Source organism: Halorubrum sp. Ea8 (assembly GCF_002252925.1).
Lineage (GTDB): Archaea > Halobacteriota > Halobacteria > Halobacteriales > Haloferacaceae > Halorubrum.
On record NZ_NHPF01000109.1, the window covers coordinates 1 to 56,435 of the forward strand.

At 62.4% G+C, this 56,435-nt stretch carries 56 protein-coding genes and 1 pseudogene; 24 read left to right on the forward strand and 33 right to left on the reverse strand.

Features of this window, described 5'->3' with window-relative positions; translation table 11 throughout:
• Positions 1–725, reverse strand: a 725-nt coding sequence (locus tag DJ74_RS13055; RefSeq protein ID WP_094527513.1) for an ABC transporter permease subunit, incomplete at its 3' end; no start/stop codon positions are given.
• Entirely contained in the window at positions 722–1,747 is a 1,026-nt protein-coding gene (locus DJ74_RS13060) for an ABC transporter ATP-binding protein (protein WP_094527514.1), read from the reverse strand. The genes DJ74_RS13060 and DJ74_RS13055, both read right to left, overlap by 4 nt.
• 373 nt (positions 1,748–2,120) lie before the next feature.
• Between DJ74_RS13060 and DJ74_RS13065 the strand changes: the two genes are divergently transcribed.
• Entirely contained in the window at positions 2,121–2,783 is a 663-nt protein-coding gene (locus DJ74_RS13065) for a hypothetical protein (RefSeq protein ID WP_094527515.1), read from the forward strand.
• A 174-nt stretch (positions 2,784–2,957) separates the two neighbouring features.
• On the opposite strand, the gene DJ74_RS13070 is transcribed toward DJ74_RS13065, so the two are convergent.
• The 3 genes from DJ74_RS13070 to DJ74_RS18795 all read right to left on the reverse strand — a co-directional run bounded on the left by DJ74_RS13070 (position 2,958) and on the right by DJ74_RS18795 (position 4,992).
• Positions 2,958–3,377 carry a DUF4260 domain-containing protein gene (locus tag DJ74_RS13070; RefSeq protein ID WP_094527516.1) on the reverse strand — a complete coding sequence of 140 codons (420 nt, stop codon included), beginning with the start codon at positions 3,375–3,377 and terminating at the stop codon, positions 2,958–2,960.
• 231 nt (positions 3,378–3,608) lie between these two features.
• Positions 3,609–4,292 (reverse strand): helix-turn-helix domain-containing protein, encoded by a 684-nt coding sequence (locus DJ74_RS13075; RefSeq protein ID WP_094524464.1) that lies wholly within the window; start codon positions 4,290–4,292, stop codon positions 3,609–3,611.
• Positions 4,293–4,380: 88 nt separating this feature from the next.
• On the reverse strand, positions 4,381–4,992 hold the full coding sequence (locus DJ74_RS18795) for a hypothetical protein (protein WP_141212509.1): 612 nt from the start codon (positions 4,990–4,992) through the stop codon (positions 4,381–4,383).
• Positions 4,993–5,381: 389 nt separating this feature from the next.
• On the opposite strand from DJ74_RS18795, the gene DJ74_RS13080 reads away from it, so the two are divergent.
• The 5 genes from DJ74_RS13080 (at position 5,382) to DJ74_RS13100 (ending at position 10,299) form a co-directional block, all read left to right on the forward strand.
• Positions 5,382–6,068, forward strand: a complete 687-nt coding sequence (locus DJ74_RS13080) for a helix-turn-helix domain-containing protein (protein WP_094524465.1) — start codon at positions 5,382–5,384, stop codon at positions 6,066–6,068.
• 110 nt (positions 6,069–6,178) lie between these two features.
• Positions 6,179–7,228: an ATP-binding cassette domain-containing protein gene (locus DJ74_RS13085; RefSeq protein WP_094524466.1), complete on the forward strand. Its 1,050-nt coding sequence runs from the start codon at positions 6,179–6,181 to the stop codon at positions 7,226–7,228.
• Entirely contained in the window at positions 7,225–8,142 is a 918-nt protein-coding gene (locus tag DJ74_RS13090) for an ABC transporter permease (RefSeq protein ID WP_094524467.1), read from the forward strand. Before DJ74_RS13085 ends, DJ74_RS13090 begins: the two co-directional genes overlap by 4 nt.
• Before the next feature lie 76 nt (positions 8,143–8,218).
• On the forward strand, positions 8,219–9,211 hold the full coding sequence (locus tag DJ74_RS13095) for a transposase (RefSeq protein WP_094527517.1): 993 nt from the start codon (positions 8,219–8,221) through the stop codon (positions 9,209–9,211).
• Positions 9,212–9,783: 572 nt separating this feature from the next.
• A complete protein-coding gene (locus DJ74_RS13100; protein WP_094527518.1) occupies positions 9,784–10,299 on the forward strand; it encodes a DUF5518 domain-containing protein in 516 nt (171 codons plus the stop codon).
• A 595-nt stretch (positions 10,300–10,894) separates the two neighbouring features.
• Here the strand turns inward: DJ74_RS13100 and DJ74_RS13105 are convergent.
• The 3 genes from DJ74_RS13105 to DJ74_RS13115 form a co-directional block, all read right to left on the reverse strand.
• Positions 10,895–11,365 carry a sensor domain-containing protein gene (locus DJ74_RS13105; protein WP_176451350.1) on the reverse strand — a complete coding sequence of 157 codons (471 nt, stop codon included), beginning with the start codon at positions 11,363–11,365 and terminating at the stop codon, positions 10,895–10,897.
• A gap of 80 nt (positions 11,366–11,445) precedes the next feature.
• Positions 11,446–12,267 (reverse strand): CPBP family intramembrane glutamic endopeptidase, encoded by an 822-nt coding sequence (locus DJ74_RS13110; protein ID WP_176451351.1) that lies wholly within the window; start codon positions 12,265–12,267, stop codon positions 11,446–11,448.
• A gap of 122 nt (positions 12,268–12,389) precedes the next feature.
• Positions 12,390–13,304 carry an alpha/beta fold hydrolase gene (locus tag DJ74_RS13115; RefSeq protein ID WP_094527521.1) on the reverse strand — a complete coding sequence of 305 codons (915 nt, stop codon included), beginning with the start codon at positions 13,302–13,304 and terminating at the stop codon, positions 12,390–12,392.
• A gap of 196 nt (positions 13,305–13,500) precedes the next feature.
• Here DJ74_RS13115 and DJ74_RS13120 point away from each other — a divergent pair, with 196 nt between their 5' ends.
• Positions 13,501–13,857 carry a YbjQ family protein gene (locus DJ74_RS13120; protein WP_094527522.1) on the forward strand — a complete coding sequence of 119 codons (357 nt, stop codon included), beginning with the start codon at positions 13,501–13,503 and terminating at the stop codon, positions 13,855–13,857.
• 263 nt (positions 13,858–14,120) lie between these two features.
• Here the strand turns inward: DJ74_RS13120 and DJ74_RS13125 are convergent, their stop codons facing one another.
• Complete coding sequence (locus tag DJ74_RS13125) at positions 14,121–15,212, reverse strand: PAS domain-containing sensor histidine kinase (RefSeq protein WP_094527523.1); 1,092 nt, start codon at positions 15,210–15,212, stop codon at positions 14,121–14,123.
• Positions 15,213–15,387: 175 nt separating this feature from the next.
• Between DJ74_RS13125 and DJ74_RS13130 the strand changes: the two genes are divergently transcribed.
• On the forward strand, positions 15,388–16,170 hold the full coding sequence (locus DJ74_RS13130) for a methyl-accepting chemotaxis protein (protein ID WP_254922172.1): 783 nt from the start codon (positions 15,388–15,390) through the stop codon (positions 16,168–16,170).
• 35 nt (positions 16,171–16,205) lie between these two features.
• On the opposite strand, the gene DJ74_RS19665 is transcribed toward DJ74_RS13130, so the two are convergent.
• Positions 16,206–16,412, reverse strand: coding sequence for a hypothetical protein (locus tag DJ74_RS19665; protein ID WP_094524476.1), 207 nt, complete (start codon positions 16,410–16,412; stop codon positions 16,206–16,208).
• A gap of 172 nt (positions 16,413–16,584) precedes the next feature.
• Between DJ74_RS19665 and DJ74_RS13140 the strand changes: the two genes are divergently transcribed.
• The 4 genes from DJ74_RS13140 to DJ74_RS13155 all read left to right on the forward strand — a co-directional run bounded on the left by DJ74_RS13140 (position 16,585) and on the right by DJ74_RS13155 (position 20,471).
• Positions 16,585–16,950 carry a DsrE family protein gene (locus tag DJ74_RS13140; protein WP_094524477.1) on the forward strand — a complete coding sequence of 122 codons (366 nt, stop codon included), beginning with the start codon at positions 16,585–16,587 and terminating at the stop codon, positions 16,948–16,950.
• Positions 16,951–17,112: 162 nt separating this feature from the next.
• On the forward strand, positions 17,113–19,539 hold the full coding sequence (locus tag DJ74_RS13145) for a PAS domain S-box protein (RefSeq protein WP_094527524.1): 2,427 nt from the start codon (positions 17,113–17,115) through the stop codon (positions 19,537–19,539).
• A 91-nt stretch (positions 19,540–19,630) separates the two neighbouring features.
• Positions 19,631–20,062, forward strand: a complete 432-nt coding sequence (locus DJ74_RS13150; protein ID WP_094524479.1) for a helix-turn-helix domain-containing protein — start codon at positions 19,631–19,633, stop codon at positions 20,060–20,062.
• A complete protein-coding gene (locus DJ74_RS13155) occupies positions 20,055–20,471 on the forward strand; it encodes a helix-turn-helix domain-containing protein (RefSeq protein ID WP_094527525.1) in 417 nt (138 codons plus the stop codon). The genes DJ74_RS13150 and DJ74_RS13155 overlap by 8 nt, the downstream gene beginning before the upstream one ends.
• A gap of 17 nt (positions 20,472–20,488) precedes the next feature.
• On the opposite strand, the gene DJ74_RS13160 is transcribed toward DJ74_RS13155, so the two are convergent.
• Positions 20,489–21,430 carry a 2-dehydropantoate 2-reductase gene (locus DJ74_RS13160; protein ID WP_094527526.1) on the reverse strand — a complete coding sequence of 314 codons (942 nt, stop codon included), beginning with the start codon at positions 21,428–21,430 and terminating at the stop codon, positions 20,489–20,491.
• A 175-nt stretch (positions 21,431–21,605) separates the two neighbouring features.
• A complete protein-coding gene (locus DJ74_RS13165) occupies positions 21,606–23,660 on the reverse strand; it encodes a glycoside hydrolase family 15 protein (RefSeq protein WP_094527527.1) in 2,055 nt (684 codons plus the stop codon).
• A gap of 159 nt (positions 23,661–23,819) precedes the next feature.
• Here DJ74_RS13165 and DJ74_RS13170 point away from each other — a divergent pair, with 159 nt between their 5' ends.
• On the forward strand, positions 23,820–24,164 hold the full coding sequence (locus tag DJ74_RS13170) for a co-chaperone YbbN (RefSeq protein ID WP_241881461.1): 345 nt from the start codon (positions 23,820–23,822) through the stop codon (positions 24,162–24,164).
• A gap of 742 nt (positions 24,165–24,906) precedes the next feature.
• Here the strand turns inward: DJ74_RS13170 and DJ74_RS13175 are convergent.
• Genes DJ74_RS13175 through DJ74_RS13185 form a run of 3 tightly spaced genes read right to left on the reverse strand, consistent with a single transcriptional unit; the run spans position 24,907 to position 27,153 of the window.
• Positions 24,907–25,716 (reverse strand): nucleoside phosphorylase, encoded by an 810-nt coding sequence (locus DJ74_RS13175; RefSeq protein WP_094524483.1) that lies wholly within the window; start codon positions 25,714–25,716, stop codon positions 24,907–24,909.
• Positions 25,717–25,754: 38 nt separating this feature from the next.
• Positions 25,755–26,360 (reverse strand): class I SAM-dependent methyltransferase, encoded by a 606-nt coding sequence (locus DJ74_RS13180; protein ID WP_094527528.1) that lies wholly within the window; start codon positions 26,358–26,360, stop codon positions 25,755–25,757.
• A gap of 58 nt (positions 26,361–26,418) precedes the next feature.
• Positions 26,419–27,153 carry a helix-turn-helix domain-containing protein gene (locus DJ74_RS13185; protein ID WP_094527529.1) on the reverse strand — a complete coding sequence of 245 codons (735 nt, stop codon included), beginning with the start codon at positions 27,151–27,153 and terminating at the stop codon, positions 26,419–26,421.
• 88 nt (positions 27,154–27,241) lie between these two features.
• Between DJ74_RS13185 and DJ74_RS13190 the strand changes: the two genes are divergently transcribed.
• The 4 genes from DJ74_RS13190 to DJ74_RS13205 all read left to right on the forward strand — a co-directional run bounded on the left by DJ74_RS13190 (position 27,242) and on the right by DJ74_RS13205 (position 32,078).
• The gene (locus tag DJ74_RS13190; RefSeq protein ID WP_094527530.1) at positions 27,242–28,354 is read left to right on the forward strand and encodes an MBL fold metallo-hydrolase; all 1,113 of its coding nucleotides are present in this window, start codon (positions 27,242–27,244) and stop codon (positions 28,352–28,354) included.
• A gap of 2 nt (positions 28,355–28,356) precedes the next feature.
• Positions 28,357–29,646, forward strand: a complete 1,290-nt coding sequence (locus tag DJ74_RS13195) for an MFS transporter (protein ID WP_094524487.1) — start codon at positions 28,357–28,359, stop codon at positions 29,644–29,646.
• A 929-nt stretch (positions 29,647–30,575) separates the two neighbouring features.
• Positions 30,576–30,953 (forward strand): hypothetical protein, encoded by a 378-nt coding sequence (locus DJ74_RS13200; RefSeq protein ID WP_094527531.1) that lies wholly within the window; start codon positions 30,576–30,578, stop codon positions 30,951–30,953.
• 96 nt (positions 30,954–31,049) lie between these two features.
• Positions 31,050–32,078, forward strand: a complete 1,029-nt coding sequence (locus DJ74_RS13205; protein ID WP_094527532.1) for an NAD(P)/FAD-dependent oxidoreductase — start codon at positions 31,050–31,052, stop codon at positions 32,076–32,078.
• A gap of 6 nt (positions 32,079–32,084) precedes the next feature.
• On the opposite strand, the gene DJ74_RS13210 is transcribed toward DJ74_RS13205, so the two are convergent.
• Together DJ74_RS13210 and DJ74_RS13215 are read right to left on the reverse strand one after the other, a co-directional pair.
• The gene (locus DJ74_RS13210) at positions 32,085–33,392 is read right to left on the reverse strand and encodes a M20 family metallopeptidase (RefSeq protein ID WP_094527533.1); all 1,308 of its coding nucleotides are present in this window, start codon (positions 33,390–33,392) and stop codon (positions 32,085–32,087) included.
• Positions 33,393–33,396: 4 nt separating this feature from the next.
• Positions 33,397–33,918, reverse strand: coding sequence for a cupin domain-containing protein (locus tag DJ74_RS13215; RefSeq protein ID WP_094527534.1), 522 nt, complete (start codon positions 33,916–33,918; stop codon positions 33,397–33,399).
• A 103-nt stretch (positions 33,919–34,021) separates the two neighbouring features.
• On the opposite strand from DJ74_RS13215, the gene DJ74_RS13220 reads away from it, so the two are divergent.
• A complete protein-coding gene (locus tag DJ74_RS13220; protein ID WP_094527535.1) occupies positions 34,022–34,996 on the forward strand; it encodes a DUF3179 domain-containing protein in 975 nt (324 codons plus the stop codon).
• 45 nt (positions 34,997–35,041) lie between these two features.
• Here DJ74_RS13220 and DJ74_RS19430 read toward each other — a convergent pair whose 3' ends face one another.
• Positions 35,042–35,431, reverse strand: a complete 390-nt coding sequence (locus tag DJ74_RS19430) for a glutamate synthase-related protein (RefSeq protein WP_212589816.1) — start codon at positions 35,429–35,431, stop codon at positions 35,042–35,044.
• A complete protein-coding gene (locus DJ74_RS13225) occupies positions 35,428–36,735 on the reverse strand; it encodes a glutamate synthase-related protein (protein WP_217900329.1) in 1,308 nt (435 codons plus the stop codon). The genes DJ74_RS19430 and DJ74_RS13225 overlap by 4 nt, the downstream gene beginning before the upstream one ends.
• 260 nt (positions 36,736–36,995) lie before the next feature.
• On the opposite strand from DJ74_RS13225, the gene DJ74_RS13230 reads away from it, so the two are divergent.
• Positions 36,996–37,409: a hypothetical protein gene (locus DJ74_RS13230; protein ID WP_094527536.1), complete on the forward strand. Its 414-nt coding sequence runs from the start codon at positions 36,996–36,998 to the stop codon at positions 37,407–37,409.
• 21 nt (positions 37,410–37,430) lie between these two features.
• Here DJ74_RS13230 and DJ74_RS13235 read toward each other — a convergent pair whose 3' ends face one another.
• The 5 genes from DJ74_RS13235 to DJ74_RS13255 all read right to left on the reverse strand — a co-directional run bounded on the left by DJ74_RS13235 (position 37,431) and on the right by DJ74_RS13255 (position 40,630).
• Positions 37,431–38,177, reverse strand: a complete 747-nt coding sequence (locus DJ74_RS13235; protein WP_094527537.1) for an NAD(P)H-hydrate epimerase — start codon at positions 38,175–38,177, stop codon at positions 37,431–37,433.
• 175 nt (positions 38,178–38,352) lie between these two features.
• Positions 38,353–39,243: a sulfite exporter TauE/SafE family protein gene (locus tag DJ74_RS13240; protein WP_217900332.1), complete on the reverse strand. Its 891-nt coding sequence runs from the start codon at positions 39,241–39,243 to the stop codon at positions 38,353–38,355.
• A gap of 24 nt (positions 39,244–39,267) precedes the next feature.
• Positions 39,268–39,489: a hypothetical protein gene (locus DJ74_RS13245; protein WP_141212019.1), complete on the reverse strand. Its 222-nt coding sequence runs from the start codon at positions 39,487–39,489 to the stop codon at positions 39,268–39,270.
• Between the two features lie 63 nt (positions 39,490–39,552).
• Positions 39,553–39,984 carry a hypothetical protein gene (locus DJ74_RS13250; protein ID WP_094527539.1) on the reverse strand — a complete coding sequence of 144 codons (432 nt, stop codon included), beginning with the start codon at positions 39,982–39,984 and terminating at the stop codon, positions 39,553–39,555.
• 130 nt (positions 39,985–40,114) lie between these two features.
• Positions 40,115–40,630, reverse strand: coding sequence for a redoxin domain-containing protein (locus DJ74_RS13255; protein WP_094527540.1), 516 nt, complete (start codon positions 40,628–40,630; stop codon positions 40,115–40,117).
• Between the two features lie 178 nt (positions 40,631–40,808).
• Here DJ74_RS13255 and DJ74_RS19670 point away from each other — a divergent pair, with 178 nt between their 5' ends.
• Positions 40,809–41,075: a hypothetical protein gene (locus tag DJ74_RS19670; RefSeq protein ID WP_094527541.1), complete on the forward strand. Its 267-nt coding sequence runs from the start codon at positions 40,809–40,811 to the stop codon at positions 41,073–41,075.
• A gap of 123 nt (positions 41,076–41,198) precedes the next feature.
• On the opposite strand, the gene DJ74_RS13265 is transcribed toward DJ74_RS19670, so the two are convergent.
• Positions 41,199–42,737 (reverse strand): histidine kinase, encoded by a 1,539-nt coding sequence (locus tag DJ74_RS13265; RefSeq protein ID WP_094527542.1) that lies wholly within the window; start codon positions 42,735–42,737, stop codon positions 41,199–41,201.
• A 155-nt stretch (positions 42,738–42,892) separates the two neighbouring features.
• Positions 42,893–43,213 (reverse strand): annotated as a pseudogene (locus tag DJ74_RS13270) (cysteine hydrolase family protein); the annotation flags it as partial.
• Here DJ74_RS13270 and DJ74_RS19675 point away from each other — a divergent pair.
• The 3 genes from DJ74_RS19675 to DJ74_RS13280 all read left to right on the forward strand — a co-directional run bounded on the left by DJ74_RS19675 (position 43,137) and on the right by DJ74_RS13280 (position 44,843).
• Positions 43,137–43,379 carry a hypothetical protein gene (locus DJ74_RS19675; RefSeq protein WP_254922173.1) on the forward strand — a complete coding sequence of 81 codons (243 nt, stop codon included), beginning with the start codon at positions 43,137–43,139 and terminating at the stop codon, positions 43,377–43,379. The pseudogene DJ74_RS13270 and the gene DJ74_RS19675 overlap by 77 nt on opposite strands.
• A 133-nt stretch (positions 43,380–43,512) precedes the next feature.
• On the forward strand, positions 43,513–43,872 hold the full coding sequence (locus DJ74_RS13275) for a helix-turn-helix domain-containing protein (RefSeq protein ID WP_094524500.1): 360 nt from the start codon (positions 43,513–43,515) through the stop codon (positions 43,870–43,872).
• Positions 43,869–44,843 carry a DUF3179 domain-containing protein gene (locus tag DJ74_RS13280; protein WP_321166857.1) on the forward strand — a complete coding sequence of 325 codons (975 nt, stop codon included), beginning with the start codon at positions 43,869–43,871 and terminating at the stop codon, positions 44,841–44,843. Before DJ74_RS13275 ends, DJ74_RS13280 begins: the two co-directional genes overlap by 4 nt.
• A gap of 1,258 nt (positions 44,844–46,101) precedes the next feature.
• On the opposite strand, the gene DJ74_RS18805 is transcribed toward DJ74_RS13280, so the two are convergent.
• From DJ74_RS18805 to DJ74_RS13300, 5 genes are all read right to left on the reverse strand, one after another.
• Positions 46,102–46,494, reverse strand: a complete 393-nt coding sequence (locus tag DJ74_RS18805; RefSeq protein WP_094557152.1) for a hypothetical protein — start codon at positions 46,492–46,494, stop codon at positions 46,102–46,104.
• Entirely contained in the window at positions 46,491–48,179 is a 1,689-nt protein-coding gene (locus tag DJ74_RS13285) for a serine hydrolase (protein WP_254921961.1), read from the reverse strand. The genes DJ74_RS18805 and DJ74_RS13285 overlap by 4 nt, the downstream gene beginning before the upstream one ends.
• Positions 48,180–49,175: 996 nt before the next feature.
• Positions 49,176–50,186 (reverse strand): CPBP family intramembrane glutamic endopeptidase, encoded by a 1,011-nt coding sequence (locus DJ74_RS13290; protein WP_094527543.1) that lies wholly within the window; start codon positions 50,184–50,186, stop codon positions 49,176–49,178.
• A 96-nt stretch (positions 50,187–50,282) separates the two neighbouring features.
• Complete coding sequence (locus DJ74_RS13295) at positions 50,283–50,600, reverse strand: hypothetical protein (protein WP_094527544.1); 318 nt, start codon at positions 50,598–50,600, stop codon at positions 50,283–50,285.
• 1 nt (position 50,601) lies between these two features.
• The gene (locus DJ74_RS13300; protein ID WP_254921564.1) at positions 50,602–50,934 is read right to left on the reverse strand and encodes a winged helix-turn-helix domain-containing protein; all 333 of its coding nucleotides are present in this window, start codon (positions 50,932–50,934) and stop codon (positions 50,602–50,604) included.
• A 132-nt stretch (positions 50,935–51,066) separates the two neighbouring features.
• Here DJ74_RS13300 and DJ74_RS13305 point away from each other — a divergent pair, with 132 nt between their 5' ends.
• Positions 51,067–51,639, forward strand: coding sequence for a glycosyltransferase (locus DJ74_RS13305; protein ID WP_217900331.1), 573 nt, complete (start codon positions 51,067–51,069; stop codon positions 51,637–51,639).
• A 338-nt stretch (positions 51,640–51,977) separates the two neighbouring features.
• Here DJ74_RS13305 and DJ74_RS19685 read toward each other — a convergent pair whose 3' ends face one another.
• Together DJ74_RS19685 and DJ74_RS13315 are read right to left on the reverse strand one after the other, a co-directional pair.
• A complete protein-coding gene (locus DJ74_RS19685; protein ID WP_254922174.1) occupies positions 51,978–53,711 on the reverse strand; it encodes a hypothetical protein in 1,734 nt (577 codons plus the stop codon).
• 723 nt (positions 53,712–54,434) lie between these two features.
• Positions 54,435–55,208, reverse strand: coding sequence for a hypothetical protein (locus tag DJ74_RS13315; RefSeq protein ID WP_094527546.1), 774 nt, complete (start codon positions 55,206–55,208; stop codon positions 54,435–54,437).
• Between the last annotated feature and the right edge of the window lie 1,227 nt (positions 55,209–56,435).

The window sequence follows — 56,435 nt, forward strand, 5'->3', positions numbered from 1 at the left end:
GTCAGGGCCGCCGCGGTACCGTCACCGAGGAACCACCCGAGGGCGTTCTGGTAGGCGGCCGATGGCGTGACGATGTTGAGGAACGCATACCAGCCCGGCACCGTCGCGATTCCGCCGAAGGAGAACCCGTTCACAACGAACATGACTGCCGGGGCTAGGAGATCGCCGAGGAACTCGAGGAGGACGAACACGCCAACCCCAAACGCCATCGCCCGCCCGCCGCTCCCCGTCGTCGCGGAGACGGCGACCATGATGCCCACGTACACGAGGGCAAATAGGAGCGTAACCGCGGCGAAGATCGCGTAGTCGACCGGCGAGAACGTCGGGAACAACGCGACGATCACCGCGAGCGTGACGGCGAGGCCGACGAGGATGGCAACCGCGAGCACCGCAGTACGGCCGATGAGCTTCCCGAGAACCACGTCCGCGCGGCTGTGTGGGAAGCCCAACAGGAGCTTGCTAGAGCCGCGTTCGCGTTCGCCGGCGATCGCTCCCGCACCGATGACGATCGCCGCGACCGAGACGAACAGCGTCATCACGGCCAGCAGGAGCGTCAGGTATCCGAGGGTGCTCAGTTCACCGATATCCTGACTGAGTTCCGGGACGGTAGCGTAGAGGACCGCCAGCCCTGCAGAAAGGAGGACGAACGCGGCGGTGATTGCCCAGAGGGCCTTCGAGAGCCTCGCGTCCCGGAAATCCTTCCGAGCGACGACGGCCCAGCTCATGCGCGCACCTCCTGGCCGTCGGCCGAGGGAGTCACGACTTCGCGGTCGTCCTCGTCTGCGCTGCTCGTGGCCGTGTCGTCATCCGTCGTGTAGGCCGCGAACATCTCCTCGAGGGAGGTCTCCTCGACATCGAAGTCGACCACGGTCCCGCCGGCCGCCTCGACGGCGTGTATGACCGCCGTCTTCGCGTCCGGCGCACACATCACGGTCACGCGAGTCTCGCTGTCGGCGTGAACGCCGGTCACGTCCGGAAGATTAGCGACCGCGTCAACCATATCGTCGGTCACTGACTCGACGGTGAGGACCAGTCGAGTGTCGGTCCCCAGCGCATCCCGAAGCGCGTCGATGGTGTCGACGGCGACCAGTTCGCCGTTCCGGAGGATCCCGACGCGGTCACAGACTGCCTCGACCTGTTCGAGGATGTGCGAGGAGAAGAACACCGTCGCCCCGCGGTCGCGCTCCGCCCGAATGATCTCGCGCATCTCGCGCGCCCCGTTCGGGTCAAGCCCAGTCGACGGCTCGTCGAGGATCAGCAGCTCCGGCGAGCCGGCCAGCGCCATCGCGAGGACGAGGCGCTGTTTCATCCCCTTCGAGAAGCCGCCGGCCTTCCGGTCGGCCGCGTCGGCAATACCGACGCGCTCTAGCAGTTCGATCGGATCGTCGTCACTCTCTTTCGATGCGATTGCGAATTCGAGGTGCTGTCGAGCCGTCAGCCGATCGTAGAGGTGATAGCCGTCCGGGAGTACGCCGACCGCCTGTCGCACGGCCAGCGACTCCGTCTGTGCGTCGTCGCCCAAGACGGTCGCCGTCCCTGCCGACGGGCGGACGAAGTCAAGGAGAATGTCGATGGTTGTCGACTTCCCGGCGCCGTTGGGCCCGAGGAACCCGAAAATCTCTCCCTCGCGGACTGTCAAGGAAACGTTATCGAGCGCAGTGACGTCGCCGTACTGCTTGCTCAGTCCGACAAGTTCGATTGCGATTCCGTCAGAACGGTGGCCGAGTTGTTCATCAAGCTGACTCATACAGCACTCAATACGGGAGGAGGCCGCAAGATTGTGCTCGCCGTACCTATCCGCGTTTTATATACTCTTTGTCTTCACCAACGCAGAGGACCGCCGTCGCCTGATTATTTAAGTACCGGATGGGTACGGCACCAATCATCAGTCAATCCTCGTCATATACTTGGTTGATATGAGTACTCAAGCTAGTCCATCGGATCGACAGTCCTTGACCCGCCGCGCGTTCGTCGGCACCGGCGCCCTCGTGGCCGTCGGATCGTTGTCCGGCTGTCTCGCTCGCGGCCCTTTCCAGCGGGACGAGGTGACAGAGGCCGTTACGGGTACGTTTGCGCCACCCGATGTACAAGAAATACGGGTCACCAACGCCATCGGCGACGTGACCGTACGAGCGGTGAACACCGACGAGATCGGGGTCCGCGTTCTCAAACGTTCGGTCGTCGGTGCTCGGGGTCTCGAAGACATTACCGTTCGGATCGGGGTGGAGAGCGGCGTCCTCACCGTCGAAACGAGTCTCGCGGACGAGGTGACGTGGTTCACCCGCTCCTCGCCGGGGACGGACGTATCGATTACCGTGCCACAGGGCACTGCCGGACCGATCGTCTCCTCGGTCGCCTCTCGGCTCGGGAACGTCTCCCTGTTCGATACTCGCGGCGATACGATCGCCCGAACGAATCTGGGGGACGTGACTGCCGCGCGCGTCGACGGCTACCTCACTCTCGAGTCGGAGCTCGGAACGATCCTCGCCGACGACGTGACGGGGTTAGACCGCGTCCGAACCGAACTCGGCCAGATCAAGGTCGATCTCGCGGGCCTCCGAACGGATATCGAGATCGGTACCCAGATGGGCGACGTGGTCGTCGGCATCGACGAGACGCTGGACCTCGACGTGGTAGCCGAGTCCGACGCCAGTGTCGACTCCGACCTCCCGCTCACCGGAGGCCGGTCCGAGCGCCGGCGGGTTACCGGTCGGCTCAACGCCGGCGGGTCCCGCCTCCACGTCTTCAGCGACGTGGGCGAGGTCTCCCTGCGGATGATGTGAGGAGACGGGGTGTCGAGGACGTATCGAATGGCCCCTATTTTAAATTTAGAAATCCGAATTTGGCGATATCAGTCACAGAATCGGTTACCCCGGTACCGGCAGCCCCGAAACGGTTCGTTGAGGAGCCGCTGTACGGACAGTTCGAGCCTCGGAAACGTTGTTTGCGGCTTCGTTTCAGTCGTTTCTCGTCCTGGCGGCGTCGGAGACAGCTTCGGCGGAGTTCCCCGCCGGAGTGCCGGGGTCGGTCGCACCGGAGAGGTGCGTGTGTTTGAATCCGGTCGGATACTTTAGTCCGTAGCCAACCGCACGGTCAACTCCGATGTGAGCGGCCCAGATGAGTGCGACCCATATGACGGTCGCCATGCCGAACCACATCCCAGCCGCCCCGAGTGCGACTGGCGTGAGGTACGTGTGGAACGCGTTATAGACGGCACTGCCGACCCGAGGGCCAGCGAGGTACGCCACCATCGAGATGTCGGGGGCGAGCGCAAGGATCACGAACAGCCACAGCGGGCCACCAATCGTGAAATATGCTGCCGTCGCCACAGCGGCGATCCCAGCCCCTTCTAACCGAAGTATGAATTTCGGGTACATGCCACGGTTACGCTGGCCGAGAATAAATACTCGTAGTGAAGTGTGTGAACGAAGTCGCGTGACGGTTGTCGTCATTCCCGCTCTGCTGACTACATCCTCTGTATCTTGCATGCCAATACTGACACCGACAGTAGATTTCAACAAGCCCGACCGCGTAATTGTTGAAGCCGTCACCGGTGGCTGGTGTCTGTTACTGAGCGGGCTACGACTCGAATCTTCAGACCTGAAGCCTCACTCAGTTTTTGAGGTGCCATCTCGATCGATGGGCATAGCCGCACGTAGCGTGTCGCCGATGAGCGTGTGATGGGCCCGGCGCAAGCGGTCGGAGAGCGACTGCGGCGTGATACCCAGTTCCTCGGCCACGGCCGCCATCGACGCTTCACGCGGAAGATCGAAGTATCCCATCTGCCAGGCCGTCACCAGTGCGTCTTGTTGTTTCGGGGTGAGCCCGAATCTGCTACCGGTCTTGGCGTAGGTCATCTCGTGGAGGCGCACCAAGTCGAACGAGAATCCCCGGTCACGGAGGAAACGGGTGAACTCGCCGATACGTGCCTGGCTGTCGAATCGGATTCGGAGACCCCATCCATTAGCGTCTCCCCTGGCTTTGAGGATTGATGTTCCATCGCTCGTATACTCTTGGGCGAGGGATTCGACGTGGTCACCCCACGTCGCGCGGTACGTAGTGAGATTCTCGGCGTCTTGCATCCGGTGGAGGGTGTCGATCGAGTCGTCCGCACGGGCGGCGGTTTCGAAGGCCGCGTTCGATACCCCCGAGACGACGAAATACGGGGTCAGAGACTCCATATCCGAGGCGACAAGCCGGTCGATCTCGACCACCGTCGTCGGCTCGGCATCGAACGTTTCGGAGAGAGCGAGGGCTCTTGGAGGCACGCGGAACTCTCCAAATATGCTCATAGAGTAACAATTCTAAATGGGATTGAATAACTGTTCGGGAGGCAGTATAGTGTCAGCAGAGCTGAAGAGTCGGCACACGATTATCAACTTAGTCCTGTCGGCGTGCGCGACGGTGAACGAGGCCACCGAGAGCCGCCCAAGCGACTCCAAACGGCACGAGAAGATTATTGGACTGCAGTAACAGCATTCGCAGCGCCGCCGGCAGAACGTCGTAGGGGAGGAGCATCCCCATTGGAAGCACGGCTGCGAATACGAGAAGCACAGCCGTAATCGTCGGGCGATCAGGATCCTTCCACAGGCCGATTCCGAGCAAGCCTGCTCCGACGACCACGAGACTATATCCCCCATATGCAGCAATGAGAAACAGCGTATTCTCTCCGGCTGCGGGCACTACCCGGAAGCCAGCCGACACCGACGCGGTGACAGCCCGAACGTGTAGTCCTGCGACCAGAACCATCCCGGAAGCTACCACTCCGAGGCCGATTCGGCCAATTCGCCCGTACTGGTCGCCGAGAGTAGCTGGCACTCCGATCACCCCGCCTATCATCAGCGTCCAACCCAGTAGCCTGAAGACGTCGAATACGGTCGCATCGTATGGTCTGGTACCGAAGACGACGGGTTCCAGCAACGACGAGGCGGTCCAGCAGAACACTCCCACGACCGCACCGGTACCACACCACGCTATCGTCGAGGAATGCACCCTGCTACCGCTTGCTCGTCTACGAACCATCGAAACCCTGCCCGTCGGTCACGGATCCACTCTCTTCGGAGTCGAATTCGGGCGTGTATATCATCAGGCTATGAGGTCAAGACGTGAATCTCCGCGTGAGGATGCCGTTTGAAAGATGGTATTAGCCATTTATACTGGCTATCTTATATTCGGTCGAACGTCAACATCCTTTCGTCGTACCCATTCGTAAGTGGTGTACAGTTAGGATAATCACGTGCTCGTTACCTAGCCGAGTCTATTTGCAATATTCCGGAGGGTGTCATAGAACTTTTCGCACAGTGTCGACAATTGCCGACTAAGCGGCGATGAGCGGGCAATCGTTCCAAGTTGTATATCCGTGATGGTGGGTATTGAGAGATATGGGTCTCATCGCTGAATACGAGATCACCTGTGAGCGTCTCCCGCTGGTGGGGGTCGCAGGGGATGTTCCAGAAGCAACGCTGGATGTCGAACTCCAGCCCAATCACGGGAATCATCCACCGTTCATCGTGCACGCGACGCATGAAACGCCCGCGTCGATAGAGCAAGCATTCGAGTCATCATCGTTCGTTGCGGAGTATACTCTGATCGGGCAGGCAGGCGAAACGTGTCGATATCAGGTTTTGCCGGCTCTGGGAATGGAAGCCCAACTCGGCGATCATATCAAGGATCCCTCAGAGCTCCGTGCACTCGCCACTACCGACTCTATTATTGACCGAATCCGCGTCACGCCGACCGGGTGGATACAAAGTGGATGGTTCAACGATAAGGCGGTGTTGGACGAGTTTCGCACGTTCTGGCAGCGTAACGGTGAATTCGCCTTGCGGCGACTCACGTACGATGGCGAGGCCGCAGAAGCGGGCGATGGACTTACTGACCAGCAGCGTGAGGCACTGCGAATCGCCTACGAGATGGGGTACTTCGACATTCCGCGAATGGCAACGCTCGATGAAATCGCTGGCGAGATTGGGATCACCGCCTCGTCGCTCTCCGAGCGTCTCCGTCGGGCACAAACCCACCTCATCGAAACAACTGTTGCGTCGACGTGGCCGCCGCTCCCCGAGTGAGATTTCGGTTTCTCCTGCGCCGCATATAAACTGCCGCACAAGTGAGAGACAGGCTTAGCGGGGACTCCTCCGAAGTATGGCATACCCCTATGGAGTCGCAACCTCCCCGAATGCAGGTCGATCGTGTACGCCAGCCAAACGAAGAGCAACTTGCCATTGATGCGGCCGATATACATGTCACATATGCGGATGGGACGGAGGCCGTTCGCGGTGTCGATCTCACTGTTGAGAAGGGCGAATTCTTCGGCTTTCTGGGTCCGAATGGTGCCGGAAAGACGACGACTATCAAGACCCTCGTGACACTGCTCCATCCGAATCACGGTTCGGTGACCATCAACGGATATGACGTCGAAACGGAGCCACAGGCGGTGTCTGAATCCATCGGCTACATGGCTCAAGAGACCAGCGTCGACGAGGAACTCACCGCGCGTGAGAACATTCAATTTGCTTGCAAGGTGTATGGGGTCCCAGCCTCCGAGCAAGATGAACGTATCGAGAAACTTCTCGATTTGGTCGGTCTCACGGACGTTGCTGACAAGCGGGCAGAGAACTACTCCGGCGGGATGAAAAAGCGACTGGACGCTGCCACCGTCCTCGTGCATCGACCGCCGCTGGTGTTCCTTGATGAACCGACGACCGGGCTCGACCCTGAAGCCAGAATGCGCCTTTGGAACTACTTCGAGCAGCTCAACGAACACGGAACGACCGTGTTTCTCACGACACAGTATCTCGAAGAAGTGGACCGTCTCTGCGACCGCCTGTCCGTGATTCAGGACGGGAAAATTATCGCAACTGACACCCCGGACGCTCTCAAGTCGGCTGTTGGTGGCGACATTCTTGACCTAGCACTAGAAGACTCGTCCAGACAAGAGACAGAACGCGCAATAGAAGTAGTGCGTGAATCGGACGCCCTCGAAGCGGCGACTATTGAAACAACGGACGATGGATTCACCATCACAGCCGAAGACGCTCGGGAAGCTGTAGGTGACCTCTTCGTCGCGCTGCACAAGGCTGACGTCGTAGTCACTGGATTCGATGTCCGGTCGCCCACGCTTGATGACGTGTTCCTTACGCTCACTGGTGAGAGTCTGGAGGCTTCCAACCAAGACGGGGCGAACGAACAGAGAGTTACTGTCCCTGAACAGGAGGTGGCCGAATGAGCAATATCACCGATGAGGGTGATGTCTCTGGTAGCGATACCGCACAGAAAGCTCCGGGGAACAGCTCTGTGGCAGACATGCAGATCAGTGTCAAACGGTGGCTCGTCAAGACATCCCGGAACCCCTTCGTGACGTTCTCATCGCTGATCCAGCCGGTCATCTTCTTCGTGTTGATGGCTGAAGTCCTCGGCGCTATTGTCAGCGGCGCACTGGCTCAGACGGTCGGTAGTGACATCAACTACATCACGTACCTCACCCCAGCCATCGTGATTCAGTCCGCGCTCGCTGCGGCTGCGGTCTCCGGTATCGGATTAGTCGACGACATGGACACGGGAATGTTCGAGAAACTCCTCGCCTCACCGATGGACCGGGGTGCCATGTTCCTCGGCAAAGTCCTGTCGGAGGTGGTCCGAATTGTCGTCCAGACCACAATCATCCTCTTGCTTGGCTACGTGATGCTGTATCTCCAGTCAGGCGCGTCGGTCGGGAGCTATCTCCGGACAGGGCTACTGGGTTTCATTGGCGTCATAGCGATTGCAGTGATATTCGGTGGCGCGTTCATGGCGTTCTCGAATATCGTCGCGCTCGTAACGCATGATCAAGAGGCGACGACCATGATCGCCAATCTTCTGACGTTTCCGCTGTTGTTCATCTCCAGTGCGTTTGTCCCGCTTGAGGTTCTTCCAGGATGGATTCAGTCAGTTGCAGTGGTCAATCCTATCACCTACGGTGTTGACGGTGTTCGAGCGTTCATGCTCGGCCAGAATGTGATGACGGTTTTTTACGTAACGGCCTTCTCGGGTCTCTGGAATACAGTAATTCCTTCTGTCGCCGTTCTCATCGGTTTCAACGTCGTTCTCGGTGGGTTTGCCGTCCACCTGCTCAACCGAGCTTCCAAAGCCAAAGTCCAGTAATCATGTCATTCGTTCTCACATCAATCATATATAAGATAAATATCGAAACCGGCGACCGAAGTGAGTGCTGAGGTAAATGAGTTTGACTATTCTACGAGAGGACTCCTACATTGAGGCGTTTTTCGATATTGTAGAGACGGAGACTCTCGCACTGTTCGAGCATCTTCAATTCGAGTTCCTGACCGAATTCGATGTGTTCGCCCCCACTCCCGAGGGGCGAACACGTGAACACCACCCGCCGGAGCTGTTTCGAGGCTTTCTGCACTGCTACTACAAGGACATCTACGGCATCCGCCCGGTTACACGCGAACTCAACAACGACCCCGTCTGGCTCGGATGTGGCTTTAATCGGCCACCCTCACGAGACGCAGTCGACCGCTTTCTCACCGACCTCGAACACATCGTCAAGGAAGTTTTCGAGCGCCTCGTCAAGCAGGCCGCTCGACGGGGCTTGCTCGACTCTACGTTTTGCATCGATTCGACCGATATCCGGGCTATGCCTACCGATTCCGACGCCTCGAAGAACTACGACCCGACTGCCGAGGAGTACTACTACGGCTACGGCTGCACGGTAGTCTCGACCGGCGCAAAGATTCCGATTGCGGCGGAGTTCACCCAGAGCAAGCAGGCGTCCCAAGAGACGGCGATGCGTGTTACCCGTGACGCGCTCGTCGTCAAGCAGCCGATGTGGATGCTCGGCGACAGCGCCTACGATATCCTCGACTGGCACGATCATTTGCTGAGTACAGGGGTGGTGCCGGTCGTCCCGTACAACCCGCGCAATACCGATGACCCGCTCGACATCGAGTACAGGGTCGAAGACCGCATCGAGACTCACAGTGAGAGTGTCCATCTCAAGCAATCAATTTTAGACGAGACGTACAACCGCCGGTCACAGGCCGAACGAACACTCGGAGCCTGCAAGGACTGCGGCCTCGGGACGCTGCGCGCCAGAGGCCGCGTCCACGCGCGAGCGCAAGTCTTCCTCGCGCTATGTCTCCGGCTGGTCGTCGTAATCACAAACTACGAGCGCGGGGATGCTCCGGGAAGCACGACCATCAGGGTATAAAACAGTTCTAACTCCGCAGAGGGTGCCATAGAACTCTCCACATACCTTCGGTAGTAGCTGAGTGAACGGTAGCTGATAGCAGAGTTTTTGCCAGGGCCTGTGAACCCATGGTAGCCGTCTTCTCCGCTACTATCCACACCATGCTAACCGTTCTATGACACCCTCATATTCCGTCCTATACATGGCGTTCCTGAAGTTTCTCTGGCGGGTGATGTGTTCCACAGTTCAATTCGAGGAGTCCCTGAATCGCACCATAATCTCAGGACGACATCGAGAATACCGACTGTCCTACTGTGTCTCAATATATAATGCACGGATGGATACGGCGGGAGCCATGTGTCCATACAGATCGTATCTATTGGTATGTCCTCAGCAACAATTGATGAAGAGACAGTTGTACAGGATCGTGACGAGCAGACGCAGCCGCTGAGCAGAACGTTCGATGTGGCTATCTCGTTGTTTCTCGTACTCGCAGAGCGGTTTTCGGAGCTGCCGGATACCTCCTCGCCGGGTTCGCGGACGTTGGGCGGGTCACGTCTTGGGTAGCTTCCGGACGGATTACATCGACTGAGATGAGTGACCCCGAACTGATCGACGCGGTCTACGCCTTCATTTGGGGAAACGGAGTCAGCTTGACACTAACCGGCGTGACGCTGGTCGTGGCTGGTATCGCGTTCTTCGGGTTCCAGACCCGCGCGCGACGACGCTTCGACGCAACCGGGATTGTATCGCCGAGCACGACCGAAAACGCCATCCTCGGGGCGATGGTCACGATCGTCGCGTCGTTCGTGCCGTTCTCCCCCGTCATCGGTGGCGGGGTCTCTGGCTACCTCAACCGCGGATCGGATAGCAGTGCCGTTCGAACTGGTGGCTTGGCTGGCCTATTCGCCACCATCCCGGTCATCACCGTGTTCGCAGTCGTCATCTGGAGTCTCCTGGGGAGCGCCACGGGGCTGACGGCGATCATCGTCGCTACCCTGGCATTCTCGCTGATAATCTCTGTGGCGTACATGGTCGGCCTGAGCATCCTCGGTGCCTACCTGGGCACCCACCCATCGTTCGCTAACACGTTCGGTGACGCCGAATAGAGGGGGGATCGGGTTCAGGCTAGCAGATATCGGCGGCCCCGTCTTCGCCCGAAATACTACTACTCCCGTTCCGACTATTCTTGGTTCCCCTTTCCGGCTATCGGGGGTTCACGCAGCCTTCATGAGAGTCGTAGTTATCGCGACACCAACCCGAAGACAACGCCAGCGAGTAGACAGCACTAGGGGTTGAAACCTTTCTGCGACGGTACCAGTATATGGAAACTCGATGGATACGACGGGACGGTACCACCCCTGTACCGTACGTCTCTGGTTCGGCCGTGACATCTCGGAGAGTGTAAGGACGCTTGGTGGCACGCGGAACTCTCCGAAGATGCTTCTAGAATAATAGTTCCCAACTGAACTCAATAGCTGTTCGGAAGAGTGTCTGTAGTGGCGAAACCGAGGCTTAGTACGGTGCCACGATGTTTCCCCACTCTCGTCGGCGATCATCCGCGAGGGCTCACTGTGTTTCGAGAAACACTGTAGCAATTCGGCCCGATAATCGTGCGGCCTGGTTTAGGATGTAGGTGGTAATCCCGAGGGCAATAATGCCGATAGGAACCGCTACGATCGCTTCCGGTAATGTATCAATCCTTCAGACGCCGAGTTGGATGCCGTCTTCAACGAGGGAATAGGTGAGTGGTGCCGTGAGCAACCCGATTGAGACGGTCAGTGTCGTCACTACGAGAGTAAAGGACGCGATGCCGACCGGGAACTTCAAAAGCAGATAGCAAAGCCCCACCCAAGTTGAACGCGCCGTCAGGCGAGTCCTCGCTCGCGACCAGATACCCTCGTCCACCCCGGTCTCCATATCGTCGGGTGCTTGAATAGCAAGCCCAAGGAGGTTGTTTGCAAGGCGGCGTTCAAACGAGGCCAGCCGGCGACTCCCAATTACGACAGCGATCAAGAGCGGAATTCCGAGTAGCGTAACCACGAGTCCGATGCCGAGTGTCAATCCAGTTGTTAGGACGACAAAATACAGTCTTCCTAAGGGGAACGTCAGCAGGAGATAGAGGAGATTTCGGTATGTTTGGGGGCGGATAACTGATCCGAGCGTCTGACTCAATAGTGACTGCTGTCGGCGATCCTCGGACGTGCTAACAGTTCGTGCAATGATGTTTTGTGGTATAACTTTGTACCCCAGTTCTATCCAGATGGCCGTTCGACAGCATCAGGACTGATCTCAGCTTCACCACCAGCTTGGGCGGCACGCCGGTCCTGCCAGAGGAGCCACATCCCCATCAGACCGACCACGACTGACAGGCCGAGATACGCGAGTATGAACGTCGTCGTTCCCTCAGCACCGATTGTGGCGGGGACCAGCGGAAGCGTGATGTCGGCCGCGACGTGCCAGACGACGAGCGGCCAGAGGCTCCCCAGTCGGAACGCAACAGCTGCCAGGCCGATCGCCATCGGAATCATCAGGACGACCCCGATCAGCCAGTCACCGACCGATGCACCGAATATCACCTGCGAGACGTGGGATAGCGCGAACAGTGCTGCAGTCACGAGGGCGGCGAACAATCGCCCCTTCGATTCGAGCGCACGGAGTAACACTCCTCGGTAGAGGAGTTCTTCGCTGAGACCAGCACCCAGTGCGCTCCCGACGACGATGACGAGCAACGCGACCCATCCGGATAGTGTCGCGCCCTCAGTGAGCGAAACGTCGGGAATGGCGATTCCGAACGCGAACGGGAGGGCCACGAACCCGAATAGCGGCACGAGATACACCAGCGCACGGCGATTGACCGGTGCGGCCAAGCGGATCTTGCCCCACCAGCCGAGCCACGCGACGAGCCCGATGACGAATGCGACCCAGATCCAGTTCGTGATCAAGGAGATGCCATCGAGCGTGAGGCTCGGGAATACGGCGCCCAGTATGTATCGCGTGGCGATGAATAAGGCGACGATGAACCCGAGGGTTCCGACCGCGAAGCTCAGCGGGCGACGCTCGACGAAGGTTGTCATATGAATAGAGACGTCTGAACAGCACAAGTGTTCTCGCACAGTACTCATCCGTGTTTTATATACTCGGTCTTCACCATCCATGCCGTCCGACAACGACAAGATGGGTATCTCGAGCGGGAAGCTCACTCCTCGTTAGGGCCAAACCGTTCATCCAGAAATCCCCGAATATGGTCGGTTACACGTTCTTGGCCTGGGAGCGAGAGGAAGTGCCGTTCGCCAGCCAGGGTGATACACTCGACGAGTGCTGGTAACGTCTGCTCGACACGCGGACGAATTCGACTCGCCGGGAAGAACGGGTCCCGTTCGCTCAAGATGACCAGGGTCGGCGCGTCGAACGCGGCCAGGTCTGCCAGGTCGTCCGGACCGGGGAATGAAGCCTGAAGATCGCCCGTCCGGAGTGCTTGCCCGACAGTCTCGATGACGACGTCGTCGACAGTTTCTATCGGATCGCTGAACATCGGGGCCAGGGCACGGCTCAATAGCCCTCGTCGTGGGACGACTCGATACGCCAGCGACAGAACGACGATTCGAGCGAGAGCCGACGAGAGGGGAGTACCGAACCCTGCGGGAGCGACCAGTACGGCTGCAGCGATTCGGTCAGGGGCGTGAACTGCCGCCTCCAAGAGAACTCCCCCACCGTGAGAGACCCCAATCATCGCTGCCCGATCGATTCCGACGTCATCGAGCACGTCGGCGACCCACGGACCGTACTCGTCGGGTTCGTGCGGGTCGCTCCAGCCGGGCTGTCCGGGCGTATCCGGCGCGATGAGGTAGTACTCGCTGGAAAGTTCCTGAACCCACGCGAGGGTCACCGGATTCGTGACGTTGCCGCCCTGGAACACCACTACCGGCGGTGCAGTTGCATCCCCAGCAGTCAGGACGTGCGTTCGGCCTGTTCTGGTCTCGATCCACCGGTCGGTAACGGGGACATCGAGGAGTACGCTGATGGCGTCGTCGTAGAGGTCCCCGAACCGAGACACCCTGGCAGGTCGAATACCGCCGTCGACCGAGCCAGCAGATTGCTCGGAAAACTCCATGCTATCAGTGGCAGCGGTTTCGCGACCAGAGCGAGGTCGTGTATTCATACTAGTGACACGTCGGGTGACGCGATATAGTTGCGTGGCCACTGGTTCGCATAGCGACCTGCCCGCCTCTATCGAGGCCGTAGCCGCGCTAGGTGAACGCATGGGTCACTACTGGTTTATCATCTCTGCCCCCCTCTTAGCGGTAGATATGTCCTCAGAAGCCGTTTTGACAGATGTAGAGCAGTCACTTGTCGCCACCGTCACGACCGAGACGGTCCCTGGCCACGAGATTGTGGAGGTGCTCGGTATCGCCCGGGGCAACACTGTCCGAGCACGGAATGTGGGACGCGATATCACCCAGGGGATTCGGAATCTCGCTGGCGGCGAACTCAAGGCCTACTCGACGTTGCTTGCCGATGCCCGAGATCAGGCCATCGAGCGGATGGAAGCGGACGCACTTGAGATGGGAGCGGACGCCGTCGTGAACGTCCGCATGGAAACGTCGGAGGTCACCCAGGGCGCGTCGGAAGTGATCGCCTACGGCACAGCTGTCAAACTCGCCTAAAAGACTCCCCGTCGCTCTGTCCCGGCCTACGATCTATATGCATTGAGAGCACCGGTCTCAACTATCAATTAGTATTGAAAAAACTCTCTCGCCGGTCCAGTTCGAATACACAGACGCCCGTGACCGCTCTCTCGAGTAACCGAGAGATACCCATTAACGAGACATATATGTCGCGGACAGTCACGGAAGGGACACGTTCGCCGTGAGTTCACGACATTTGCGGCAGCGGTGCGTCCGTCCGCGTCGAGGTGTCCGAGCCCGCGTCAGAGGTCAATTCCGCTGACTTCGAACCGGGCTCCGCCGCTCGCTGACGCTCCGACTCCGATTTCCCAGCCGTGGGCCTCCGCGATTTCGGCGACGATCGCCAGCCCGAACCCCGTTCCGTCTCCCGTCGTCGTATGACCCCACTCGAAGACGTCGTTCCTCTCGTCCGCCGGGACACCCGCCCCGTCGTCTTCGACGTAGAAGCCACTCCGGTCCGACCCGTCGAGCGTTCCGACCCGAACAGCCACCGACGACCCGCCGTGGTCGCTGGCGTTCTCGAAGAGGTTTACGAAAAGCTCGTGGAATCGGTCTCGGTCCGCTCGAAGGGTCGTCGAGGACTCGATCTCGAGCGTCGCCGGCGCCATGTCGCAGTCGACCCAGACGGTCTGCGCGACCGCCGCCAGATCGACTTCGGTCCGCTCGTGAATCAAGTCGCCTTCCCGGGTGAGCTGGAGGAGTTCCGACAGCATCTCTTCCATGCGATCGGCGGCGTTCTCGATCGCGTCGAAATGCTCCGAACCGCCGGTCTGTCTGGCGAGCTCCGCGTGCCCCTGAATCACTGAGAGGGGATTTCGGAGGTCGTGTGAGACGATACCGGCGAACCGGTCGAGCCGCTCGACCTTCTCTTCTAATTGCCGGCGGTTCCGGACGCGATCAGACACGTCCCGGAGCATCGCGACCATCTGCTTCGGTTCGGCGTCCGCCGCGGCATCGCCCCCGTCTGCCGGCTCCAGCGTCGCTCCGGATATCTCCGTCGGGACCTCGTCTCCGTCCTTCGTCAGGCACGTCAGGTCGTCGGTGAAGCCGGTTCCTTCCGTTTTGACCTGCGAAATAAACTCCTCGCGAACCCGAGCGATGTCGTCTGGGTGGATGCCTTCGGGGTCCATCGACAGGAGCTCTTCGCGGGAGTATCGCAGCAGCTCGCACGCCCTCGGGTTGACGTCGACGAACGACTCGGTCCCGAAGTCGACGATCATGACGGCGTCGTTGTTGTGCTCGAATACCTTTCGGTACCGCTCCGCGACGGACGACCGGCCGCCACCGTTTTCGCTCGCTTCGACGTCTCTACCCCCCGTCGGTTCGTTACCCATGTATCGGCTGTCCTCGTCTGAAATTCCAGTGTCTGATTCGGTCGATCGGGCCGCACGACGGCATACCACTCCCCGCGGCGGAAAGCCTGTTTTACGTCACTCCTGATAATGTGCGGACCACGATTAAATAGCCCCCGCGGAAGTGTACGCCAACCGCCTCGGCGGACGCACACTCATGAGTCGACAATCACGCGATCACAACGGAAGCGGAGGATCGGACAAGGCGGCGGATCGAGACGGGAAGACCCCGCTCTCGACGCTCACGGCCGAGCACGCGAAGCTCCTCTCGGAGATCGGGACGGAGTTGAGCGAGTCGAGCGACGCGATCGAGTCGCTGTCTCGCGGCGCCGCGGAGGCGAACGCGTCCAGTTCTGACACGGCTTCGTTGGCGGAGACGGCACGTGGATCGGCTCGGGAGGCGAACGCCGATGTCGACGAAGCGAAGGTCGCGGCCGCCGCGGCCGAAGAGAAGTTGGAGACCCTCCGCGAGACGGTCACCGAGATCGACGACATCGTCGGGATGTTGAACGAGATCGCCGACCAGACGAACATGCTCGCGTTGAACGCCTCGATCGAGGCCGCTCGCGTGGGTGAGGCGGGCTCCGGCTTCGCTGTCGTGGCGGACGAAGTCAAGGACTTGGCCGAACAGGCACAGGAGCGCGCGACGGAGATCGAGGCGACCGTTGAGGAGGTGCGATCGACCGCAGACGAGACGATAGATCAGATCGAAACGGTCGACACGCGTACCGACACCGCGGCGGCGTCGATCACGGACGCGGTTGACGACCTCGACGGGATCGCCGGCAGCGCGGTTCGGACGTCGGAGAACGTCGACCAAGTGACCGAGACGACGCAGGCGTACGCGGACAACCTCGACGACATCGCTCGAGACGTGATCGACGCGATCAGTCAGGCGAACGAGCTGAACGATCGAACGGATGAGGCGACGGGTCGATAAATTCGTCCGGCGACGAGTAACCGGCTACGCTCGCCTCACAGTTCCATCTCGGTCGCCGAGTCGACCTCGAACCGTGTGACCTCCGGCTCGCCGGCGAGCAGGTCTGGCAGCGCCGCCTCGAACTCTCGGAAGTGGTCCGTCTCCTCGGACCGCGTCTCCGAGAAGGTGGAGGGCCTAGCGGATCGGACGACCCGCCTCCGCGAGTCGCTCGCGACGTTCCGGACCCGTGACCGGGGCGACATACCGTCGGCCGAGGGGCAACGCAGTGACGCGCCGTCGGCGGCCGACGACTGACGCCGCGCTGGTTGGCGCGGTATGTCTCGGTCTCCGGCCCTCTCCTCGCCGGTAACTGGGTCGTAACGAGGTAACTGAGTCCCCCGATAGGGTTTATATTGAACGCACCTGCGGGCCCGTATGGGAAAGTACGCGGTGTTGCTCAGCGCCGGTCCCGACAGGACCGGGAGCGCGCTTAACGGGGTGGAGTACGCGCTCCGGCTCGCCGACGACGGCCACGACGTGCGGGTGTACCTCGACGGCCGGGCGACCCGATGGCCCGGCGAACTGGCGACGCGAGCCGACCACCCGCTTCGCGACAATCTCGACCGGGCAGTGGCCGGCGATGTCGAGATCGCCGCCTGCGCGTTCTGCGCGGCCGCGTTCAATGCGACGTCGGGCTGTCGAACGGAGGGAATTCCTCTTCTCGGAACGGCCGGAGAAGAACACGGACCGGACGTCGCGGCCCTCGTCGACGACGGATACGAACTGCTCACGATGTCGTGAGTCCGGACCGACGCCGTCGCGGACGAGAGGCACGTTCCCCGTCTCGTCGGAGCCGCGACCCTCTCGCGTGGCTGGTTTCTTAACCGAGCGCACCGAACGAACCGGACGAGAGAACGCTCGAATGATCCACTCACGCCTCGCGTCCCGCCGCGCTCCGACGCCATGACGGGGACCTCCGAATCCGGGACCGCGTCGGGCGACGAAGCCACCGTCTTCGAGCGCCTGTTCGAGCACACCCCAGACGCGGTCCTCGTCATCGACGCCGAGGCGAACCGCATCCTCCGCTGTAACGACCGGGCCTGCGAACTGCTCGGATACGATCGGGAGCGTCTCCTCGCACTCGGACCGCCGGACATCCATCCGCACGACTACGAGGTGTTCGAGGAGTTCGTCGAACGCGTCCGTGACAGCGGAAGCGGGTTCACCGCGGAGCTGTCGTGTCACACGCGGGACGGCGAAGTCGTCCCCGTCGACGTCACCGCGACGACCGTCCGGTTCGATGGAGACGACCGGATACTCGCGATCGTGCGGGACGCATCGGCGCGTACGAAGCGCGAGCGGGAGCTGCGCCGTCGATCGGCGGCGATGGCCGCGGCCGACGACGGGATCGCCGTGCTCGACGGCGAGGGTGCGGTCGTCCACGCGAACGAGGCGTACGCCTCGCTGTTCGGGTACGACGACCCGGAGGCTATCGCCGGTGCGACGTGGGGCGCACTGTACGCGAATCCGGACCGATTCGAACTCGACTGCCGACCCTCGGTCGCCGAGTCGGGCGAGTGGCGGGGGGAGTTAACCGTCCCGCGGGAAGACGGCGACGACGTGCCCGTCCGAGCGTCGGTGACGGGACTGGAGGACGGCGAGTTCGTCTGCGTCGCTCGCGACGTGAGTGAGGAGCGTCGGCGAGAACGCCGGCTCACGGGGTTGACCGAGGCGAGCCGCGACCTCCTCGCCGCGACCGACCGCGACGACGTGAGCCGGATCGCGATCCGGACCGTCGTCGATATCCTCGGCCACGAAATCGCCTGCGTCAGACTGTACGACGCCGACGCCAACGAGTTGGTTCGGACGGTCACGTCGGACGCGGCCGCGGAGCTCGTCGAGTCGGCGCTCGCGTACGACCTCAAGTCGTCGAACGCCGGCGCGGCGTACCGGAGCGGGGAGACCGTCCGGAACGAGTCGCCGACCGACGAGGCGTACACGGACGACCCGTGTCGGGCCGAAGTCCACGTGCCGCTCGGCGAGTTCGGCGTCCTCAGCGCCTTCGACCGCGAGGCACCGATGGGGGCGGTCGACGTTCGGCTGATCGAGCTGTTCGCCGGCGTCGTTCGCTCGGCGTTCACCCGTGCGGAGCGCGAGGAACGACTCCGGACCCGGCGGAGCGAACTGGAGCGCCGCCGCGAGGAGTTGGCGGCGGCTGACCGATTCAACACCCTCGTCACCGAGGTCATTCGCTCGGTCCTGCGAGCGACCAGCGGTGCGGCTGTCAGGCAGTCGGTCTGTGACGAACTCGCCGGCTCGTCGCTGTACGAGGCGGCGTGGATCGCGACCGTGGAGACGAGAGACGACGCCGACGCCGTGACGATCGACTCCAGTGCGGTCGCGACGGGCTCGTTCAGCGAGACCGACGAGGAGTCGTTCCTCACGTCGCCGTTCGCGCGCCGACTGGTCCGGAAGGCACACGACGCTGACACCGCGGTCGTCGAGCGCCGACGCTTCGAGTCCGAGAGCCGTGACGAAGCCGAGTCGGTCGCGGACGACGAGTCCATCGCCGCGGCGGTCCCCGTCGCCTGCGGCCGCCAACGCTTCGGCGTGCTCGCCGTGGCCGGGGCCGAAGAGAGCGGGTTCGCCGAGGCGACGCAGAGCGGCCTCGAACTGCTCGGTGAGACGCTCGGGTTCGCGATCATCGCCGACCGGCGCCGGAACACGCTGATCGAGAGCGACTCCGTCGAACTGGAGTTCTCCTTCGAAAGCCCGCTCGGGGATCTCTCAGCGGCGTTCGACTGCCGGTGTGATCATCTCGGGAGCGTCACCGACGCGGGCGACGCCCACGCCTACGAGACGCGGATCACCCACGGCGACTTCGCCGAGATCCGCGCGTTTCTCGACGACTACCCCGCGGTCCGAGAGTGTCGCCTCGTCGAGCGTCGCGGCGCGACGTGCGTCGTCGAGATCACGGTGGCGGGCGCCCCACCGGGGCTGCTTGCCGAGGCCGGGTTCAGTCTGGTGTCGTTACACGCGAGCGACGGCGACACGAGACTGATGGCCGAGGTCCCGAGCGACGAGGACGTTACGCGCGTACTCGACACGCTCTCGGAGCACTGGGACGGCGTCGAACTGGTCGCCAAGCGCCAGACCCCGACCCGCAGGGCGGACCTCCCGGTCCCGATAGACGGCGCGGCGGGCCTCACCGACAGGCAGCGGTCGGTACTGGAGACGGCCTACGAGGAGGGATACTACGACTGGCCCCGTAGGCACACGGCCGAAGAGGTTGCCGAGAGCCTCGGTATCGCCTCGGCGACGCTGCACCAGCACCTGCGCGCGGCGGAGCACACCCTCGTCTCGTCGTTCGTCGACGACGAGCGAGAGTGACGGAGTGACCCGGGACCCTATGTGTCTCGGTACCCCTCCACCGAGACACGTAGCGTGGGTGACCATACTACTGGGGAGTGACCCCAGAACCATGAGCACCGAACCGATCCCGATATCCCGTCTCGACGGCTCACACGAGCGCACGCAGCGCCTCCTCATCGAGGTCGCCGACGTCTTGGGTCACAAGTGGCATCCGGTCATCCTCACCCAACTGCTGAACGGGGAGCCGCACACGTTCAGCGAGCTCGGGGCGGCGATCGACGACGTGTCGAACAAGATGCTCTCGGACAGCCTCTCGACGCTCGAATCAGAGGGGCTCGTCGACCGAGAGGTCGTCAGCGAAAAGCCGGTCCGGGTCCGGTACACCCTGACCCGCCGCGGGCGGGAACTAGAGTCGGTCCTCGATCCGATGCTCAGGTGGGGTCGCGAGCATCTCGCCGGCGATGTAGTCGACCGTCCGCGGGAGCCGGCCGGCCCGCGTCTCCCGGGTCGCCCCGGCGGGGAGGAGGTCGCCGATGAGTAGTCGCTCCGACCGCGGCGGCAGCGCGACCGCAGACGCTCTCGCGACGCGCGGGACCGGTGGCCGGTCGGACCGGGACGACGGGCTCGCAGTGGAGGAGCCCTCCCGCGAGGAGGTGCTCCGCACCGTGTTCGGGCTCGGCGGCCACGACGTCCGGACGTACGACGCGGTCGCCGAGTCGCCGGGATCCACCACCCGGGAGCTCGCCGACGACCTCGACCGCGACCGTAGCAACGTGAACCGGTCGCTGAACCGGCTCCGAGAGGCGGGACTGGTGACGCGGAACCGTCGCCTACTCGACGCGGGCGGGCACGTCTACCAGTACTCCGCCGTCGGATCGAGCGACGACGTCGTCGCGCGGGCGGTCGACCGCTGGCGGTCGGCCGCGCTCAACGCGGTTGTGTCAGAGTAGCGCAGTTTTCACAGCAGTCAGGATCTGTCGGTTTTACTCGACCGGTTTCGCTGCGCCCACGGTTGCAGAACCGCGTAGACGGCCTCGTTCATCGGGACGGCGACGCCGTGCTCTCGACCCCGCCGGACGACCGCGCCGTGGAGGGCGTCGAGCTCCATCGGCTTGTCGTGCGTCATGTCGTAGTGGAGCGACGAGTACGAGTCCGCGCCGAGGCCCTCGGCGAACTCCATCCACCGGTCGACGGTCCCCTCCGGGAGATCGACGCCGGCGGCTCGGCCGACCCGACACGCCTCGTCGACGATCCGTCGGTACATCTCCCGGGATTCCTCGTGGCTCCGTATCTCGCCGAGCGGCAGGCGAACCGCTGCGGTCATACCGGCCTGTGCGCAGATGAACGCCGCTTTCTCCCAGAGTTCGGTCCGTATCGCGTCGGACAGCTCGGCCTCCATTCCGTCGGCGCGGTCGCACCGCTCCAAGAACCGCTCGGCCCGGTCGCTGTGCGCGCCGTCCAGTTCGCCGAAGGTGAAGCTAGTCGGACCGCCGGTGTGTTCGACGACGCCCGGCTCCGCGATCGTCGAGAAGATGTAGGCGACACCGCCCATGACGTGCTCCCGGCCGATCTCGGCGGCGAGCGTCTCCTCGTTGTCGAGGCCGTTCTGCAGCGAGACGACGGCGGTGTCGTCACCGAGAAGTGGCCCAAGCTCACGGGCCGCCGCCTCGGTGTCGAATGATTTGACCGTGAACAGCACGACGTCGCAGCGGCCGACGTCGGCCGGGTCGTCGGTCGCGGGCAGATTCGCCGAGAAGTCCCCGTCGACGCTTTCGACGCGAAGGCCGTTGCGGCGGAGCGCGTCGAGATGGTCGCCTCGCGCGATGAGGTGGACGTCGGCGCCGGCCCGAGCGAGACGACCGCCGAAGTACGCGCCGACGCCGCCCGCCCCGTACACCGCGACCTTCACCGGCCCTCACTCTCCGTCGGAATCGGACTGGAGTCTGACATCGTTCGGTACGGTTCGGACCGGTCGTGTTAACCCTTGTCTACTCCCGCCGGTCGCGCAGTTTCCAGGTGGTTCGCCGATCGACACGACTTCTTCGTCGCGGCGGGCGTCGCCGGAGAGCCTTCCCGCACGCCGGTCAGTCGGTCCCGCCGTCTGGCGCGAGCCCGAACGCCTCGTCGCGGACGTGGTGTTCGACGAGCAGCAGGTACGCCGCCTGGCTCCACTGGAGGTTCGAGTTCCAGCGGACCCGACCGCCCCCGTCGACGCGCTCCGGGAGGAGCCCGGCCGTCGTCGTCCACTCGTGGACGTCCTCGAACACGTGGTCCGCGACAGCGTCCGAGCCGCTCCCGCCGAGCCGCCTGGCGACGTCGGCGTACGCCTCGCAGAGCGGCCAGCCGCCGTCTTCGACGGTCCCCGTGGGCGTGTAGCGGTCGCCGGGGTACCGCCCGAGACAGGGCGAGTCGCCGGCGACCCACGCCTCGTCGGCGGCGGCGTCGAGGGTCGCTGTGACGGCGTCGCTCTCGGCGTCGGCGACGTTCCACGGCCAGACGGCCATGAACGACGCCGCGTCCGGCCGGGCGTCGGCCGGCGGATCGGCCGGTGTCTCCGGGCTGTCCGCCGTGACGAGGGCGTCGCCGTACGGCGTGGACTTGAAACAGTACTTCTCGAAGTTATCCGCCCACACCGCCGCCCGCTCGCGGCACTCCTCGGCGAACGCCTCGTCCCCGTGCGCGTCGGCGAGCTCCCCCATCGAGCGCAGTCCGGCGATCGCCGCGGCGGTGCCCTCGGTGCTGTGGCCCCAGATCTCCTCCCACGGGTCCTGGTGTTTCTCCGGGAAGCCGTAGCCGTTGTCGTACGAGAGGAGGAACTCGGCGGCGCGCCGGGACATGTCGTAGTGCTCGTCGAGGAGGTCGTCGTCGCCCGTCTCCCGCCAAACGAGCCAGTGGGCGTATATCGGCCCACCGATTTGGTCGAGTTGGAGCGCCCGCCAGTGGGCCTCGCCGGTGACGAAGTAGTTCTGCCACCACGTCCCGTGCCGGTCGATGCCGCGGTCGTCGACGACGTCGCCGGTGATCTGGTTCTCGTCGAACCACCGGAGCGCGAGTCGCGCCTCGCGTTCGGCCCCGGCCGCGACCAGCGCCTGCGTGATGATAACCTGATCGCGGGGCCAGATGAACTTGTACGTCATATCGCTCGGCTTGAACGCGCCGGCGATGACGCCACAGCAGCCGTCCTGCGCGCACTTCATCGCCGTCAGCGAGCGCTCGTACAGGTCGTTGACATCGGGGTCGTCTGTCGGCCCGTCCGAGACCGTCTCGTGCCAGTCTTCCCACGCCGCCGCGAACGACTCCCGCTCCGACTCGTAACCGCGGTCGAGGAGCCGGAGGGCGTGCTCGACCGCCGCCTCTTCGCCGTACCCGAATCCCACCCCAGTGAGCCACGACGCAGCGTCGGTCTCGCCGACGTACAGCCCGACGCCCACGTCGAGGTTCCCCTCGGCCCGGTCGGTGTCGTCGATGAATCCGTGGTTCCTCTCGTAGATATCCGCCCACGCGCTCCGGTCCGGGCCCTCCGCGACGCCGGTGTGGCCGATCCGGCGCCCGTCGAACTCGCGGTCCCCGTCGCGGTCCTGTGCGATCGCCACCCACCGGTCGCCGTCGGTCGCGACCACTAGCTCCGCGCCGTCGCGCTCAGTGACGAACGCCTCCTGAACCGCGTTGGGGTCCTCGTGGTCGTGGCCGTGGATTCCGAGGTCGGCGACGGTGTAGAAGGTGCGCTCCGCGACCGTCTCAAACTCGGCGGCGGTCTCGATCAGCAGGCCGCAGGTGTCCACGCTCGCGACGACGCGCTGCGTGAGGGTCCCGGTCGATCCGTCCTCGTCGAAGCGGTTCTCGAGGGTTATCTCCGGGACCTCGCTCGACGCGTACGAGACGTCGCTCTCAACGGCGTCGTCGCGGGCGTCCAGCGTGTGTTCCTCGTCGGCGTTCCACGCGAGTGTGTGGAGATCGTAGAATAACTCGATGTCTGACCGAAACGCCGACGTCTCCTCGATAATTGCGCCGTGACGGTCGCGCTGAGGATCGTCGTATCTGTTCGCGGTCAAGAGGACGTTCGCACCGTCGTCGCGCGGCGCGCTGAGAATCGCGTCCTTGTCACTCGGTACCGACGGCGCGTTCGACTCGACTGGCATGGTCGGTGAACGATTGGTGCGTTGATAAGACCGAGGCGATAATGTACTTGCGTTACCATTCGGCATGATCATGTTCGACTCTTCGCCGGTGAGCCGATGGTAACCCGTTTACCTCGTGGTTCGGGAAGCGATATGAAGGCGTAGGCCCTCCGATCCGATATGTCATCTGACGCGGCTTCCGGCGGCGGTGCGAAGACAGACGGTATTGTCGACGTGGAGAGCGCGGAGTCGTTCCATGAGGCGGTCGCAGAGAACGATCAAGTCGTCGTCGACTACTTCGCGGACTGGTGCGGTCCGTGTAAACAGCAGACGCCCATCCTCGAGGAGCTGTCCGGCATGATCGACGCGCCGATCCTCGGCGTCGACACCGACGAACACAACGGACTCGCCGCGGAGGCGGGCGTCCGGTCGATCCCCACGGTCGCGGTCTACCGCGACGGCGAGGAGATCGAGCGGTTCGTCGGCGTCACGGGAGCCGACACGATTCGGGCGGCGCTGGAGTGAGGACGGGGAGCGCTGAGACGGTCTGGCGGACATCGGATCGCGGCGGGCGTCGACGCGTCTTCGCATATCAGTTCGGACCCGATGTATTCTCAGCCCTTGACATCCTCTCCGCCCTGAAGGGCGAAGATTCCCACGGCACCGTACCGCTGGGTTGGGGTGTTTACGGTTTGTAGCTGTCTCGGTGACGGCTACTGGCTGTGTCAATCAGCCGTTACTCCTATCCCGACTTGGGATTCAGAGGTACTTCTTACTGCACCCTGAAATCCACAACAGAAAGGGTGCTTTCTGTGTGGGTTCGGGCCATCCCGATATTGTCCGATTAGATGGGCGGGTAGACCGCCTCGGCTACCGAGTAGTACGAGAATCACTCACTTGAACCACCCGACCAGAAGTTCCTGGTTACTGTAGAGAATTGTCGGATTCATCCGCGCGCTGAAGCGCGAGGCTTTCTCCTTGATTCTCCGTAACAGGAGCCAGAACGAGAACGGCCGGCCACGAACCCGCATCGTTTTGGCTACTTCCTCCTCGTACAGGAAAGTTAGCAATTCCCGACAGGGTCTCGCGTTCTTGCTGGGGTTCTCTCGACTGGGAGGCGAAGAACTGCGACCGCTCTGTTGAAATACTCAGCAGCCGATTGTTTTTCACCAACAGTCGCTCAGTACAGGGAACACACGTATCAACGTACAGTGCTGCTCCACTAACTTCGTGTCAGTAACCGCCTCTCCGTCTGATGAATTTCTACTCAATTGAGAGACTGCCAGGCGGCAGCGGCTGCATCAATCACCTCTAACGCATCTTGACTTCCAGCTGCTTCCCCCTTCTCGAAATCGTCCTCGGTCTGTCCCATCTGATTGGTTACATGAGCGACGCAAACGACTGGCAACTCTCGAACCTCGGCGAACGTGTACAGCGCCGCTGCCTCCATTTCGACGGCAAGAACTCCTTCTGATCTAGCACGTTCAATCGCAGTCTCCGTTTCCCGAAACGGCGCATCCGTCGTCCACGTCGTTCCCGTGTACACAGGACGTGACACAGTTTTGCACGCTTCTTCGACCGGAGCGCTGAGCTCGTCACCGAGAGTCGCATAACGGCTGGTCGAACGGTAGTGGTGGCTCGTTCCTTCGTCGCGGAGCGCACGCTCAATGAGAACGAAGTACGGTGGATCATCCTTCAGCACAATCTGCCCCGAAGAGGTTACGCTAACGAGAAATCGACAGCCAGCGGCGAACAGTTGCTCCGCAACGAGAACAGCGAACGATGCCCCAACAGCGCATCCCACGATACCGAACACCTTACCGTTCCGTTCGAACCGATAGAGATCAGTGTGGTAGCCGGGCCACGTTTCGACTTTGTCCGCTTCTCCGGTGGCCTTCAGGTGGCGCACGATATCGCCGTCCGGATCGAGGAGACAGATATCGGGCACGGAGCGTTCCGGGAGGTCTTTCTGCCGTCGGGCGTTCTCCAGCAGCGCTTCTGGTGTGAAAACGGACGGTTCGTCGAATTCTTTCGCGTCGAAAAGCGGAGAAGAACCTGAACCGGGCGAGTCGGTCATGTCTTTCGTGTTCGCGGGGCCAGACAAGGATATTGTGGTCAGCCGGTTGGGGTCCCGACTATCGCCGAGATGGCGGCAGTCGTCGGATCAGAGCTCTCGAAGACTCCCTCGTCGGAGATACGCAAAAAGAACCCCTGCTCGCCATCGACGTGTTCCAATATCGTTTGGGTCAGCGTCTCAGAACCTCGGTGAATCATCCGCGGTAAATAGGACCCCTCTCGCTGCAGGTTCGATTGCACGTACTCGGAGCGCGTGTTCAACACCAGTGCAACTAAGGCTCCCTCGGAAGCGAGGACGCGGGTCGCCTCGGCAAGCGCTGAATCGACATCGGGAATGAATTCGAGCGTTGAAACGAAGACGACAGTACCGACCGACGCCGTTGCAATGGGAAGTGCGGTCGCATCACCGAGAACAATCGGTGCAGCAACTCGGTCCCGGGCTGCTTGAACCATATCCTCCGAGCGATCTAAACCGATTATTTCGTACTTTAAAAAGCGCTCTTCGAGTGACCCGATGCCGCATCCAACGTTCAGAATCCGGTCATCTTCGGTGACGTGCTGTCTGATATAGGCGGCCTCTCGATCCATGACCGCAGTCCCAAACTCGGTCTCACAGAATCGAACGAAACTCCGGACGTCGCTCATCTCATTGGGCGATTGCTATTGAATAAAATAACTTATTGCCTAGCGAACTGATGACAGATTAGTCGGCGGCTCGTTCGGTTCGTCGGGTCTTCTCTACTTGTAGCGGGTCGTCCGTGGATGTCGCGGTAACCAGTCGTAGGAACTGTCCCGCGTTCGTGAGGAGTTTGTTCTCCGCTTTCCGGAGGTGTTCTTCGTACGTCGAACGAGCGACGGCCGTCTGATCGGCCAGATCTCGAAGCGAGGTCCCCCGCGGTTGCTCGTAGTACCCACTTTCCAGTGCTAACTGGAGTGCCGCAAGCTGTCGGTCAGTGAGGTCCTCGAACAGTTCACTCGCCGGAGCCAGCATGCTGTGGGGGATCTGCGTCTCCGAAATCGAGGTCTTCGAGAGCAGTTCGATCTCTCTGTCGGATCTCAGATCACCGAGTAACTCCCGGACGTCTTCACCGTCGAATGCTACTACGGTGTAGTGTTCCCAGCCTTGGCGGTAGATCGTCGGCGACTGATACAGACAGTTGTGTTTCTCGAAGCGGTCGATGATGGACCGTTCGAGTGAACAGAGACACGACTGTGTGACAACGTGATACCCGTCGTCATCTTTCGATTCGTGTAGAACGGTTCCGAGGTGGTCGATATCGTCACGCAGCCCGTCGGTCGGGGTCGTCTCTGACGTGATCTCCAGCACTTGGCAGTCGCTCAGCGGCCACTCACGGATGGTCAAGTCCGGATGTCGTTCCGAGATCTCCCGGTACGGACACTCGTGTTTAACGCGAATCGAGGCCTCGTACAAGCTCATACTACGTATTTTGAACGGGTCAGAATTAACAGTGCCGGTCATGTCCGGCAGTACTCATATGCGAACATAATCCTATCTACAAACACCGATGCAAGATATCTCGCCGGAAAAACTCAGCGAGCAGTTGCGACATGGCGACGGCAAGCCACTCGTCCTCGATATTCGCCATCGAGAAGACTTCGAGGAGTGGCATATTCCGGGTAGTGTCAACGTCGATGTCTACGACGAATTAACCGACAACCCTGAACAAGCCAAAGAACACCTATCGGACCTCCCCCGTGAAGAGGAGATTGTTACCGTCTGTGCCGCAGGTGTCGTCTCGGAGACCGCGACGCAAGTGCTCCGAGAACTGGACTACGACGCGGTGACGCTCACGGACGGACTGAACGGTTGGAGCCGCGTACACCGGCAGGCGACGGTTCCGGTCGATCTCGATGGCACGCTCATTCAGGTTGCACGCCCGGGGAAAGGCTGCCTCTCACACGTCCTCATCTCTAACGGCGAAGCCGTAGTGTTCGACCCGTCACACTATCTCGACGAATACGACGTGATTCTGGACGAGTACGACGCCGACCTCATCGGTGTCTTCGACACCCACGCACACGCGGACCACGTCTCGGGTGCCGCGGAACTCGCAGATCGTCACGGCGTCCCGTACTATCTCCACCCGAAGGATGCGCTTGCCATCGATGCGACGCCGGTTGAAGATGGACAAACTGTCACGGCCGGCAGTCTCGATATCGCGGTCATTCACACACCGGGACACAGCGAAGGGAGCGTCTCGTTCGATATCGACGGTGCGGCGTTGATCACGGGCGATACGCTCTTCCACGAGAGCGTCGGGCGTGTCGAACTCGGCGTCGAAGCCGGTATCGAAGACGCCGACGTCGAACAGAACGCTGCGACGCTTTACGAGAGCCTTCAGCGGCTGCTGAACAGGCCAGACGATGCGGTTGTGCTGCCTGCACACGATCCCGGCTCGCCTGAACCGCCGGTGACTGCGACCCTCGCTGAGGTCAAAGAACGGAACACGGACCTCGGCCGCGACCGCGACGAGTTCGTCGAAGAACTCGCGTCGGATATCTCGGACCATCCCCCGAACTTCGAGCGTGTCAAGCGAACGAACGTCGGTCGAGAGTCGGTTCCTACCGACGAGTTAGCTGAACTGGAGCTGGGTCCCAACAACTGCGCTGCCGAATAAACATGAGTACGGGTACTGAAATCAAACAGGGAATCCGCGAGCACCTCGGGCAGTTCTCGCTACACGTCCTGCTCGTGTTCGCCACCGGATTGACCATCGGGTCCGAACGGACCGTCGTCCCCGTTCTGGGAGAGGACGTCCTCGGCGTCACGTCGTTCCTCGTTATCGGTTCGTTCGTCGTCTCGTTCGGGATCGTGAAGTCGATCCTCAATCTCTACGCCGGCAAATGGGGCGAGGAGTACGGCCGGAAGCCAGTTCTCGTCGCCGGATGGGCGACGGCACTCCCCCTACCGGTCATCCTCATCTTCGCTCCGAGTTGGGGGTGGATCACGGTCGGCAACATCCTGCTGGGTATCAACCAAGCGTTGACGTGGAGTATGGCGATCAACGCGAAGATCGATCTCGCAGGATCCGACCAGCGCGGTCTCGCAGTCGGCATCGATGAATCGTTCGGATACACCGGCGTCGCTGTCGGTGCGTGGCTCACTGGCGTCATCGCCGGGCAGTGGAGCCTTCGGCCCGAACCGTTCTACTTCCTCGCAATAGTCGTCGTGCTGGCGTTCCTCATCTCGATCTTCCTGATCAAAGAGACCGTCCAGTACGCCCAGGCCGAAGGTGACGACGACCACCGCGACGCGAACTTGCCGTTCAACGAGGTGGTAAAGCGAGCGACCTACGGCGACAGAACGCTGTTCGCTGCGGCTCAGGCCGGCCATATCGAGAACTTCGTGGACACGCTGTTCTGGATCGCCGTCCCGCTGTATCTGGTGAGCCAAGGCCTCGGTATTGCGGCTGTCGGTGTCGTCGTCGGCGTCCACAGCGCGATGTACTTCCTCCAGATTGCGACCGGTGGGCTCGCTGACCGTATCGGCCGCCGACCGCCCGTGATCTGGGGGATGTTCCTCGCAGGGGCCGGCGTCCTCGGAATGGTGCTCGTCGAGGGGTATTTCGCGTGGGCCGTCTTGGCCGCTGTCTCCGGTTTGGGTATGGCATTACTGTATCCGAACCTGATGACTGTGCCGAGCGACGCCGCTCACCCGACGTGGCGGTCAGCGGGTATGGGTGTCTATCGAATGTGGCGTGACTCCGGCTACGCAGTCGGTGCAATCCTGATCGGACTTTCGATGGAGCTCGTCAGCGCCGAAGCCGCATTCTACATGACTGCACTTCTCATGTTCATCTCCGGCGCCATCGTGTACGTCTGGATGGAAGAGACGCACCCAGACTTTGGGACACACGAGCCGCCCGCACCTGCGACGGAGCGACCAACTGACACAGTCACTCAAGACTAGTTCAATATATCCGGCTCTGTTGAAATCCTCAGCAAGTGATATATTCTGACCCAGTCGCGGTCAGTACAGAGGATTCATCTCTCAATCACTGGTCGTAGAGCAGAATGTCTCGTCAGGAGTTTCGTGAGCAGAGAAGTGAAAAGTAGAAGGCCGTATTCCGATATATGCCACCGTGCAGTCCCCGTGACTCTGATCGTCTGCGTAAACAAATGAATCTGTCATCCCATCGTCAAGACCTACTGTGACGGTGTATTGATTTACACGAGCGCTCCACGCGTCGTCTATAGTGATACCAGATTCAGAGCTATCAGATGGTTCTAGTGAATATTCACTATCGACGACCGTTGTGTCTCCCTGTTGTATCCGAAGTTGAACCACAATGTCGCCTGCTCGCTGGTTGGCTAATACAACACCACCTAAATGAAGTCCCTGCTCGAAACCGGCCTCTAGGCATCCTGACGTTCCGAGGAGTCCCCCACCTGCTGCAATACAGAATCTCCGCCGGTGCATACGCAAGTTACGGAATTGGATTAGAACAGCACTGAACGAAAGTGTGACGATTACAGAACCATCACGGAACTTGCACCACTGAACGACGATCAATACGCAGTTCTCATTGACCGGCTGTTTCAGGCAATAATATGTTTGAAGAAGAGGATTTCAACAGAGGCATATCTCCCCACTCGTTAACCAACAGCTGTTTCAGACGGTAATGTGTCCGGAAAATAGGTATTCAATAGAACCACTGCGATGGCTTGCCGACGTCACCTTCATGTGGAGCACGCCTTTCGCATCGGTCTCAAGATTTCGACTGGGTCACCGCTCTGTGGACGGCGAGTAACGCGCTCCGAGACTGGAATCGTCCCGTCTGTGCGATGTATCCACACAACTCTTATAGTTACTTAAGGTAACCGTACGTCTTCAGCGGTATGGACGAGAGCACAGACCACACGAACAGAGACGACGGAACCGACGACTGTACGACGACGGCGTCGTTCGATGACCACGGCATCGACGACGGGTCGGAACTGATCCGGCGCACCTACTACCGGCTGGTCGCCGACGGCTGGGACAGCTTCGAGCCGACCGAGCGCTTCCTCGACCGCCTCGCGGACGCGTTCACGCGATCGTATCTCACCGCGGCCGACGCGTACGAGCTCCCGCCGCACGTCGCGGCCGCCGTCGACGACGCACGCGTTTGGGTCGGCGTTGAGTTCGCTGACGAACCCGACGCCGACCTGCGCGGGACGGTCCTCCCGGCGTTCTACCGGCACGCCGCCGGGTTCCACTGCGCGTATCGAGACTGAGTCGAGCGAGAACCGCTGGGGGCGCCGGGGTGCTCTGACGGTTGTGCAATTCGATAACAACACACGTTTTTGTTTGCGCCGGCCGACGGCACGATCATGTCTGATACGTTACCGACGGAGTCGTACGACGTGGTCGTCGTCGGCGGGGGGCCCGCCGGGCAGACCGCGGCGCTGTACAGCACTCGATTAGGCCACCGGACCGCCTTGGTCGACCGCGGCGGCGGCCGCGCGGCGATGATGCAGGAGGTCCACAACCTGATCGGCACGCGAGAGGAGACGAGCGGGAACGAGCTGCTCGGGGTCGGGAAAGAACAGCTGGAGGAGTACGGCTGCGCCCTCCACCGCGACGTGATCGCCTCGTGTAATCGCGCGGGCGACGACGACCGCATCGCGCTGGAAGGGAACAGCGCCGTGTACGAGGCCGACGCCGTCGTCCTCGCGACGGGTTTCAACGACGTGCGCCCCGATCCGCCGCTGCCGCGAACCGGTCGCGGGCTCCACTACTGCCTCCACTGCGACGCGCACATGTTCGTCGACAAGCCGGTGTACGTGATGGGACACGCCGAGAGCACCGCGCACGTGGCCGGTATCATGCTCAACTTCACGGACGACGTCGACATCCTGACGCGGGGCCACGAACCCGAGTGGAGCGACGACACCGCCGACATGCTCGAGAACCACCCGATCGACGTGGTGAGCGCGGACGTCTCCGGCGTCCAGAACGGCGAGGACGGCTGGCTGAAGGCGCTGGAGTTCGAGGACGGGACGACCCGCGAGTACAATGGCGGGTTCGCGATGTACGGCTCCGAGTACAACAACGGACTAGCCCGCGAGCTCGGCTGCGAGCTCAACGACGACGGGACCGTCGACGTCGACGATCACGGCGAGACGTCGGTCGACGGCGTGTACGCGGTCGGCGACGTGACGCCGGGGCACAACCAGCTCCCGATCGCCCTCGCCGACGGCGCGAAGGCCGGTATCTCGATCCACTTCGCGCTCCGGGAGTTCCCGCGGACGCCGGAAGCGCTTCGGGAGGCGGGTCCCGTCCGCGACGAGGAGGTCCCCGGCATCCCGGACGAACTGCTCGAACAGGCGGTCGACTTCCACACGTACGGCGGGGACTGACCGCACTTACTGCTCGTCGCGGTCGGAGCTCCCGCCTCCGGTTCCGGAGCCTCCGCCGTCGACCCGAACCGCGTACTCACCGATGAGCCGCGCGTACGCCTCGGCGTTCTGAGCGAGCGCGTCGACCGTTGTGTACTCGTCGACCGCGTGGGCGGTGTCGGTCCCGAAACCGAACTCCACGGTCGGAATCCCGTCGTGGCGCAGATCCTTCGCGTCACCGCCGCCGGTCGCGCTCCGGCGGTAGATCCGCCTCTCGATGACCGACTCCGCCGCGGCTGTACTCGCTTCGACCAGCGGCGAGTCGATCGGCTCGTAGCTCCCGCGGCTCCACGAGACGTCCGCGATCGATATCCCCTCGATCCCGCCGAGACAGCGCCGGATCGACCCGAGCGCGTCACGGGTCTCGACGGTCGCGGTCAGCCGCACGTCGACCTCCGCCCGCGCCGATGCCGGAACGGCGTTGACCGCGCTGCCGCCCTCGATCACGCCGAGGTTAATCGTCGGATACCGGAAGAGGTCGCGGACGGTCTCGGCATCGATTTCCCCCTCGTGGAAGCCGACCGACTCCTCGACGATCGGCGCCATCTCTGGGGCGACGGCCAGCTCTCGCGTCCCGAACTCTCGTTTGAGCCGGTCGATCGCGGCCGTCAGTCGGTCGATAGCGTTGATACCGAGCATCGGCCGCGAGCCGTGTGCGGCCCCGCCGGTCGCCTCTAACGTCAGCCAGATGGCGCCGCGGTCCGCGATCGACACCGCGCAGCGTCCGTTCCGTGAGGTGGTCTCGCCAATGACGCAGGCATCGGGCACGAACTCGATCGCCTCTCTGACGCTCGGGAGGCCGGCGTCGCCGCCGGTCTCCTCGTCGCTCACGAACGCGAACTGTAGGTCAACCGGCGGTGCTGCGTCGGACTCCGCGTACGCGAGCGCGACCTGGAGCATCGCGGCGACGGCCCCCTTCATGTCCGTCGCGCCGCGGCCGTAGAGCCGGTCGCCCTCGCGCTCGCCGAGCGGGTCGCGTGACCACTCGGTCCCGTCGAACGGGACCGTGTCGATGTGGTCGACGAAACACAGCGTCCGGTCGGAGGTGCCGGGCAGCGTCGCGACGAGGTTGGGCTTCTCCGGGTCGACTGCGATCCGCTCAACGTCGACGCCGGCCGCCTCCAGCCGCGACGCGATCCACGAGACCGACGCCGCGGTGTGGCCGGGCGGGTTGGCCGTGTCGTGGCTCAGGAGGGTCTCCGCGGTCGAAACGAGGTCTACCCGGTTATCGGCGAGGAATCGCTCGACTGGCTCCGGGAGCCTCGGCGGCGTCATCGGCTCACGGCACCTCCCCGTCCATCGACCCACGGTACCAGCGGCCCGTCTCGGCGCCGCACTCGACGCAGCGGGCGATCACGGCCTCGCGGCTCGACGCTTTGTCGTCCTCGCCCGCCTCCGTCACGCGGTCGAACTCGGTGTCCGCCTCGGCGTCGCAGTCGGGACAGTATCGGAGCCGCGGCATCTCGCCGTACTCTAGCGGGGCGCCGAGTGCGAGCGCGCGGACTGGTTCGTCGCCGCGGTTCCACCCCCGCTGGAACTCCTCGCGATCGAATCGCACGATCTCGTTTTTTCCCACCTCGACCGGTCCGTCGTCCGTTTCGAACGTGGCCGTGCCCGAGATAACGTAGAACGCCTCTTCTTGTACCTCGTGGCTGTGGTACGCGAACGCGAAGCTGTCGCCAGGTTCGAGCTCGTAGTAGTTGACCGCGAGGTCGGTGAGCCCCAGCGCCTCGGTGAGCGGTCGCATCACCGCGGCCGGCTGGAGCGAGTTCTCCACGTTGTCGACGCGGACGCGTTTCATACCCGTCTGTCCCGGGCCAATCGAATAAACAGCGCGGCGCTGTGCGGTGGCGGACCCAATCCGCGGACGACCGAATTATAGGAGGCGAACGCCAGTCACCGACGTGAACGTCCGACGAGTCCTTCCGCGGGACGCGATTCCGAGCGTCGACGAGCCTCGGTTCGGCGACTCGTACGACGGAGACGCCGACGACGCGGTCATCGCCGTGACCGACGCAGATCCGCCGCGAGCGTATCCGGTGCGGTACCTCCAGTTCCACGAGATTGTCAACGACGCCCTCGACAGGGCGTCCGGCAGCGTTCCGATCGCCGTGACGTGGTGTCCCCTCTGCGGGAGCGGGATCGTGTACGATCGGACTCACGCGGGGCGGACCCTCGAGTTCGGGGTGTCCGGGAAGCTCGCGGACGACGATCTCGTGATGTACGATCGAGAGACTGGAAGCGAGTGGAAGCAGTCCACCGGCGAGTGTATCGCCGGTGAGTTCGAGGGCGAATCGCTCTCCGTCCGGCTGGCGGCCATGCTTTCCGTCCGGGAATTCCGCGAGTCGTACCCGGACGGCGTCGTCCTCGATCCGCCGGGCGGAGAGAGCGAAGCCGCGAGCGACGACGACGAGCCCGCCCCGATCGACTACGCCGAGTCGCCGTACGAGGAGTACGCCTCGGGCGAGGGGTTCGGTCTCGCCGCGCACCGTGGCTTGGCCGATCGCAGGGAGTGGGACGGCCCGGCGGACATCGATCCGAAGGCGGTCGTGGTGGGCGTCGAATTCGACGGGGACGCGGTCGGCTTCCCGTTCTCCCGAGTGCGCGCGGCCGGCGGTGTCGTGCGAGCGACGATCGGCGACCGGGACGTCGTCGCCTTCACGACGGACGATGGTATCCACGCGTACGCGGACCCCGGCCACGAGTTCGAGTTGACCGACGACGGCGTCGTCGGAGATGGGACGACGTGGGAACCGACCACGGGCGCCGCGGCGGACGGTCGTCGGCTCGAACGACTACCCGCGCGACGGCTTTACGCGTTCACTTGGCTAGACGACCACGGCCCCGAGGCGTTTTATCGACCCGACTCGCTCGACTGAGTCGACACTCTTCACCGAGCCGACTCCCTCGGCCGGGCCGACCGCTCACCGCCGACGTCCCTCCGCGCCCACCCCCCCGTACTCGACGCCGGTGAGGTCGGCGACGTCGCGCTTCCACGTCGTCAGGTCGCGGCGCTCGAACTCGGTCAGCGCGTCGTGGCCGCAGGCACGGGCCATCACTTTCATCAGTTTGACCGTCGCGGCGAAGTAGTTCGCGAGCCCTTCCGCGGCCGAGTCGATCACGAGTCGGCTCCGGAGGCTCTCCTTCTGGCTCGCGATCCCGACCGGGCAGTTGTTCGAATCGCACGCGCGCATGCCGAGACAGCCGATCGCCTGCATCGCGGCGTTCGCGACAGCGACGCCGTCGGCGCCGAGCGCCAGCGCCTTGATGAAGTCCGACTCAGTGCGGAGCCCACCCGTCGCGATCAGCGTCACGTCGTCCGCGTCGCGCGCGTCGAGGAGTGGCGGCGCGCCCGCGGGATCGCCGCGACCGTCGGCACCGAGATGTTGTTCTTGAACACGTCCGGAGCGGCGCCCGTTCCGCCGCCGCGCCCGTCTAAGATTAGGTAGTCGGCCCCCGCTTCCAGCGCGAAGTCGATGTCGTCCTCGACGTGTTGCGCGGAGAGTTTGAATCCGACCGGGATCCCGTCGCCGACCTCGCGGACGCGGTCGGCCATCGCCGCGAAGTCGTCGGGCGTCTCCAAATCGTCGAACCGCGCGGGGCTGACCGCGTCGGTGCCCGGTTCGAGACCTCGGACCTCCGCGATCTTCCCTTGGACCTTCTCGCCCGGGAGGTGGCCGCCGGTACCGGTCTTCGCGCCCTGTCCGGCCTTGAAATGGAACGCCTGCACGTCCGCGACCTTCTCGATGTCCCAGCCGAACTTCCCCGTGGCGTACTCGTAGAAGTACCGCGAGTTGACCGCCTGCTCCTCGGGGAGCATGCCGCCCTCTCCCGAGCAGATCCCCGTCCCGGCGGCGTCCGCGCCCTTCGAGACGGCGACCTTCGCCTCCTCGCTCAGCGCGCCGAAGCTCATGTCGCTGACGAACACTGGAATCTCCAGTTCGAGCGGGTTCTCCGCGTTCGGACCGATCACCAACTCCGAGTCGACCGGGGCCTCGTCGTCGAGAGGGGTGCGGTCGAGCTGGGCGGTGAGGATCTGGAGGTCGTTCCAGCTCGGCAGTTCTGTCCGCGGGACTCCCATCGCAGAGACGCTCCCGTGCTCGCCGATCCCCTCCGGCCCCTCCCGGGCGAGCTTCTGGATGTAGTGCGTGTACGGTTCCGTCTCCGCCTTCGGCTCCCCGTAGAAATCGGGGTTCACTGCGGCGTCGACGTCGTCCGCCTCCTCTGTGCCGTCCGGCAGGTCGTACGGCTCCGGGTGGTCCTCCGCCCACTCGGCGACCGCCGCCGCGTCGACGAACACCGCCTCTTCGTCGTCGGCGTCGGCCTCAATCCACGCCGGGAACTTCTCCAACCGCTCGGAGTTGTCGTACTCGCTGACCCCGGTGTCGTACCGGTAGTCCCAGCCGTGGACGCCACAGATGAGGTCTTCGCCCTCCACGCGGCCGTCGCCGAGGAGTACACCGCGGTGGAGGCACCGGCCGTACAACACCGACACCTCGTCGTCGTACCGGACGACCACGAGGTCGACGCCGGCGGCTCGGGCGTGTGAGGGCTCTCGATCCGCGAGGTCGCTCCACGTCGCGACCCGTTTGGGGTCGCGTGCGCTCTCGGCGCTCATCGGGTCCGTCGCACCCCCACCGCGTCCGTTCTCTCGTCGTCGCACGTCCCGCGGTTCGCGTCGGCGATCACTGGGGCCATTGACGACCGTACGCACCGTCTCGCGGCGTATAACCCTCCGGTGAGCCGGAAGTAACCGCCCCTGTCGAGGGCCGATCTCGATGGGCGGGGACCGACTGACCTGTGACCACATCACATGGGCGTAACCCGGTCACGCGCCCCTCAGACAACGCTTATGTCCGGTGTCGCTTCGGGAGTGACATGGCAGCCGAGACCGAGGCGGCCGCGTTGCAGCCGCTCACGACCGCGGAGATGGAATCGACGATGGCCGGGATCAAGCGCATGCTCAAGATCGGCGCGGCGTTCGCCGTCGTGGGTTACCTCCTTGTCGGGTTCGCGCTCTTCCTCGAGATCACTGCGTTCCACCCGCTGTTGGAGGAGTACTTCGCGACCCACACGGGGTGGAGCCTCGCCGGTGGCGGCGCCGACAGAGCGGGAGAAACCGCGCTCAACTCGCAGCTCGCGGCGATCCACTCCTTCCCGTCCGTGCTGCTCTGGCTGAAGCTGGGCGGCGTCGCGCACGTCCTCGTCGGGATCTTCGTCGCCCTCGCGGCGATCGTCCGGACGCTGGCGCTGATGCCGCACCGCCTGGCGTACGAGATGGCGAACGAATAGGATCGTACCGCGTGTCGGGCGTCACGTCCTCGATAGCGGCACGGAAAACGCCTCTCCGAACGGATTCGTGTACCCGATCCCGAGGCGATCGTACGCGGTCGAGGGAATCGAGAGATCGACGAGCAGGAGGTCGCCGTCGACCGCCGCGACCCCCGTCTTCGGCAGAGCGAGCGTGGCCGTGAGATCCGGTTCGACCGCGACGCCCGGCCGCTCTCCCGTCGTCGCGTTCGTGCCGGAGGGGACGTCGAGCGACACGGTCGCTTCCGACGCGCTGCCAACGGCCTCGATCAGTTCTGCCGTGGCGCCGCGGGGCTGGCCCGTCAGTCCGTAGCCGATCAGCGCGTCGATGACGACACCCTCGAGCGCCGCGTCGATGTCGGGGCCGGAGTCGCCGTCGGCCCATTCGACCGGCACGTCCATCGCTTCCAGTATCGAGAGCTGTTCCGCGGTGACGCCGTCGACTTCGGCCCGGGCTCGGTCGAGAACGACTCGGACGGAGAGGTTCCGATTCGCAAGATGCCGAGCACACGCCAGCCCGCCGCCGCCGTTCCCGCCGTTGCCGGCGAGCACCGTGACGGGGAGTTCGCTCCGGTTGCTCGATCGGACCTCAAGAACGGCCTCAGCGAGCCCTCGACCGGCGTGTTCCATCATCCGGGGTAGATCGAGACCGACCTCTTCGACTGCAACGCGGTCGACCGCCCGCATCTCTGCGGCTGTGACCGCCGTCACGGGGCGACCGTCCGGATCGACGAACGTAGCCGTGTCCATGCGTAGCCGTTCGAAACGGGGATTAAAAAACGGTGGTCGTCCGCGAGGCCCACCCGGGAGTGTGTGTCCTGAACGCCGACTCGTCACGCGATGACGTGTCACCCGCGATCCGGGGCCTCCAGCGGCCGTGTATTGCGCCGGAGAGGGATTCCGGGAGGCCGACCCGGCCACGGTCTCAGACCCCGAATGTGGTCACGAGGACGACCCCGCCGACGACCCCGAAGACGATCCCGAGCCCGCGCTCCATGAGCCCGCTCGGGACGTACTTTCCGGCGCGGGCACCTATCGTCCCGCCGACAAGCACCCCTGGGATCGACCAGACCACCACGTACCAGACGGGCGTCGCGGCCAGCGCGTGGACGGCGGCCCCGGCGACCGCGGCGATCGCGAGCACGAACACCGACGTGGCGACGGCGACCCGCGGCGGCATCCGACACCGCGCCACGAGCTGGGTCGTCACGATCTCGGGGAGGCCGGCACTGATCAATCCCGTGATCGCTCCGCCGAGCGCCGCGAGCGCGACGCCCGGCGGGCGCCAGCAGGTCGGGTAGACGAACCGCTCGCCGCCGCTGGCGGTGACGACGGTGGTACCGCACTCCGCGTTCTTCTTTTCGAGGAACTCGCCCTCGCGCTCGCCGGGTTCGGTCTCTTCCGGGGAGTCGGAGTACAACAGGAACCCGCCGAGCACGAACAGCCCGACGCCGAACCCGCCGCGCAACAGCGTGTCGGGGACGTAATGTGCCGCGAACGAGCCGATCACGATCGCCGGCAGCGCGCCGACCAACAGCCACTTCGCGGTCGCGTAGTCGACGACGCCCTGCTTGACGTACGACCGGAGACCGTTCCCCATCCCGAACACTTCAGTCATCAGGCCCGCGCCGACCGCCTGCGCGGGACCGAGCCCGACGGCCAACAGGAAGAACGGGCTGAAAAAGAGCGCGCCCGAGACGCCGGCCGCGATGGCGACCATCGAGAACAGCACCGACGCGGGGAACACCCACCAGTGATCGAGGACTCGATCGACCGACACTACTGAGAGCAGCGGCAGCGGGTCGATCCCGGTCATCAGTGCGAGTGCGTCCGCCATCGATCACGCTGAGTGGTGCGCGCCGTGGCCGACCCACAGCAACAGCAGGTGCGTCGCGATCGCGAGCGGGAGCCAGCCGACCGGCAGTGCCGCCGCGACGGGATCGACCGCTCCGAAGACGTAGACCGCCGGGAACGCGATCGCCGTCCAGAACGCGGCGCGTCGAACGGCCGCTTCTATCCCGCGACCGACCGCCGAGCCGGCCGCCGCGGTACACCTGCGCACCGGGCGGTCGTCGCGCAGACATCCCGGGCGACGACCGTCCGCGTTCGTGTTCGTGCGCACGCCTTACACCCGGAGCAGCGCGATTCCCGCACCCAACACGACCCCGTAGACGACGTGGAAGAAGCCGAACGAAGCCATCGTCTTCGGGTCGGGTTCCATCGCGAGGACGATCCGCATCCAGAACATCATCCCGCCGACCATCAGGACGAGTCCGAAAGCGAGCCCCCAGAGTACGCTCCCGACGAGGACTCCCGCGCCGACATCCAGCACGAGGGCGGTCGCGCCCACCGCGAAGGCGGCCCCCGCGCCGACCCCGTACAGCATGTGGAGCAGCATGCCCTGTTTCATGTACGACTCGGGCCCCTCGTCGCCGACGTACTTCGCCCAGAGGGCGGCGGTCGGCGGCGGCGAGTCGTCTCCCATCGTCATCATGAACATCGTCATGACGACGGTCGCGATCAGTCCAGCGATCAGTCCGGTGAATACGCTTACCATGATGTGTGACACGCGCCGGCGAACCGACGCAGGTTACCTCTAGTAACCTAGACACGAGACTACCCAATAAAAGCGCGCGAACGGATCGGTAACCGGGTTACCGGCCGGTAATCGTCGTCGTCGGTAGTGCTCACAGATACGACTTCCCGTCCGGCAGTTCGCACTCGTCGCCGTGACACTGCGCGGCGTGTTCGACGGCCGTGAGGTCCGGCTCGTCGTCCGTCTCCCCACTTCGCCACGCGTACTGGACGGTGCGGTCGGGATCGACCACGAAGACCGCCGAGCGCGCGACCCCGCGGTGGTCGTCTATCTCGTCGGCGCGCACGCCGTACGCCTCGGCGACACGGCCGTCGCTGTTCGAGATCAGCGGGAAATCGATCCGGTGTTTCTCCGCGAACGCGCGGTGGCTGTAGACGCTGTCGGTCGAGATACCGAGGACGACGGTGTTCTCCAGCAGCGACAGCGCCTCACTGTCCCGCAGCGTACACATCTGTGTCGTACAGACCGGATGGAAGTCGAACGGATAAAACACCAATACGACCGCCCACCCGTTGTCGGTGTATTCGGCCAGGCTATGGGTGTCGATCCGTCCGCCGCCCGCACCCGGAAGTTCGAACGTCGGCGCCGTCTGTCCGGTTCGGAGCATACGTGTCAGTCGGCGTCGGGATGGCATGAGCCCCGGCCGATAGTGTGGTGTGATCGCACACGCCGTGGTCCGGGTCAGGTTGTCCGATCAAGTCGATGGGCTCGAGCCGCCCGCCAGACAGTGCTTCCGCCCCGCACACGTAGCAGCCGTCTACGACCATTCGCCGCTTCGCAGCGGTATGACGCTCGCGCTCTCGATCGAACTGACGGCGACGATCGCCGTCGTCGTCGCGGTCGCAGGCGCCGCCAATGGCGTCGCGGGATTCGACTTCGCCGCCGCCGGGAGCGACCGCTCGACCGTCGGCGGCCCCTCGGCAGCCGAACCGCTCGATCCGTCAGAGCCGTCGTCAATCGACCCAGATTCGGCGCCGGCGTCGGAGGATCCGAGACACCGCGAGACCGACGATATCCCGACCCCGAGGGCGCCGAGCAGGGTTTGTCTGTGAATCAGTGTCATACAATAAATCAGGGTCAACGGATGTAAACAGCGTTCAGATCGTGCGTCGAGAGCGCACGGACGGTTCGTCCGAACCGAGAAAGCGCTCGACCGTCGAGTGGTGATCAACCCGTCATCGACCGATGGCTGCCAACACTCGGTCCCGGATCGTCTGCCGGTCTGGAAGCGGCGGAAGCGTCGTCGAGAGCGCACCGACGAGTCCGCCCCAGAGGAGGTGACCGACGAACGAGGCCTGGCCGAGATTCGGGAGCGGCGTCGCGACTCCCACGGCGTTCAACCAGAGGCTCATGACCACTCCCGCCAAGACGAACCACAGGAAGAGCCCGTACGCGACCCCCGCGGCGACGCTGGCCCCGACGGACTCACCGAGCAGCCTGCCGGGTATCTCGGAGCGGACAACGGTGAACACGGTCGCGAACACGGCGCTGTGGAACAGGTGCGCGACCCACCCCACCGACGAGACGGACGCTCCGTACAGCGCGCCGATCACCGGCAGTGTTCCGGTCGTCGCCTGAAAGAACGCGCCCATCGCGACACCGGCCGCCAGCCCGATGCCGAGCGTCCGCCACAGCGTCCCGCTCGCGAGTCCCGGCGTGTCGCCCGCCGTGCCGGTTCGGTCGGTTCGCGGGAGCCGCACCCGGAGGGTAGCCGCCTCGCCGGTGTCGTCGACGCCGATATCCCCGCCGTATCTCGCGACGAGGAGCCGGACGACCGGGACGCCGTAGTCCACGTCGTTCCGCTCCTGTTCGGGGATTCCCTCGACGAGCACTTCCCGTTCCCGAGCGCTGAGCCACGCTCTGGGGGCCGTGACGGACAACTCGACGTACCGGTCCCCGACGTCGATCGCGAAGGGATCGGCGCCCGAGTCCGCCCAGTCGGGGAGCGCCGCGAGTTCGTCGAGCAGGCGGTCAACGTATCGGTCCGCTCTGATCGTCACCGACGGGACCGACACCGCCGACTCGTCGCGACCCGTGCGCTCAGCGTGTCTCCGGATCGCCTCGTCGAGCCGGACCGGCCCCAGCGCGCTGCCGCCGTCGACTGTGCCGACGGTGAGGAACCGCGTCTCGTCTACTGCCCGTTCGATCCGCGTGATCGCGTCGGTGATCGCCGTCTTGCTCCGGTCGGCGGTCTCTTCGCGCTCCTCGAACAGAATCTCCGAGTGGCCCCGGAGGATCGTGACGGAGTTCCGAACCTCGTGTCTGAGGATCCGATTGAGGAGCCGCGCCTGTTCGATTTGCCGGTCTACGGTGGCCTGCCGTCGGTCCGCCTCCGCGCCGCGGATCCCGACGAGCAATCCCGCGCCGCCGCCGACGATCCCGACGGCGGCAGCTGTCGCAGTGGCGTCCCCCGGTGACGCCGCGATCAGCAACGGTCCGAGCACGAGTCCGACCGCCGCGGCGCCGCCGAGGAACCAGCCGAGGACGGTCCGGGTGTACGTCCGGTCCCGGGCGCTGACCGCGAGGTTGATCCCGTACAGGACGACGCCGAATCCGACCGCTAACACCAGTACCGCGCTCACCTCCGTCGCGAATCTCCTCTCCGTCACCAACAGGTCGGCGACCGTCCCCCGCGTCAGCGCGAACGCGACGACCGCTATCGCGACGCCCTCGGATTTAAACGCGAGACTGTCGCTCGGAGACGGTCGGTCCATACGTTCGATTATTGACCGCCTGTAAAGAAGTGTACCGGTTGTGTGGCTCGACCGCGCTACCTCGTGAGGAGTCGCATCGATCAGCCGTCTGTCGACCACAGACGATTCATACGTGGAAAGACGCCGCGTAGCCGGGTTCCCCTACGACGCCGGTCCTACTCTGCCGCCGCCAACCGCTCGACGACGTCGTCGGTCTCGGCGGTCTCGTGGGCGATGAACCCGTCGTTCGTGAGCGCCGCCTGAAGCGCCTGTTCGCCGGCGGCCGCCGTGGCGTCGGTCACGGTCGGCACCTCGAAGCCGTTCTCGACGACGTCCCGCAGGTGCGACTCTACGCAGAGATTCGCACTCATCCCCACGAGCACGATCGTGTCGATACCGCGCTGACGGAGCTGGATCTGCGTGTCGTTGCTCCAGAACCCGGAGAGCTGCTCGTGCGGCGTGAGGACGAACGTGTTGTCGTCCGGTTCGAGCTCGGGAACGAAGTCGGCGGAGCTTGTCGACGACGGCGTTCTCCTCGACGGTCTCGCCGACCTTGTCCCACACCACGCTCTCGGGCTTCAGGAAGTCGATCTGCGGGTCGGTGATCAGGACGGCCGTGCTGTCGGCGTCCATTTCGAGTTCGCTCATAGTTACCTACAGTAACCTAATATGAATGGGTAATTGAAAAGTTCGCGCGAACGGACGGGTAACCGGGTTACCGGTCGGCGTGACAGGTATCATTTTCTCACCTACTTACTAAACGTACCTTTATTTTCGTGGCGATCGTGGATCCGGTATGAGTACCGATATCGAGCCGTTAGAGGTGTGGTGTGCGGGCAGCGACTGGTGTCCGATCACGACGACTGCGACGCTGATCGGTAAGAAGTGGCATCCGGTCGTTATTCACCGACTCTTGGAGAACGGGCCGCTGGGATTCAATGCACTCAAAGAGGAGGTCGACGGGATCTCAGGGAAGGTCCAGTCGGACGTCCTCGAAGACCTCGAAGAACACGGGTTCATCGACCGGACCGTCATCAGCGAGAAGCCGTTCCGCGTGGAGTACTCGCTGACCGACCGCGGGCGGTCGCTCGAACCCGTGATCATCGCCATGCGTGACTGGGGGCGAGAACACCTCACCGCTCCGGAGGACCAGTGAACGACTCGAGCGAGTCGGCGATGAACGTGATTTCAGTCCTCCCGAAGGACGCGATCCCGAGCATCGACGACCCGACCTTCGGTGACGACTACTTCGGCGACCCCGACGACGAGGTACTGATTGTAGAGCCCGGCGACGAGGCATCCCCAGCGCGCGCCTACCCGATCCGGATCCTCAACTACCACGAGGTCGTCAACGACGTAGTCCCGACTGCCGACGGCGGCGAGGACCCGATCGCGATCACGTGGTGTCCGATCTGCGGCAGCGCGGTCGTGTACGAGGTAACCGTCGGCGGCCGGGGGCTCACCTTCGGCGTCTCGGGGAAGTTGGCCGACGACGACCTCGTGTTGTACGACCGCGAGACCGACTCGGAGTGGAAGCAGTCTACCGGTGAGTGTATCGCGGGCGAACTCGCCGGCGAAGTGCTCCGCGTTCGACCCGGGCCGATGACCACCTACGCGGCCTTCCGCGAGGCGTATCCGGACGGGACCGTGCTCCAACCGGAGTCCGAGGGGTCGGCCGCGGCGAGCGGCTACGACCCCTCCGGATACGAGGCGTACGAAGAGCGCGAGGCGTTCGGCCTCCGCGGGATGCGGGGCGAGGGCCCGGAGCGCGAGTGGAACCGGGACGACCTCGATCCGAAAACGATCGTCCTCGGCGTGACGCCGGCCGACGGCGGCGCTTTAGGCTTCCCGCTGCCCGTCGTCGAGGCGGCCGGCGGCGTCGTGGCGGCAACGGTGGGTGAAACTGATGTTGTTGTCCTTGCGACCGACGACGGCCTCCACGCCTTCGAGCAGCCGGCATTCGAACTTCGAATTGAGGACGACTCGGTCAGAGGTGATGGCGCGACGTGGACACTCACAACGGGCGAAAGCAGTGACGGCCGCAGGCTCCGGCGTGTCGAAAGCCGCCGTCTCTACGCGTTTGCGTGGCAGGACGGCCACGGGCCTCGTTCGTTCCACTTTTTGTGAACGTATCACGGTGCGTTGTAATCGTCGGACTGTCGCAGACGTCACATTCATACGCCATATTTAATATCATTTTCTGCTGGAGGAATCAGAGGCACATGCTCTCCTCCTCTCCGTTATGATCAATAATCCGTCCTCGCTTGGTCATTGTCCTACCTGTAATCGTGAGATCTCACAGGCATGGAAACGTATTGAATACGAACGAGCAGACGGGAATATCGGTGTTTTTGCTGAGTGTCCAGCATGCGCTGAGGTTGTGAACTACCCTCCCCTACTCGCTCACGGCTGACGCCGTTCGTTCCTTGAGGGTAGGGCTTCCTGTTTCCACGACGCGCTCTGCAGATACAGACGTATCCACAGGGAGCGCAGTCTCCACAGGCGTTGATTCCGGCGGAAGGTCTTTTCCCGTGCCACGAGATCTCACCGGAGGAACTGGGAGAGAACGCGCTGCTCGACTCGCGCTACGTATTCAGCACGCCTCAAAGAACATTTCACTGATTGAGAATTTCAACACAGCAGTTGAATCCGGACTCGAATATTAGCGGCACAGTCTGTTCCTCGATTCGCGCACGGTCTCATTGGCGGTATAGCGAAACTAACGAACCGATTGCTATTAGCACCCCGACAACGATCAGCGCACCGCCCGCCTGCGTTGAATTGTTGATCATTGACCAGCCGACTGCCGCCGTCGCGGTCCCAGCTAGAAAGAGTAAGAACTTCCAGACAGCGTTTGGAATGAACTCTAGTAGTATGTCAATAGCAAACTCTAGAATTTCATCTATCATGACGTTTGGATGTCGACTTTCTCCCACGACGAAAGTCGTGGGCTTCCGCCTCGTACTTCTTTGACATCCTCTCCGCCCTGAAGGGCGAAGATTCCCACGGCCCCGCACCACTGGTTTGGGGTGTTTACGGTTTGTAGCTGTCCCGGTGACGGCTACTGGCTGTGCCAATCAGCCGTTACTCCTATCCCGGCATGGGATTCAGAGGTACTTCTTACTGTACCCGAACACTCCAACAGAAAGGGTGCTTTCTGTGTGTGGTCGGGAATCCCGATATTGTCCGATTAAGTGGGCGGATAGACCGCCTCGGATAACTATTGGTACGACAATCACTCAGTTAAAACACCCGACCAGAAGTTTGTGGTTGCTGTAGAGAATTGTCGGATTCATCCCCGCGCTGAAGCGCGAGGCTTTCTCCTTGATTCTCCGTAATTCCAGTGGATTGTCGACTGCGTCGGTGCGTATACGCACTGTGGCACTCACGGTAAGAATCCGAGGACGGTTAGTTGCCAGACGAATAGAATCGCTAGCCCCGCGAGCACTGTTTGGTGGATTCTCGCAGCTAGCGACCAGTGTGAGTGCCGCCAGCCTGAGACCGCTCCGGCGACAGTCCCGAGTGCGAACACCGCAACGACGTACGGGAGTGCGAGCACTGCTTGCAGCCAAGCCGGTACGATGAGGAGTGCGAACTGATCGAGGTTCATGAGTGTGAACACGAAGCTCCCGGCGAACACAAGCACTGTGACACAGAACCCGACGGCTGAGGCCCGGCCAAGCCACGCGGGGTTCCGCACCCGCTGTCCGAGGGCGATGCCCCTGCGTCCTTCTTTTGTTGCCTCGCCGGAGTTGGACGGCGACTGTGGAGTTGTCACTGCGATCCCTCCTTATTGCGGTCTGGTTGAGCCGTCTCGTCATCGGGTGTGGATCCGCCGTCGCTACCAGATCGGAAGCGACTGAGACGCCGCCAGCCGCTGATTCCCGCCCACCCGACGAGAGAAAGAGCGGATCCCCCGGCTGCGGCTCCGACAGCTCCGAGCGTGACCTTGCGCTGGTCAGGCATCGTGACCGGGAGGAAGGTAGTCGACGGTTGACTGTTAAGGTGCAGTTGCGTGACACGCCCGTCCGCAACATCGACCGCTAGGACATCGTCCCCATTACGTTCGCGATAGACGTACGGCTCGGTTTCGACCCACTCGACGGCGTCGCCTCCCATGGTCTGTGTGACGAGACCACCATCATCAGTTGCGTCGACAGATAGTCGGCTTAACAGCCCAATCACTTGACGCCAGTCGTCTTCAAAAGCGGTAGCCGTAGACTTGTATTCACCCGCTACCGCCTCAGCGCGCTCGCGGCTCGTTCGCGCCGTGGTTGGATCAGGTGTTGGGGTTTCAGGGAACAAGCCGTATTCGGTCAGGATCTCGGCGGCGGGAGTGACTGGGTCTCCGAGACCGTTGAACCCGATGAACACTCCGACGTCGTGGTCTGGGAGCAGCCCCAGCCAAGCAGTGTAGTAGACGGTCCCGCCCGAATGACCGATGTACGATCCACTGGGAGGGCCGTACTCGAAGAACCCGTATCGCAGTCCGTTGACCGCCGGGTGACGTCCGTATTGTCGGCTGTGCATCGTTGCCATCGTCTCGCTGTTCAGTATCGCGTCGGTCCCGTACCCGAGATGCGCTTGCATGAACGCTGCCATATCGAGTGCCGTCGCACTCATCGACCCGGCCGGCCCCCAGTTGATGTACAACGGATCCGCCCGAGTAATTTCGTCGCCACTCGAATCGTGTGGGGCAGCCAGGTCGCCGGGGTGGTCAGCGGGAACCGGCTGTGTAAACGTGCTGTGGTTCATCTCGAGTGGACCACAGATGTTTGATTGGACGTACTCCTCGAAGGTCGTATCATATGCTTCAGCGACGATGTGACCGGCCAGCGTCGCGCCCCAGTTGGAGTACGCGACAGCTTCGCTTGGCGGGCGGATCCGGTCCGGTTGGTCCTCGACAAGCGCCGTTTCCAGACTGGTGAGTGCGTTCGAGTTCGTAACGAGTCCAGGATTTGGAACGACGCTGAACCCGGCAGTGTGGGTTCCGAGATGACGGAGCGTCACCGGGTCGGAATACGTGTCCGGGATAGTGACAGCGGAGTCCTCAAGATACCTGTTAACATCGGCATCCAAATCGAGGACGCCATCCTGTACGCCCTGCATTACTGCCGTCCACGTCACGAGTTTCGAGACCGATCCGATACGGGTGGCTGTCTCTTTTTTATCCATACGCCTCCCCGTTTCGACATCGGCGTGGCCGTATCCTTTTGCGAGTGCGATATCGTCGCCGTTGACAATCGCAACTGTCGCCCCGGGAGCAGCGTCGCCGAGCTGCGACGCCAGCGTCTCTTCGACAACCGACTCAAGATCGCTCATCTCGGGGGACACCGTCTCAGGAACCGTACCTGCCTCCACCGTGCGTGAACTGGCTTTCGCGCGGTCAGCAGTCGATCCGACGCCCGTCAGCGCCAGTCCGCCGACACCCGTTAGGAAGGTTCGTCTGCTGGTGTTGATCATCTCAAACGGAAGTCCCAGCGGTAAAGACAAATAAATAACACCAGTGTTTTAGAGCCTGAAACAGCGGTTCACCGATATACAGACGCGTCAGCCAACCCGCTGACCGCCTCGGTTCCGGGAGCCAGCGCGCGAGCGGGACGGTCAAATCGCCGTCGACAAGGCTCTCAGTCCCGCCCCGGCGCGTTTTATGTCGTAGAAACGGGAAGCCTCGGGGCTTGACCCCGAGGCGATTCACCCCGCCCGTCTCGGTGATCGCTCGACGAGTGGGGTGACAATTCTCGCTGGGAGTAGTAACCGTACGGATAAGAGCAAATCGCGACCACGACCGCATCTTCCGGTTTCTCGGCCTGTAACACGTACTCAGTGTATATGTGGCGCGGAAAACAGGATACGCGTATGCGAGTATGCCAGTCGATCGGTGGCGCCGATACGTGCACCGCGCATGCGAACCGGACCTACGGGACGTATCTCGATCAGACGGTCCCTCTAATCCAGTTGGAAACACCACAGAAGGGAAGCGTCTCAAGACGCGGGGTCCCCATCAAATTGCTTGGAATACGCTCTCTGGATTGAATATATCCCAATTTGAGGAGTCTCATCACGATCTCATTACGCCTCTGATCAAGAAGATGGACCCATTACGAGCGATCTATCCGTTCGGATTAGCTAGTGCGAACGTGATTATGGGTTGGCTTCTCTACCAGCTGTCTAAACCGGGGTGGGGAGGCTTGCTTGTCGTGACCGGCCTCTTTGTTATCCTCACTTTGATCGGAAGCGCTATCAGCGAATATCAATCCGCTTCCGAACGATCAACCTGATTTTGATATCCACATTTACTAGTCAACTACCCCATGATAAACGCCTTCGGCGTTTTGAGGGTGGGGCTTGTCCATGAACTCGGCGTCGAACCCTTTCGGGTGGGCGGTGAATCCGCCGCTCGGCGTCACCGTTCCACGTCGATGTCCGCGTCATGCGTCGTAGGTACTCAGGTCACTCTCACTGCATGTACGCTGACGACAGCCGCGACCTAAGATCGCCGTTCCGGAGGACAACGTATCCGACGGTGAGCGCAGCGACACAGAGCACGGCTGCGCCGTTGACTGCCCCGTACACCCCGACGAACTGTGTCGGGCCGGTGAACGTCGGCCGGATCAGCATCGGCAGAACCCCCGCAGCCTCACCGAAGTTTGCTAGCCCGTAGATGTTGTTTATCGCAAAGTTGATCAGGAAATGGAGGCCGATCGGCAGCGCCAGCGAGTCGGTCCACACGTACGCGCCCCCGAGGAGGAGCCCTAACGCCGCCCGAAATCCGAACTTTCCCAGCGTATCCGGGAAGTGCCCGAGACTGAATATCAGCGAGGACGCCACCACTCCTGCCACGACCGCGCCACGGTCGGACAGCCACCGACTCCGGAGTCCTTCGACGGCGCTCGTCAGAATGAGGCCCCGATAGACCAGCTCTTCCCAGAAGGCCACAAACATCCACTGGATGGTCCACACTCCGAATGCGGCGGCGAACGGCAACACGTTCGCGCCAGCGCCACCCGAGAACACCTCGGAGACGGTCGCCCACCCGGCAAGCAGACTCACGGGGAGTGCTACCGCCATCCCCGCCAGGGCGATGACGCTGCCAGCGCCGAAGTCCTTCAGCCACGACGGGTCAAACGCGAGTCCGTAGTCGGTCAACGGTCGCCGGTCGACGTACCTCGCGACGCCAACCGCCACGAGGAGTCCAGAGAGGGCAGCGATGAGGTTTGAGGCGGCTCCGGTCATCGACGGCGGGAGTTCGGTGCCCGCGAGCGCCAGCCCCGGGAGCACGAAAATCCCCACGAGCGCGGCGACTTCCACTCCGAGGATCCGCCAGAGTGCACGGGGGCGATTCTCGGTTCGATTCCACAGCACGGAGACGACGCGTCCGGTGATGCCACCGTAATTAGTTCGCCGGTCGTCATCGCCCGACCGCGACGCGGTTCGTTCGAAGTTGGTGTCGGTGTCTGCTTCGGTCATCGACACCTGAACGCATGGACGCATGGAAAAAGGCTGATTTCCCTGGCTTCACTGGTTGAAGTCAACCTACCGTCGTATATGGGCTCGGGCGTGACATTAGTCTCGGCGTGGCATCCACAGCCCGTAGAGGATCAGTCCCAGACCGGTGAACTCGGGGATTTGGAGGAGGCTATTGAGGACCGGGGTGGGAAGCTCCAAGACGTAAATGAAGATGAGGGCCAGCGGAGCCTGAACGAACAATACTAGTATGAACCCGATCGCGATGTACAACATCGGACGGCTCTGATTCTGCCGGTATGCCGTGTAAGCGAGGTAACCGATCCCCAAACCGATGATCATCGGGATCACCTCGCTCAGCTGACGGACGGTTCGTAGCGTATCAAGATCAATCAATTGGAGCGGTGTATCGAGCATATTAGCTTCCCTCTACGAACTGCGTGAAGCGGTCTGCCATCCGTTCCCGACGTGAAATCGTAATCTCAAAGCCGTCTTCGCTGAGATCGAGTTCGATCCCGTCAAGATCCGTCCGGTAGAGCTTGTAGTTTTTTCCGTCGGTGACTGGCTGGATATCTTCGGTAACCAGATCGTACTCGCGGAGTCGTTCGAGTCGGCGATAGACCGTCGGCTCCGAGACCCCGGCGCAGTCGCTGAGCTCCGCCGCCGAGCACGGTTCCTTCTTCGTCTCGACGAGAATCGTGCGCGTACACTCGTCCCCAAGCAAATCCGCGAGCGCTTCGGGATCTCGCACACCGGACACTGTACGGATGCCATCTCTTGTTTCGTCAATATAGCTTGTGCCGTTCTGGGCTTTCTGTCCGGCTTCAGTCAGAGAAGCCATCGGAAACTACCATTCATACCCGCGCTCACGTTTCGAGTGCGGATGTCGAACGGACAGACGCACACGCCAACGAGCATACTCCTCCCAACGGTGTCGTGGACCCCCGCCTGCGACGATATCGCCGCAGAGTTGTATTCAGAAGACGAACTCCTCATCATCCACGATACCGAGGACGACCCGGTTACGGGCCGAGAGCCGTTCCCCGAGAACGTTCGGTTGGTCCTTGCTGGCGACCCCGTTGGGTGTTCCGGGAAAGCAAATGCTATTGCCGCTGGGATGGAGGCCGCCAGCCACGACCGCCTTGTCTGGACGGGCGATGACTTTTACCACCCCCCGGACTGGCTTGACCGCCTCCACGAGAGCTACGCCGAGTACGGCCCGACAACGGAGCTCCCGGCGTTCGTCGGTCAAGATCCGCTTGCAGTTCTGTTAGAGCCTGTTTATGCCCTTGGGGGAACGCTCGGGACGTATATGGGCGACCACGCCTGGGGTGGATCCGTCATATTTGACAGAAGTGATCTTGACGGGGAAAGGTTCCTTTCGGAGCTCCGCCAGACTATCAGCGACGATGGTCGCCTCGGGGAACACACCGATGTAACGTCAGTTCAACGCTGACGCCGGGTACCAATGGGTGGAAGTCTCCGGCAGACGCTTGAACGACATATCCGGTTCAACCAGATTTTCGCAACGCAAGATCCAACGGTAGCGAAACTTTCGTTTGGTGTGTTGGTCGCCGTTCTCATCGGCTGTGTCTTCTTCTGTGGCAACGGCTACAACGATTGTTCTGAAAAAATGGAATCCTATGTGGTATCGTTCGTAGTAGAAAGAGGCCTCTGTCGAAATCCTCAGAGTTTGGTAGAACTCGAGTGCTGTATACAGAGAGTACATACAGCACAGCGATACTGTTCGAGAACTCGGGTCGCCACCGAGAGTGTATGGTACAACACGGACAGTCAGTTCACGCTCTTCGACAGCTCAGCCCCCGCCTTGAATTTTATCTCATCCGACGCACTCGAAGCGTTCACCAAGTGTAACACCGGCGCATCCACCGCCACGTGCGTCACAACCCGATACGTCTCCCCCTTTTCACTATCGACTCCGGACGTCATTCCCGGGAGCCTCCCACCGAGCCCTTCGATAGTGATGTCGCCGCTTCTGTCGACTCCGCCCAACTCAATCCGCGCGCCCCGCAGAGCCCGCTCACTCACCCCTGCTCGCGCCACTCCATCACCGAGCCCATCACTGTCGAGATCGCCGAGACGGTCGAGTCCAACCGGGACCACCTGTGCTGCCCCCACCATCGACAACACCGTCGTCGAATTCTCGTACAACGCAGCATCATCGATAATCCATCCACCTGAGTAGATGAGCTGCCCATCGTTCAGCCCTCGACCCACGTACATGAGGGCTGGAACCGGCTCCGGACAACCCGGTGGCTGAACCATTACCTGCGCTACTGTCAGGTTGAGCAACCGACCCTGCTGAGTAATTTCCACAGGTACGTCATCCATTTTCTTTGCCCACGCATCCAACCCCTCCGGCTCGAACGGCTCACCCTCAACCGGACACACCACAACAGATGTACCAGCTTTAGCAGACGGTGGAGAGTTCGTCACAACAACGTGGCCGTCAGCAGCGCGCTCAGCCACGAGTCCACCGCCCGTCGCCACAGGCCCCGTCATCTCCGCAACGAAGTGGGGCGTTGCCCCGCATACCGCACCCGGGGACACAGTGGAGTCGTCATCGTCACAATCACCACTCTCATCCGGACCACTCAAACCAGCCGAATTTGACCCCCACGCGTAGAGTTGGCCCTCACCATCAGACCGACCCGTCAGGTAGGCGAAGAGCCGCTCCGGCGTCACCGCTTCCTCGATACTCCCGTTTCCACCCGGAACCTCAGCATCGGGCAAACACACAGCGAACCGCTCCGCAACAACAGGCTTCTGTTCAAGATACCTGAAAAGCTCCGCCTGCTCTCCCGGACCGAACAACCCGGATGAGTCAAACTCGACTGGTGGAAGCAAGTAATCCCCGACGAGGATGTCGTTCCCGCCACCACCGTCAAGACCGAACGCCGCCCATTCGCCGTCCTGAGCGTACTCCTGCGCTCGGACAACGTCTGCCTCCCTATCTGCGACGTTCGCCAGTGCCGCGACACAGGACTCGTCTGAACACCGCTCCAGCACTGCCCGCATCTCGGCCAGCACCGCTTCCATATCACCCAACACCCCAGTAATCTCTTTCTCCGTTTCCGGATTCCGCCCCGTCCGCGCACTCCGCTTCGAAATCGCCGTGGCAGCCGCAGTCGTCGCCTCTTGGAGCTGTGCGTCAAGTCGGAAGACGCGCCGGAACGTCTCGTCGTCTTCGTCGATATCGTCGTCGATGATATCGCTGGGTCCCGCGATACTCCGATTACTCCGGGGCGTATTATAGTCCTCACCGCGAACGTCGTCGTCAACGCCATCGGCATCGGCATCTCCATCCCCGTCAGGAGCCCGGATAATTGACTTGTCACTCCGAGAGTTGTTGTAGTTCGCCGCGGCGAGCGCGGTCGAAGTCACCCACCCTTCCAACTCAACTCGCCCGGCCACCGTTGGAGTCAACCGAGCCACGTGCGGGCCTTCCGGTGCCATCTCGAAGGTGACTTCCGTGTCATCGTCGTTCCAATCCGCACCTGCGAACACCGCCGCGGGCGACGACTCTGTGTTTGTGATTGACGACGCGACTTGACTCAGACAGCCACTTAGCGCGCCGATTGCGACGGCCCCGCTCGCTGTGAGTAACGCCCGTCTGCTCGTGGTAGCACGTCGCATGCTATTTGCGTGACTATCACGTCGTCGTGAATTCATAATCGTACAGTAGAGGTGATACGTTATGATAAGCTTTCTTATAATTGTAGTATTCGTATGAATTAGCGTGCGGCAGATTCGCGCTCTGTACTTTGCCCGTCTCTAAGAGCATATCACCGATTGTGGATTTCAACAGAGCCGCTCTAACAGAAGGGCCAATGGACCTTTTCGGGCGACTACTCGAAACTCCGTCGTTGGTCCGTTGATGAGGTAACCCCAGATAGAGGCGTGCAAGCCACTCGACGGGCGTTGGAAGTCATCGTCCGTCCAGACGAGACGATCGTGTCTCGCGGCGTCCATGCCGACAGCGATCACGTTGGCTTTTCGCGATCACCTGTCTGGATCGCCGGCGGCAACCGTGCGGACCTCTTCCGGCAGAAATGTACGGTCAACGACCGGATCGTCATCGTCGTCATGGACTACGAGCTGTCCGCTTTCAGAACAAAACTGTGCTGCGACCCGATCGCAGGCGTCGGTCCACGAACTCGTGGGAAGCAGCACACCCATCGAAACGCTGGAATAGAAAGCCCTAGAGACAGCCCCTCGCGAAACCGGCGGTCAGAGCTCCGGGGTTCCCGAGGCGTCGGCTGGTTCCGTTGACCTCCTGTCCACACCCCTTTGTTCGTCTCGCAGCTGGAGGTACGAAGCCGCAAGAATGCCATAATACGGGGTTAAGAAGGCTGCAGTGACGACGGCAACGATCGCTTCGCTGGCGACCGGGATGCCGCCGTAGTCAAGCAGGGGTGCAATTCCCCCGATGACACCGCCGAACACCGTCGTCAGGACGACAAGGGCGAAGAGTTTGAGTCTGGACCCGCTGGCGAGTCCCCAGCTCCGCTTGAGCCCGTCGATTACACCGCGGTCCTCGACGGCGATGGTGAACACGATGAACAGGAAAGACGTCGCTAGGAACAGTCCTGGGAGGATGAAAAACAGGGTTCCGACGAATACTGAAACGGAGACCAAGATCCCACCGATCAGCATTGCGAGCGTTGTACGGCCGAGTCGCCGCGTGGCGTCGACTGGTATCGTGGATATCTTGTCTTGTGGCTGGATCATCGTGCGAGCGATTATGACGAAGAACGCCGCGGAGAGGATAACGAGCGCGGCGAAAATGGCGAGTGCGCCGGCCCCGGAGACTGGAAGTCCGAGCCCGGCAGTCAACCCTGCTTGTGTAGTGAGACCGGCTGGGAGGTACGACGAGACAGCCGTATTAACAGCTGCCTGAGTACCGATCTGAACGATCAGCAATCCGATGAACAGTATCCCACCGGTTTTGCTGAGCGTCCGTCGAAGTCCGTCACTGATCGCATGGCTGAGGTGGAGGGCCATATCTGCCGGTTCGTTCCGTAGTAGATAAGTCCATGGCTGGTTCTCTGGACGAGAAACGCGACGCTTCTGGATCAGTCGGGCGAACTGTGGATCTGCTAATATGTGGCCGGTTTCTCTGTGATCACGTGAGAGTCAGAATGAAACGGCAGTCAGTGAGAAACGCCGAAACCCGCGAATGTGATCTCACCACACTAGCCGTGTAGACTAGGGACCTGCGTTTCCGGCGCTGAAACGCGACAGTACAATTTTGAATCAAACGCATCAGTATCTATCCGGGATGCTGGGGGAGATACAATCGAAAGAGCTGGCGCTGCTGGTTTGGTTGGTGGCGACGTTCGCTATTGGAACGGTGGTGTATTCGCCGTTGAATGGGCTTGCGCTCTCTGTGCCAACGACCTGGGGATTATGGGCGCTGCTGATGTTGCGTGAGAGAAAATAAAACATTCGTAATCAGAGGGGGGGAGCCCAAGATAACTTGCGGCGAATTTTTGAAGGAAGCTAGCCTAGATTCGTGTACACCCGCCGTGTCTGTGCGGCGACAACAACAAGACCAACACCGACGGCGGCGAAGACAACTGGGACTCCCAACGACGTGCCCCGAGCGGTGACGCCGGCAAAGTCAGCGACGAACCCGCCATTGAGCAGACCGACGTACCAAATTCCGAGATACAACGCTTCGAACAGCCGAGGCGATCCAGTCCATAACCCGGTAGCGAGTGCGAGCGACGGCGGGAAGATGACAAGACCCCGTCACTCCGATGAGTGCGGTGGGGCCTCCTGTGGCCACGGCGATTACAAACGTTCCGGCTCCGACGACAGCGGTGATTAAACAGCCGGCAATCCACTCGGCGACGAGTTGACCAACCGGGTAGTCAGATGTGAGAACTTGAGGGCGGATCCCATGGCGAGCGGTCTGTGAACCGATTTGTAACCAGACGAAGAGCGGCCAGACCGCAACCAGCGAGAGCAGCCCCCGGGCAGCCCCTTCGGTGCCACCACCAGTGAGGGCGATTCCAGTTGGCACAAGCACCAACAGACCGGCACCGAGGTACCACCAGCGCGGTTGCCCGCGGAGAAGGCGTCGGAGTTCCATTGTGAGAACGCGTCGGAATCCGGCGGCATTACGACGGGTAACAGGAGGAATCGTGACATCATCACCAACGCCCGAAGTGGACACAGCCGAATCAGTCGTGTCTGTTGGAGTTTGTGGATTGGACGCTGTCTGTG

What these genes read in the sequence shown, in the direction of transcription:
- DJ74_RS13145 (WP_094527524.1), top strand. Translation starts at nt 17,113, where the DNA reads ATGACGGGGACCTCCGAATCCGGGACCGCGTCGGGCGACGAAGCCACC.
- DJ74_RS19665 (WP_094524476.1), bottom strand. Translation starts at nt 16,412, where the DNA reads ATGTCGCCCCGGTCACGGGTCCGGAACGTCGCGAGCGACTCGCGGAGG.
- DJ74_RS13175 (WP_094524483.1), bottom strand. Translation starts at nt 25,716, where the DNA reads ATGACCGACTCGCCCGGTTCAGGTTCTTCTCCGCTTTTCGACGCGAAA.
- DJ74_RS13225 (WP_217900329.1), bottom strand. Translation starts at nt 36,735, where the DNA reads ATGAGCGCCGAGAGCGCACGCGACCCCAAACGGGTCGCGACGTGGAGC.
- DJ74_RS13125 (WP_094527523.1), bottom strand. Translation starts at nt 15,212, where the DNA reads ATGGGTAACGAACCGACGGGGGGTAGAGACGTCGAAGCGAGCGAAAAC.
- DJ74_RS13110 (WP_176451351.1), bottom strand. Translation starts at nt 12,267, where the DNA reads ATGACAACCTTCGTCGAGCGTCGCCCGCTGAGCTTCGCGGTCGGAACC.
- DJ74_RS13070 (WP_094527516.1), bottom strand. Translation starts at nt 3,377, where the DNA reads ATGTACCCGAAATTCATACTTCGGTTAGAAGGGGCTGGGATCGCCGCT.
- DJ74_RS13195 (WP_094524487.1), top strand. Translation starts at nt 28,357, where the DNA reads ATGAGTACGGGTACTGAAATCAAACAGGGAATCCGCGAGCACCTCGGG.
- DJ74_RS13120 (WP_094527522.1), top strand. Translation starts at nt 13,501, where the DNA reads ATGTCCTCAGAAGCCGTTTTGACAGATGTAGAGCAGTCACTTGTCGCC.
- DJ74_RS13285 (WP_254921961.1), bottom strand. Translation starts at nt 48,179, where the DNA reads ATGATCAACACCAGCAGACGAACCTTCCTAACGGGTGTCGGCGGACTG.
- DJ74_RS13075 (WP_094524464.1), bottom strand. Translation starts at nt 4,292, where the DNA reads ATGAGCATATTTGGAGAGTTCCGCGTGCCTCCAAGAGCCCTCGCTCTC.
- DJ74_RS13305 (WP_217900331.1), top strand. Translation starts at nt 51,067, where the DNA reads ATGTCGAACGGACAGACGCACACGCCAACGAGCATACTCCTCCCAACG.
- DJ74_RS13100 (WP_094527518.1), top strand. Translation starts at nt 9,784, where the DNA reads ATGAGTGACCCCGAACTGATCGACGCGGTCTACGCCTTCATTTGGGGA.
- DJ74_RS13210 (WP_094527533.1), bottom strand. Translation starts at nt 33,392, where the DNA reads ATGACGCCGCCGAGGCTCCCGGAGCCAGTCGAGCGATTCCTCGCCGAT.
- DJ74_RS13230 (WP_094527536.1), top strand. Translation starts at nt 36,996, where the DNA reads ATGGCAGCCGAGACCGAGGCGGCCGCGTTGCAGCCGCTCACGACCGCG.
- DJ74_RS13115 (WP_094527521.1), bottom strand. Translation starts at nt 13,304, where the DNA reads ATGGAGTTTTCCGAGCAATCTGCTGGCTCGGTCGACGGCGGTATTCGA.
- DJ74_RS13140 (WP_094524477.1), top strand. Translation starts at nt 16,585, where the DNA reads ATGGGAAAGTACGCGGTGTTGCTCAGCGCCGGTCCCGACAGGACCGGG.
- DJ74_RS13265 (WP_094527542.1), bottom strand. Translation starts at nt 42,737, where the DNA reads ATGGACCGACCGTCTCCGAGCGACAGTCTCGCGTTTAAATCCGAGGGC.
- DJ74_RS13295 (WP_094527544.1), bottom strand. Translation starts at nt 50,600, where the DNA reads ATGCTCGATACACCGCTCCAATTGATTGATCTTGATACGCTACGAACC.
- DJ74_RS13250 (WP_094527539.1), bottom strand. Translation starts at nt 39,984, where the DNA reads ATGGTAAGCGTATTCACCGGACTGATCGCTGGACTGATCGCGACCGTC.
- DJ74_RS13200 (WP_094527531.1), top strand. Translation starts at nt 30,576, where the DNA reads ATGGACGAGAGCACAGACCACACGAACAGAGACGACGGAACCGACGAC.
- DJ74_RS13180 (WP_094527528.1), bottom strand. Translation starts at nt 26,360, where the DNA reads ATGAGCGACGTCCGGAGTTTCGTTCGATTCTGTGAGACCGAGTTTGGG.
- DJ74_RS13235 (WP_094527537.1), bottom strand. Translation starts at nt 38,177, where the DNA reads ATGGACACGGCTACGTTCGTCGATCCGGACGGTCGCCCCGTGACGGCG.
- DJ74_RS13240 (WP_217900332.1), bottom strand. Translation starts at nt 39,243, where the DNA reads ATGACCGGGATCGACCCGCTGCCGCTGCTCTCAGTAGTGTCGGTCGAT.
- DJ74_RS13150 (WP_094524479.1), top strand. Translation starts at nt 19,631, where the DNA reads ATGAGCACCGAACCGATCCCGATATCCCGTCTCGACGGCTCACACGAG.
- DJ74_RS13090 (WP_094524467.1), top strand. Translation starts at nt 7,225, where the DNA reads ATGAGCAATATCACCGATGAGGGTGATGTCTCTGGTAGCGATACCGCA.
- DJ74_RS13060 (WP_094527514.1), bottom strand. Translation starts at nt 1,747, where the DNA reads ATGAGTCAGCTTGATGAACAACTCGGCCACCGTTCTGACGGAATCGCA.
- DJ74_RS13170 (WP_241881461.1), top strand. Translation starts at nt 23,820, where the DNA reads ATGTCATCTGACGCGGCTTCCGGCGGCGGTGCGAAGACAGACGGTATT.
- DJ74_RS19670 (WP_094527541.1), top strand. Translation starts at nt 40,809, where the DNA reads ATGACGCTCGCGCTCTCGATCGAACTGACGGCGACGATCGCCGTCGTC.
- DJ74_RS13155 (WP_094527525.1), top strand. Translation starts at nt 20,055, where the DNA reads ATGAGTAGTCGCTCCGACCGCGGCGGCAGCGCGACCGCAGACGCTCTC.
- DJ74_RS13165 (WP_094527527.1), bottom strand. Translation starts at nt 23,660, where the DNA reads ATGCCAGTCGAGTCGAACGCGCCGTCGGTACCGAGTGACAAGGACGCG.
- DJ74_RS13205 (WP_094527532.1), top strand. Translation starts at nt 31,050, where the DNA reads ATGTCTGATACGTTACCGACGGAGTCGTACGACGTGGTCGTCGTCGGC.
- DJ74_RS13085 (WP_094524466.1), top strand. Translation starts at nt 6,179, where the DNA reads ATGCAGGTCGATCGTGTACGCCAGCCAAACGAAGAGCAACTTGCCATT.
- DJ74_RS13095 (WP_094527517.1), top strand. Translation starts at nt 8,219, where the DNA reads ATGAGTTTGACTATTCTACGAGAGGACTCCTACATTGAGGCGTTTTTC.
- DJ74_RS13315 (WP_094527546.1), bottom strand. Translation starts at nt 55,208, where the DNA reads ATGGCCCTCCACCTCAGCCATGCGATCAGTGACGGACTTCGACGGACG.
- DJ74_RS13275 (WP_094524500.1), top strand. Translation starts at nt 43,513, where the DNA reads ATGAGTACCGATATCGAGCCGTTAGAGGTGTGGTGTGCGGGCAGCGAC.
- DJ74_RS13255 (WP_094527540.1), bottom strand. Translation starts at nt 40,630, where the DNA reads ATGCTCCGAACCGGACAGACGGCGCCGACGTTCGAACTTCCGGGTGCG.
- DJ74_RS13215 (WP_094527534.1), bottom strand. Translation starts at nt 33,918, where the DNA reads ATGAAACGCGTCCGCGTCGACAACGTGGAGAACTCGCTCCAGCCGGCC.
- DJ74_RS13290 (WP_094527543.1), bottom strand. Translation starts at nt 50,186, where the DNA reads ATGACCGAAGCAGACACCGACACCAACTTCGAACGAACCGCGTCGCGG.
- DJ74_RS13080 (WP_094524465.1), top strand. Translation starts at nt 5,382, where the DNA reads ATGGGTCTCATCGCTGAATACGAGATCACCTGTGAGCGTCTCCCGCTG.
- DJ74_RS13185 (WP_094527529.1), bottom strand. Translation starts at nt 27,153, where the DNA reads ATGAGCTTGTACGAGGCCTCGATTCGCGTTAAACACGAGTGTCCGTAC.
- DJ74_RS13190 (WP_094527530.1), top strand. Translation starts at nt 27,242, where the DNA reads ATGCAAGATATCTCGCCGGAAAAACTCAGCGAGCAGTTGCGACATGGC.
- DJ74_RS13130 (WP_254922172.1), top strand. Translation starts at nt 15,388, where the DNA reads ATGAGTCGACAATCACGCGATCACAACGGAAGCGGAGGATCGGACAAG.